Source organism: Streptomyces sp. NPDC056580 (assembly GCF_042793175.1).
GTDB lineage: Bacteria > Actinomycetota > Actinomycetes > Streptomycetales > Streptomycetaceae > Streptomyces.
On the sequence record NZ_JBHTVE010000004.1, the window covers coordinates 114705 to 166862 of the forward strand.

At 72.2% G+C, this 52158-nt stretch carries 48 protein-coding genes and 2 pseudogenes (1 of these 50 cut by a window edge); 24 read left to right on the forward strand and 26 right to left on the reverse strand.

Going from position 1 to position 52158, the window contains the following annotated elements; genetic code table 11:
* Positions 1-1339 carry the 5' portion of an AAA family ATPase gene (locus ACFQ9Z_RS09400; protein WP_383013364.1) on the reverse strand. The gene continues 767 nt to the left of window position 1, outside the view, so the window shows 1339 of its 2106 coding nt (coding positions 1-1339); the start codon lies at positions 1337-1339; the stop codon falls past the left edge of the window.
* Between the two features lie 147 nt (positions 1340-1486).
* Between ACFQ9Z_RS09400 and ACFQ9Z_RS09405 the strand changes: the two genes are divergently transcribed.
* The gene (locus tag ACFQ9Z_RS09405; protein WP_383013367.1) at positions 1487-1735 is read left to right on the forward strand and encodes a hypothetical protein; all 249 of its coding nucleotides are present in this window, start codon (positions 1487-1489) and stop codon (positions 1733-1735) included.
* A 29-nt stretch (positions 1736-1764) separates the two neighbouring features.
* Here ACFQ9Z_RS09405 and ACFQ9Z_RS09410 read toward each other — a convergent pair whose 3' ends face one another.
* The 3 genes from ACFQ9Z_RS09410 to ACFQ9Z_RS09420 all read right to left on the reverse strand — a co-directional run bounded on the left by ACFQ9Z_RS09410 (position 1765) and on the right by ACFQ9Z_RS09420 (position 4434).
* Positions 1765-2220, reverse strand: coding sequence for a hypothetical protein (locus ACFQ9Z_RS09410; RefSeq protein ID WP_383013370.1), 456 nt, complete (start codon positions 2218-2220; stop codon positions 1765-1767).
* Positions 2221-2235: 15 nt separating this feature from the next.
* Positions 2236-3876, reverse strand: coding sequence for a restriction endonuclease fold toxin-2 domain-containing protein (locus ACFQ9Z_RS09415; RefSeq protein WP_383013373.1), 1641 nt, complete (start codon positions 3874-3876; stop codon positions 2236-2238).
* A gap of 105 nt (positions 3877-3981) precedes the next feature.
* Complete coding sequence (locus ACFQ9Z_RS09420; protein WP_383013376.1) at positions 3982-4434, reverse strand: ATP-binding protein; 453 nt, start codon at positions 4432-4434, stop codon at positions 3982-3984.
* A gap of 151 nt (positions 4435-4585) precedes the next feature.
* Between ACFQ9Z_RS09420 and ACFQ9Z_RS09425 the strand changes: the two are divergent.
* Both ACFQ9Z_RS09425 and ACFQ9Z_RS09430 read left to right on the forward strand, forming a co-directional pair.
* Positions 4586-4939, forward strand: a pseudogene (locus tag ACFQ9Z_RS09425) (multiprotein-bridging factor 1 family protein); the annotation flags it as partial.
* A gap of 19 nt (positions 4940-4958) precedes the next feature.
* Positions 4959-5144 carry a DUF397 domain-containing protein gene (locus ACFQ9Z_RS09430; RefSeq protein WP_383013379.1) on the forward strand — a complete coding sequence of 62 codons (186 nt, stop codon included), beginning with the start codon at positions 4959-4961 and terminating at the stop codon, positions 5142-5144.
* A 110-nt stretch (positions 5145-5254) separates the two neighbouring features.
* Here the strand turns inward: ACFQ9Z_RS09430 and ACFQ9Z_RS09435 are convergent, their stop codons facing one another.
* Positions 5255-5431: a hypothetical protein gene (locus ACFQ9Z_RS09435; protein ID WP_383013382.1), complete on the reverse strand. Its 177-nt coding sequence runs from the start codon at positions 5429-5431 to the stop codon at positions 5255-5257.
* Positions 5432-5512: 81 nt separating this feature from the next.
* Here ACFQ9Z_RS09435 and ACFQ9Z_RS09440 point away from each other — a divergent pair, with 81 nt between their 5' ends.
* A complete protein-coding gene (locus ACFQ9Z_RS09440; protein ID WP_383013385.1) occupies positions 5513-5797 on the forward strand; it encodes a hypothetical protein in 285 nt (94 codons plus the stop codon).
* A gap of 93 nt (positions 5798-5890) precedes the next feature.
* On the opposite strand, the gene ACFQ9Z_RS09445 is transcribed toward ACFQ9Z_RS09440, so the two are convergent.
* Positions 5891-6805, reverse strand: coding sequence for a YceI family protein (locus ACFQ9Z_RS09445; RefSeq protein ID WP_383013388.1), 915 nt, complete (start codon positions 6803-6805; stop codon positions 5891-5893).
* Between the two features lie 460 nt (positions 6806-7265).
* On the opposite strand from ACFQ9Z_RS09445, the gene ACFQ9Z_RS09450 reads away from it, so the two are divergent.
* Positions 7266-7994: a YcnI family protein gene (locus ACFQ9Z_RS09450; protein WP_383014435.1), complete on the forward strand. Its 729-nt coding sequence runs from the start codon at positions 7266-7268 to the stop codon at positions 7992-7994.
* Between the two features lie 22 nt (positions 7995-8016).
* On the opposite strand, the gene ACFQ9Z_RS09455 is transcribed toward ACFQ9Z_RS09450, so the two are convergent.
* The gene (locus tag ACFQ9Z_RS09455; RefSeq protein WP_383014438.1) at positions 8017-8676 is read right to left on the reverse strand and encodes a response regulator; all 660 of its coding nucleotides are present in this window, start codon (positions 8674-8676) and stop codon (positions 8017-8019) included.
* 284 nt (positions 8677-8960) lie between these two features.
* Complete coding sequence (locus tag ACFQ9Z_RS09460) at positions 8961-10259, reverse strand: sensor histidine kinase (RefSeq protein ID WP_383013391.1); 1299 nt, start codon at positions 10257-10259, stop codon at positions 8961-8963.
* Positions 10260-10659: 400 nt separating this feature from the next.
* On the opposite strand from ACFQ9Z_RS09460, the gene ACFQ9Z_RS09465 reads away from it, so the two are divergent.
* Both ACFQ9Z_RS09465 and ACFQ9Z_RS09470 read left to right on the forward strand, forming a co-directional pair.
* Positions 10660-11751, forward strand: coding sequence for an ABC transporter permease (locus ACFQ9Z_RS09465; RefSeq protein WP_383013395.1), 1092 nt, complete (start codon positions 10660-10662; stop codon positions 11749-11751).
* Positions 11748-12431: an ABC transporter ATP-binding protein gene (locus ACFQ9Z_RS09470; RefSeq protein ID WP_383013398.1), complete on the forward strand. Its 684-nt coding sequence runs from the start codon at positions 11748-11750 to the stop codon at positions 12429-12431. The genes ACFQ9Z_RS09465 and ACFQ9Z_RS09470 overlap by 4 nt, the downstream gene beginning before the upstream one ends.
* An 82-nt stretch (positions 12432-12513) precedes the next feature.
* Here the strand turns inward: ACFQ9Z_RS09470 and ACFQ9Z_RS09475 are convergent, their stop codons facing one another.
* Positions 12514-13311, reverse strand: a complete 798-nt coding sequence (locus ACFQ9Z_RS09475) for a CDP-alcohol phosphatidyltransferase family protein (RefSeq protein WP_383013401.1) — start codon at positions 13309-13311, stop codon at positions 12514-12516.
* A gap of 107 nt (positions 13312-13418) precedes the next feature.
* Between ACFQ9Z_RS09475 and ACFQ9Z_RS09480 the strand changes: the two genes are divergently transcribed.
* From ACFQ9Z_RS09480 to ACFQ9Z_RS09500, 5 genes and pseudogenes are all read left to right on the forward strand, one after another.
* Entirely contained in the window at positions 13419-14414 is a 996-nt protein-coding gene (locus ACFQ9Z_RS09480) for a dehydrogenase (RefSeq protein ID WP_383013404.1), read from the forward strand.
* 156 nt (positions 14415-14570) lie between these two features.
* The gene (locus tag ACFQ9Z_RS09485) at positions 14571-14969 is read left to right on the forward strand and encodes a 6-pyruvoyl tetrahydropterin synthase family protein (RefSeq protein ID WP_383013407.1); all 399 of its coding nucleotides are present in this window, start codon (positions 14571-14573) and stop codon (positions 14967-14969) included.
* Positions 14966-16159, forward strand: a complete 1194-nt coding sequence (locus ACFQ9Z_RS09490; protein WP_383013410.1) for a glycosyltransferase family 4 protein — start codon at positions 14966-14968, stop codon at positions 16157-16159. The genes ACFQ9Z_RS09485 and ACFQ9Z_RS09490 overlap by 4 nt, the downstream gene beginning before the upstream one ends.
* An 86-nt stretch (positions 16160-16245) precedes the next feature.
* A complete protein-coding gene (locus ACFQ9Z_RS09495; RefSeq protein ID WP_383014441.1) occupies positions 16246-17190 on the forward strand; it encodes an SAM-dependent methyltransferase in 945 nt (314 codons plus the stop codon).
* A gap of 296 nt (positions 17191-17486) precedes the next feature.
* A pseudogene (locus tag ACFQ9Z_RS09500) lies at positions 17487-18218 on the forward strand (lysylphosphatidylglycerol synthase domain-containing protein); the annotation flags it as partial.
* A 101-nt stretch (positions 18219-18319) separates the two neighbouring features.
* Here ACFQ9Z_RS09500 and ACFQ9Z_RS09505 read toward each other — a convergent pair.
* Complete coding sequence (locus tag ACFQ9Z_RS09505; protein WP_383013413.1) at positions 18320-19096, reverse strand: creatininase family protein; 777 nt, start codon at positions 19094-19096, stop codon at positions 18320-18322.
* A 37-nt stretch (positions 19097-19133) separates the two neighbouring features.
* On the opposite strand from ACFQ9Z_RS09505, the gene ribA reads away from it, so the two are divergent.
* Positions 19134-19793, forward strand: coding sequence for a GTP cyclohydrolase II (ribA, locus tag ACFQ9Z_RS09510; RefSeq protein WP_383013416.1), 660 nt, complete (start codon positions 19134-19136; stop codon positions 19791-19793).
* Positions 19794-19865: 72 nt separating this feature from the next.
* On the opposite strand, the gene ACFQ9Z_RS09515 is transcribed toward ribA, so the two are convergent.
* The 3 genes from ACFQ9Z_RS09515 to ACFQ9Z_RS09525 form a co-directional block, all read right to left on the reverse strand.
* Positions 19866-20804 carry a CU044_5270 family protein gene (locus tag ACFQ9Z_RS09515; protein ID WP_383013419.1) on the reverse strand — a complete coding sequence of 313 codons (939 nt, stop codon included), beginning with the start codon at positions 20802-20804 and terminating at the stop codon, positions 19866-19868.
* Positions 20797-21405, reverse strand: coding sequence for an RNA polymerase sigma factor (locus ACFQ9Z_RS09520; RefSeq protein WP_383014444.1), 609 nt, complete (start codon positions 21403-21405; stop codon positions 20797-20799). The genes ACFQ9Z_RS09515 and ACFQ9Z_RS09520 overlap by 8 nt, the downstream gene beginning before the upstream one ends.
* Positions 21406-21642: 237 nt before the next feature.
* On the reverse strand, positions 21643-22866 hold the full coding sequence (locus ACFQ9Z_RS09525) for a serine hydrolase domain-containing protein (RefSeq protein WP_383013422.1): 1224 nt from the start codon (positions 22864-22866) through the stop codon (positions 21643-21645).
* A gap of 164 nt (positions 22867-23030) precedes the next feature.
* Between ACFQ9Z_RS09525 and ACFQ9Z_RS09530 the strand changes: the two genes are divergently transcribed.
* Positions 23031-23471, forward strand: coding sequence for a PPOX class F420-dependent oxidoreductase (locus tag ACFQ9Z_RS09530; protein WP_383013425.1), 441 nt, complete (start codon positions 23031-23033; stop codon positions 23469-23471).
* Position 23472: 1 nt separating this feature from the next.
* Here the strand turns inward: ACFQ9Z_RS09530 and ACFQ9Z_RS09535 are convergent, their stop codons facing one another.
* Positions 23473-24447: an NAD(P)-dependent oxidoreductase gene (locus tag ACFQ9Z_RS09535; protein WP_383013428.1), complete on the reverse strand. Its 975-nt coding sequence runs from the start codon at positions 24445-24447 to the stop codon at positions 23473-23475.
* Between the two features lie 34 nt (positions 24448-24481).
* On the opposite strand from ACFQ9Z_RS09535, the gene ACFQ9Z_RS09540 reads away from it, so the two are divergent.
* Positions 24482-25099 (forward strand): TetR/AcrR family transcriptional regulator, encoded by a 618-nt coding sequence (locus ACFQ9Z_RS09540; RefSeq protein WP_383013431.1) that lies wholly within the window; start codon positions 24482-24484, stop codon positions 25097-25099.
* Between the two features lie 9 nt (positions 25100-25108).
* Here the strand turns inward: ACFQ9Z_RS09540 and ACFQ9Z_RS09545 are convergent, their stop codons facing one another.
* From ACFQ9Z_RS09545 to tkt, 7 genes are all read right to left on the reverse strand, one after another.
* Complete coding sequence (locus tag ACFQ9Z_RS09545) at positions 25109-25774, reverse strand: TetR family transcriptional regulator (protein ID WP_383013434.1); 666 nt, start codon at positions 25772-25774, stop codon at positions 25109-25111.
* 138 nt (positions 25775-25912) lie between these two features.
* Positions 25913-26797, reverse strand: a complete 885-nt coding sequence (gnd, locus tag ACFQ9Z_RS09550) for a phosphogluconate dehydrogenase (NAD(+)-dependent, decarboxylating) (RefSeq protein ID WP_383013437.1) — start codon at positions 26795-26797, stop codon at positions 25913-25915.
* Between the two features lie 7 nt (positions 26798-26804).
* Entirely contained in the window at positions 26805-28454 is a 1650-nt protein-coding gene (gene pgi, locus ACFQ9Z_RS09555; RefSeq protein ID WP_383013440.1) for a glucose-6-phosphate isomerase, read from the reverse strand.
* Position 28455: 1 nt separating this feature from the next.
* Positions 28456-29382: a glucose-6-phosphate dehydrogenase assembly protein OpcA gene (opcA, locus tag ACFQ9Z_RS09560; RefSeq protein WP_383013443.1), complete on the reverse strand. Its 927-nt coding sequence runs from the start codon at positions 29380-29382 to the stop codon at positions 28456-28458.
* On the reverse strand, positions 29379-30974 hold the full coding sequence (zwf, locus tag ACFQ9Z_RS09565; RefSeq protein WP_383013446.1) for a glucose-6-phosphate dehydrogenase: 1596 nt from the start codon (positions 30972-30974) through the stop codon (positions 29379-29381). Before zwf ends, opcA begins: the two co-directional genes overlap by 4 nt.
* Complete coding sequence (tal, locus tag ACFQ9Z_RS09570) at positions 30974-32107, reverse strand: transaldolase (RefSeq protein WP_383013449.1); 1134 nt, start codon at positions 32105-32107, stop codon at positions 30974-30976. Before tal ends, zwf begins: the two co-directional genes overlap by 1 nt.
* A gap of 28 nt (positions 32108-32135) precedes the next feature.
* Positions 32136-34211 (reverse strand): transketolase, encoded by a 2076-nt coding sequence (gene tkt, locus ACFQ9Z_RS09575; protein ID WP_383013452.1) that lies wholly within the window; start codon positions 34209-34211, stop codon positions 32136-32138.
* A gap of 144 nt (positions 34212-34355) precedes the next feature.
* Here tkt and ACFQ9Z_RS09580 point away from each other — a divergent pair, with 144 nt between their 5' ends.
* Together ACFQ9Z_RS09580 and ACFQ9Z_RS09585 are read left to right on the forward strand one after the other, a co-directional pair.
* Complete coding sequence (locus ACFQ9Z_RS09580; RefSeq protein ID WP_383013455.1) at positions 34356-35261, forward strand: helix-turn-helix domain-containing protein; 906 nt, start codon at positions 34356-34358, stop codon at positions 35259-35261.
* Positions 35262-35356: 95 nt separating this feature from the next.
* Positions 35357-36088: a type 1 glutamine amidotransferase gene (locus ACFQ9Z_RS09585; RefSeq protein ID WP_383013458.1), complete on the forward strand. Its 732-nt coding sequence runs from the start codon at positions 35357-35359 to the stop codon at positions 36086-36088.
* A gap of 57 nt (positions 36089-36145) precedes the next feature.
* On the opposite strand, the gene ACFQ9Z_RS09590 is transcribed toward ACFQ9Z_RS09585, so the two are convergent.
* The gene (locus ACFQ9Z_RS09590; RefSeq protein WP_383013461.1) at positions 36146-37549 is read right to left on the reverse strand and encodes a glycoside hydrolase family 16 protein; all 1404 of its coding nucleotides are present in this window, start codon (positions 37547-37549) and stop codon (positions 36146-36148) included.
* Between the two features lie 307 nt (positions 37550-37856).
* On the opposite strand from ACFQ9Z_RS09590, the gene ACFQ9Z_RS09595 reads away from it, so the two are divergent.
* Positions 37857-39194 (forward strand): 6-phospho-beta-glucosidase, encoded by a 1338-nt coding sequence (locus tag ACFQ9Z_RS09595; protein ID WP_383013464.1) that lies wholly within the window; start codon positions 37857-37859, stop codon positions 39192-39194.
* Positions 39195-39445: 251 nt separating this feature from the next.
* Here ACFQ9Z_RS09595 and ACFQ9Z_RS09600 read toward each other — a convergent pair whose 3' ends face one another.
* Entirely contained in the window at positions 39446-41131 is a 1686-nt protein-coding gene (locus ACFQ9Z_RS09600) for a carbohydrate binding domain-containing protein (RefSeq protein ID WP_383013467.1), read from the reverse strand.
* 137 nt (positions 41132-41268) lie between these two features.
* Positions 41269-42432 (reverse strand): ATP-grasp domain-containing protein, encoded by a 1164-nt coding sequence (locus ACFQ9Z_RS09605; protein ID WP_383013470.1) that lies wholly within the window; start codon positions 42430-42432, stop codon positions 41269-41271.
* Positions 42433-42697: 265 nt separating this feature from the next.
* On the opposite strand from ACFQ9Z_RS09605, the gene ACFQ9Z_RS09610 reads away from it, so the two are divergent.
* Both ACFQ9Z_RS09610 and ACFQ9Z_RS09615 read left to right on the forward strand, forming a co-directional pair.
* Positions 42698-43603: a metallophosphoesterase family protein gene (locus ACFQ9Z_RS09610; protein WP_383013474.1), complete on the forward strand. Its 906-nt coding sequence runs from the start codon at positions 42698-42700 to the stop codon at positions 43601-43603.
* Entirely contained in the window at positions 43551-44231 is a 681-nt protein-coding gene (locus tag ACFQ9Z_RS09615; protein ID WP_383013477.1) for a 4'-phosphopantetheinyl transferase, read from the forward strand. The genes ACFQ9Z_RS09610 and ACFQ9Z_RS09615 overlap by 53 nt, the downstream gene beginning before the upstream one ends.
* Before the next feature lie 25 nt (positions 44232-44256).
* Here ACFQ9Z_RS09615 and ACFQ9Z_RS09620 read toward each other — a convergent pair whose 3' ends face one another.
* Both ACFQ9Z_RS09620 and ACFQ9Z_RS09625 read right to left on the reverse strand, forming a co-directional pair.
* Positions 44257-44484: a hypothetical protein gene (locus tag ACFQ9Z_RS09620; RefSeq protein WP_383013480.1), complete on the reverse strand. Its 228-nt coding sequence runs from the start codon at positions 44482-44484 to the stop codon at positions 44257-44259.
* Between the two features lie 246 nt (positions 44485-44730).
* The gene (locus tag ACFQ9Z_RS09625; protein WP_383013483.1) at positions 44731-45381 is read right to left on the reverse strand and encodes a helix-turn-helix domain-containing protein; all 651 of its coding nucleotides are present in this window, start codon (positions 45379-45381) and stop codon (positions 44731-44733) included.
* Between the two features lie 242 nt (positions 45382-45623).
* On the opposite strand from ACFQ9Z_RS09625, the gene ACFQ9Z_RS09630 reads away from it, so the two are divergent.
* From ACFQ9Z_RS09630 to ACFQ9Z_RS09645, 4 genes are all read left to right on the forward strand, one after another.
* Positions 45624-46295, forward strand: coding sequence for a hypothetical protein (locus tag ACFQ9Z_RS09630; RefSeq protein ID WP_383013486.1), 672 nt, complete (start codon positions 45624-45626; stop codon positions 46293-46295).
* 348 nt (positions 46296-46643) lie between these two features.
* Complete coding sequence (locus tag ACFQ9Z_RS09635; RefSeq protein WP_383013489.1) at positions 46644-48788, forward strand: discoidin domain-containing protein; 2145 nt, start codon at positions 46644-46646, stop codon at positions 48786-48788.
* A gap of 328 nt (positions 48789-49116) precedes the next feature.
* Positions 49117-51165, forward strand: coding sequence for a phosphocholine-specific phospholipase C (locus ACFQ9Z_RS09640; protein ID WP_383013492.1), 2049 nt, complete (start codon positions 49117-49119; stop codon positions 51163-51165).
* Between the two features lie 66 nt (positions 51166-51231).
* Positions 51232-52068, forward strand: a complete 837-nt coding sequence (locus ACFQ9Z_RS09645; RefSeq protein WP_383013497.1) for a phospholipid scramblase-related protein — start codon at positions 51232-51234, stop codon at positions 52066-52068.
* The last annotated feature ends 90 nt before the right edge of the window (positions 52069-52158 follow it).

Genomic DNA, 52158 nt, shown 5'->3' on the forward strand with positions numbered 1-52158 from the left:
CGGCCTGCGCCTGCGTACGTCGCTCCGGTTGCGAGCCGTCGAGTACGTCGCCGTGGCCGGCCAGAGCGAGGGCGGCGCCGAGGGCGAGCCGTGTCTTGCCGGTGCCGGGCGGCCCGTGCAGGATGACCTGTCCTTTGCGCTTGAGGGCGTCCAGGACTGTCTGCACGTCCTCGGGGAGGGCCACGGAAGCGGCTGACTCCGCGGGGTTCCTGTTCGACATCGAGTCAGGCCGGTGGCCGATTATCCTCGCGAACAGAGCGGGATCGACTTTGGCGAAGGTGGAACGCCACTGCTGAGGCTCGGGCAGCCTTTGCGCGTGGGAGACGTCCCAGTTGACGGGAACGACGTGCTGGAACTCTTTGCGTCCCGAGTCCTCGAAGCGGTAACTGCCGCTGACCGTGCCCGTGGCCAAGACTTCGTCCACTCCTCTGTTGGCCACGATACGGTCGCCCTCTTCCAGATCACGGAAGGCCAGCAGCCGACGGGCGAGGGTCAAACTGCCCCCACGCTTGCCGGGCCAGTGTGTGTCCAGCGCCTGCTTCAGATCCGTGTCGCTCTGGTAAAGGGCGAGGTCCCCGAGCTCATCCCAACCGACGCAGATGAACCCGCCTTCCCGGCACTCGTTCCACAGCCTGCCCCGCTCGCCCGGTGCGATCTTCCAAATGGTGCGCTGGTGCGGTCTGGGGTCGAACCGTTCGTAAAGGAAGTGCATCACCTCCTGTCCCGTCCAGCCCTCGAACTCCTCGCGTGACCGGACGAGTTCCAACAGACGCCGATTGCTTTGCCAGGCCGGTGCGTCACCCAGGGCGGAACCGCCCAACCGGACGATGAATCGGCGTAGGTGCTCACCTGCATTGATGGGCAGAAAGTGCTCAGGGAAGTAGGTCGCCAGCGACTTCGTCACCAAGGCCGGACCAAAGCGCAGCGCGCCGAGGTCGTCCAGCGCCTCGAAATCGCCCGCCCCTACAGCATCGAAAGCCTGTACGAACTGTGCCCGCAATTCCCTCCAGGCGTCCTGAGGGTCCATGCCACGCAAAGAAGCTGCCAGGCGCCACTCGCCCGAGTTATGGCGGTACATGATGTGCTTCGCGGCGCTGCCGCCCTTGATGCTGCCGAGGTTCGGAGTGAGGAACTCGAGCAGCCGGCAGTACGTCGGTTCCGACCCGCTGGGCGAGGACTGCCCGAGGGCGTAGCGCTCGAGCGGCAGCGTCTTCCATTCCTCCAGCGGGAACTGGGACAGCACCCGCCTGCGCTCCTCCTCAGCGGCCGATTCCACCTTCGCGACAGCTGCCCGGTCGAACTGCTTTGCCGCCGTACGCACATCCACCCCATCTGCCATGCCGCCATGATGCCGGAAGGCCGAGAACTCGCCACCCGATGTCGGTACGCGGATGCTTCCGGAACCCGACGCGCGACCTCGGCCGTGTCGTGGGCCGGGCCTCGGTCGCCAGTCCGGTTCGGGTCCTGGAGGAGCCGGTCGTCTTCGGTGAGCGCAGCTTCACGGAAGGATGCCGGCTGGGGCCTGACCCGGTTCCGCGAAGGGCTCGTGCTGCGTGACCTCGTACCGCGCCTGTCGGTGTTCCCCGACCCGGCGACGTGGAGCGTGCGCATGCGGCGGGCTTCACTGACTCTGCCGCCGGGTGACGCCGAGTTGCTGCGTACGGAACTGGAGCCGTTCCTGTCGCCGTACGAGGAGGCGGCCGAGAGCTACCGCTGGGAGCCGGTGACCGGCTGAGGCGCCACACCCGCCGCGGGGGCCGCGGGTCACTCGGCTCCGGCGGCCGCCAGGTGCTCGCGCATCAGGGCAGCGATGTCCGTGGTGTCTCCCGTCGCCGGCAGACGCCACGGCATCTCGTCGCCGTTCTCCATCACGAAGCTGCTCATGAAACGCACGCTGGCAGGTGAGGGGACGTATGAGTCCCGGAGCCACACGGCGAAGGCGGCCGCTTCGTCGGGCGTCGCCTCGATGACGCTGATGTAGGCGTAGTCGACGGTCGGCATCGCTGACGTACCGGTGAGGTGGACGTCCGGGGCTACCTCGATCTCGAAGTCCAGGACCGGGAAGTCGCGCAGGCCGGAGGTGTTCGCCTCCAGGAAGGCGCCCGGGAAATCCCGTTCCAGCGCATCACGGAAGGTTTCCAGGCTCGCCTGCCAGGCCGCTGGGTTGTCCGCGGGCGGAGCGAAGACGAAGTTCGACCGCTGGTTGTACTCGGTTGTCACAGAAGTCCTTCGCTCTCAGGGTACGTACCGCGCGGAACCGCTGACACCGTTCATGGCGATCATCGATTCCCAGTAGACGGCGCTGTCCTTGCCGTTGGTCACGATCTCAAGTCCACGGATCTCCGAGTTGGCGGGATTGGCCATCGCGCTCTTGTACCGCCGCAGCTCCCGCTCGTCACCGCCGTACATCCCGTCGATCAGCGGGTCGAACCTGAGTCTCCCCTTGTCGTCCACCTTCACCGGCTTGGCCAGGGTCTCATTGACCCGCTCGATGCTGCGAAAGCTGCGCTTCTTGCAGTTCGGGTCGTGCACGTGCTTGGCCTCGACCAGGTACCCGTCGACCGGACGTATGCCGTCCACCATGAGACCACGCTGACGTCCTGCGAGGGGAACCTCACGCTCCGGGTATCCCGCCACGCGCAGCTGGTAGGCGTTGTTCGGGTTCGCGGCTCCACCGCCTCCGGCGAAGCCGCCCGTGTTGAGCGAGTTGAGCCAGGTCCGGAAGCGTTGCTGCTCGGCAGGTGTGAGCAGACGGGTGGTGCCGGGCTCCGGGGCGATGGGGTCCTGTGCGGGTATGGACGGATCCACCCTGCTCGCCATCGGCACGAGTCCGGGTACCTGTCCGCGGAACGAGGCGAGGGAGACCGGTAGCGGCACACCGCCCGGCACCGGCACCGGCAGGAGAGGGGGGAACGGCAGCCCGGGTGGGTCGTACGAGCCCTGGGGGAGTTTGACCCGGCGCTCGGACTCGTCGAGGGCGTGGGCGACGTTGCCGAGGCGGTGGATCCACACGTCGCCGAGTACGGCGTCCAGCAGTCCGCCGTCGTCGCCGTTGCCGCCGAACATCGGCTGGTCCCAGGGCATGTCGACATGGAACGGGTCCGTCCGGTCCTGGATGATCTTCCGCTTGGCCGCCTCGACGTGGTCGGCGTACTGGTCGCAGGCCTTGGCGAGCTGTGTGCAGGCGGCCACGAGGTTGGCCACCAGGGTCTCGTCCTGCTGGGCCTGGTCCGGGGGTTCGGCGAAACCGACGAAGCCGGCGAAGTAGCGGCGGAACGCGTCCGCGGCCTCCCCGGAGTGCGCCTTGTCCGCGGTGTGGGCGTAGGCCTGCGCATCGTGCATGAAGCGCAGCATCATCTTGCCGCCCGCCCGCCAGGAGCCGGCCACGTCACGCAGCTTCTCCGGCGAACCACGGAAGCGGTCGCTCATACCGGCGGGCGCGTACTGGTCGTACCAGGCGGTGTCGCCGACGACCTCCGGAAGTTCCTGCCCGAGGCCCAGGAAGCTCTCCGTGCAGTCCGCACCGGGATCGCCCATGCCTGCTGTCAGGTCGACCTGCTTCTCCAGGATGGCCGAGGCGATGTGGCTCTCGCGTGCCATGAACTCGCGGACGTTCCGCATCAGCCCCTTGCCGGTCTCACCCATCACGTAGGCGCTGAAGCCCATTTTGTCGAGCGTGGTGGCCGCCGCCGACTTGTACACCTTCGCGAAAGCCCGCCCCGCGTCGTCGTCCCCCGCCATGCCGTGCTGACGGTCCAGCTCGTGAAAGAGCGCGATGGCGGTGTCACGGGTGCCGACCATGACTGTGCCCACCATGCCCATGGACGCCTTGATCATGCCCTCGGCGATGACCTTCAGGTCCGGTGGCAGCCCCACACGAATCTCCTCACGTCTAATGGCCCCGCGACACAGGCCAGTTGAACGTCTTTTCTACCGCACAGATATTCGCAGGGCTCAGCGGCACCACGGAGGGGCCCTACTTCAGTCCGGGGCCCCGGGGACCGTGGTCAGTTCCGCCCAGACAGTCTTGGCACCGGGCGGACACGGCGCCGTGCCCCAGCGGTCGGCCAGAGCGGTCACCATGAGCAGGCCACGACCCGACTCCGCGTCCGGGGGTGCGGTGGGGTCTGCGGTGGGGGAGGGGAGGCGGTCACCTCGCGCGTCCGTCACGGCGATCCGCAGTAGGCCGGCCGTCGGGTTGAGATGGAGTGTCATGCGGAAGTCGCGGCCTTGGACGCGGCCGTGCAGTGCCGCGTTGGCGGCCAGTTCGGCGACGATCTGCTCCGCGCGCTCGGCCACGGATGGGGGGATCTGCCAGGTCTGGAACTCCGCGGCAGCGAGCAGGCGGGCGAGCCGTGCGCCGCGGCGGGTGGACGACAGTTGCTGCGCGAACGTCCGGGCTGTGGTGGGGGAGTGGGGCGTGCTCACGTTCATGGGGACATGGGACGGCGTGCGCCAGGAGCGAGGCCCGTACGTTGAGTCAGCGTACGGACACGTTCGGTGGACGGTACGAATCGGGTCTGGCCACTCTGGGTGTTGTCGATCAGGGGGAACTGACGCGTGTGCACCTGGAGGTGGGCCTCACATGACGACCGACAACCTCGACTCGGCGGCCGGCGTGGAGGACGAGCGGGAGCCGGACCCGTCGGACAGTCTGCGCACGTTCGGGGCGGTGGTCCAGGCGTTGCGCGAGCACGTGGGGCTGAGCAGGGTGGAGTTCGGGGAGATGGTTCGCTTCTCGAAGCACACGGTGGAGTCGGTGGAGTTAGGACGGCGGATGCCGGACGCGTCGTTCGTGGAGCGGGCTGAGGAGGCGCTGGGTAACACGGGGGCGTTGCGGCACTCGGCCAGGTTCCTGACTCGGGGGGAGGCGGGGCTGGCGGCTTGGTTTCGGCGGTGGGCTCGGCTGGAACGGCGGGCGGTGAGCCTGGCCTGCTGGTGCGGATCAGAGGAGCTTTATGAACATTTCCGAACTCAACTGGTTCAAGTCCAGCTACAGCAGCGCACAGGGTGATGACTGCGTGGAAGTGGCCGTCACCGAACAGGGCGTCCACGTACGTGACTCCAAGGATGCGATGTGCACCCCCTTCGCCGTGAGTCGGGACGGCTGGTCGCGCTTCCTGGACTTCCTCGCGGGGTGCTGAAGGCGACGCGCCACGGTGGTAGCCCGTAGGCGCATGCCACCGTGACGCGTGAACCGGCTTGTCGCAGTTGAGGGTGTAGTCCGGCTGTGCCCCTGGCTGACGATCAGCGCTCACTCAGCCTTCCTCGCCGCGCTCCTCCTCGCCTCCGCGCCGACGGCGCACTCGCTCGGCGATCTCGCTGGAGAGTTTGCCTTGACTGAGTTAGCACGGTCGAGGGTCTCGTTGCTGAGGCTTCTGGCGGCATCGACGCTCTTTGATCCTGTCTCGAGCGCCTTGTCCTTCACCACCGCGGCCGCGTCCACCCATCGTCTTGCCAGTTCTCTCTGCTCAGCAGTCTGGAGAAGAGAGCCCCTCGGCTGAAGCCGCAGTTGTACACGTCCCAAGCCGTCAATGGCCGCTATCGCACCCTGGATCTCGCCCGCCCGGGCATCGTCCTGGTCCACCGTGCGAGTGCGAAGGGGCTGGGATTCGACACCGTCGTCATTCCTGACACGCACACCGACGCCGCCACCGACCCCACGTCGTCCGCGCTGCGCATGACGTACTACGTCCTGGCCACCCGGGCCCGGCGCGAACTGCACTTCGCATACGAGGGGGGAACGGAGCCGCCTCTGCTGGCCCAGGTGACGCCGGGGGTGTTGATGCGAGGCTGAATCCCGAGCCTTGTCCACCGGTCGTGACGCAGGTCAGGGCCACGGGTGGTGAGAAGTCGTCGTCCGTGTGGCGTCGACCGCTCCGCCCCCCGCCTACTCCGGCGGCGTAGGCGTCTCCGCTGTCCGGTACATCGCCTGGACGTCCAGTTCCAGTTGTACGGTCGGGCCGACCACCGCGATGCCGCGGGCCAGCATGGAGCGCCAGTTGAGGGTGAAGTCCTCGCGGTGCAACTCCGCCTTCGCCAGGGCCGCGCAGCGGAGTTCCTGTTCGTAGCCGCCGTTCACCGTGCCGAGGTAGGTCGTGTCCAGGCCCACGGAGCGGCTGGTGCCGTGCATGGTGAGGGTGCCGTTCAGGGTCCAGCGGGAGCCGCCGCGGTAGACGAAGCGGTTGCTGGTGAAGTCGATGTACGGGTAGCGCTCGACGTCGAGGAAGTCGGCGGAACGCAGGTGGTTGTCGCGGGTCCTGTTGCCCGTGGCGATGCTGGAGGCGTCGATGCGTACCGAGACCTGGGAGTCGGTCACGTCCGGGGTGACGCGGATGCCGCCGGTGAAGCGGGTGAAGCGGCCGTGGACGTGGGCCATCCCGACGTGCTTGGCGATGAACCGGATCGCGGTGTGCGGCGGGTCGAACAACCAGGTCCCGGCCGGGGGAAGGTCGAGCTGGCGGGCCGGCAGGAGCGCGACGCGAGCCGGGGGGAGCACGGCGCCGGCGGCTATGTCGACGTTGCTGCGGGCCGGGGTGAGGCCTTCCGCCGAAGTCATCACGCTGTACGCGCCGGGCGGCAGTGCCGCCATGAACAGGCCGTACGGGTCCGTGGTGCCACGCGCGACCACGCGGTGGCTGTCCAGCGCGGTCACCGTGATCTCGGCACCGGGCATCGGCTGCCCCATGGGATCGACGACCTCGCAGCCGTACGCGCCCGCACCGGCCGGCAGGGGCACCGGCATGCCCGGCGCGGCATCGGAAGCGTCGCGGGAACGCCGACGCCGGAGCAGTCCGAGGGCCATGCTGTTCACCTTTCCTCGCACGTGTCACGACCGCAGGGCCCGTGCCTGAGCCGGCGTCCCGCGGTCGCCGAGACGCACCTGTGGCTGGTTGCAGGCGCGACGAAGTCAACTGTTCAACGATCATAGGCAGACGGCGTGAGGTCGTTCGCCGCCGAGGTCGGTGCACGGAATGGTCGTCTGGTGTGCCGGATCTCCGGTAAAACGCCGTGATCACGGGCCGTACGGTCGCTGCCGGCTTCTTTCGCTTTGCATCGGTGCTGTGGTGAACACCACCCGGAACGGGACAGTGTTCACGTGCGGTTCGCCGTTCCCTCACGAGGCCCACACGCCCGTCGGGTCTCCGGCGGCCGTGTCGCCGGCCGTCCGCCGGCTCAACCGGATTTCGATGCCGTACGTACCTCCCGGCGTGGAAGGATCGCTCACCGTGAGCGCTACGGAGATTCACCCAGTCATGTCTGCCATGTCCGCGAACCGCTTCGTCCTGCGCCGGGCCGGAGCCGTCGTCGCCCTCAGCGGGCTCGCTGTTCTCGCCGCGGCCGGTGTCGCCTCCGCGCATGTCACCGTCCACCCGGAGACTTACGCCAAGGGGGCCACGGACGGCGTGCTGACCTTCCGGGTGCCCAACGAGGAGGACGCCGCCTTCACCAGCAAGGTGCAGGTCTTCCTGCCGACCGACCATCCTGTCCTCGGAGTTCTCGTTCACCCGCAGGACGGGTGGAAGCCGAAGGTGACCACCACCAAGCTGAGGGCGCCGGTGAAGACCGATGACGGGACCGTCACCGAGGCCGTCTCCCAGATCACCTGGACCGGCGGGAAGATCGGGGCGGGGGAGTACGAGGACTTCGACGTCGCCTTCGGGGAACTGCCGGACAACACCGGGCAGTTGACCTTCAAGACGCTGCAGACCTACTCCGACGGCAAGGTCGCCCGGTGGATCGAGGCGCCCAGTGGTGGTGAGGAGGCGGAGAATCCGGCGCCCACGCTCAAGCTGACGGAAGGCGGAGAAGAAGCTCCGGCCCCCGCGGCGGCGAAGGGCGCGGACACCGGCACCGTGCGGACGGCGGCGGCCGACGGGAGCGACGGTACCGCGCGTGTGCTCGGTGTCGGGGGACTCGTCGTAGGGGTGCTGGGGCTGGCAGCGGCCGTCTTCGCCGTCCTGCGGGGGCGGTCCCCGAGGGCGGGCGCGTAGCCGGGCGCGTATCCGCCTTCGGTCAGCGGCGGATCAGGCCCAGGTCCGTCGCTGTGGCCACGGCGGCCGTGCGGGAGTCGACGCCGAGTTTGGTGTAGGTGCGGGCCAGGTGGGACTTGACGGTGCCTTCGGTGAGGTGCAGCCGTCGGCCGATCGCCTGGTTGGAAAGGCCCTGCGCCACCAGGGTCAGGACCTCCGTCTCGCGCCGGGTCAGGGCGACGGCGGGGGTGCGCAGGCGGTTCATCAGGCGGTCCGCGACGGCCGGGGCCAGCGCGGTCCGTCCGGTGGCGGCCGTGCGTACCGCCGCCGCCAGCTCCTCGGGGTGGGCGTCCTTGAGGAGGTAGCCGGTGGCGCCGGCCTCGATGGCGGGCAGCGTGTCCGCGTCGGAGTCGTAGGTGGTGACGATCAGGACCCGCGGGGCGCCGGGGCGGGCGGTGATGCGGGCCGTGGCCTCGGCCCCGCCCATGCCCCTGCCGAACTGCAGGTCCATCAGGACGACGTCGATGTCGCCCTCGGCGGCGCGGGCGACCGCCTCCTCGGCGGTCGCTGCCTCGGTCATCACGACGATGCCGGGCTCGGTCTCCAGCACGGCGCGGAGTCCCGCCCGTACCACCGGGTGGTCGTCGGCCAGCAGCAGGCGGATGGGGGTGCCGGTTGTGGCGGGGTCGGCGCTGCCGGGCATGGCCGGGCTCGGGTTGTCGGGCACGGCTGCACCGGGTGTGCCGGGGACGGCCGGGTCGGGGCTGTCGGGTGCGGCTGGGCTGGGTGCGCCGGGCATGGCCTGGCCGGGGTCTCGGGGCACGGCGGGCCCGAGGTTGGCGGTGGTGGCCGGGCTTGCGGTGTCGGGCGTTGCCGGGCCGAGCCCGCCGGGCTTGGCCGGGCCGAGGCGGCCGGGCACGGCCGGGCTGGAGTTGCCGGGCACATCCGGGTCCGGGTTGCCCGGTGTGGCTGCGCTGGGGTTGTCGGTCATGAGTGGGCCTCGGGGTCGCCGGCTTCGGGTGCGTGCGCGCTGGGGGTTTCGGACGCGCGCGGGGTCTCGGGCGCCCGTGCGGGCGGAGTCAGGGGGAGCCGGGCGGAGAGGGATGTGCCGCGGCCGGGGGAGGAGCGGATCGTGAGGGTGCCGCCCAGGGCGTCCATGCGGGCGCGCATCGCGGCGAGGCCGAAGCCGCCGTCGTCCGGGTCCGGGGGTGGCGGCAGGGCGGGGTCGAATCCCGCGCCGTCGTCGGTGACGTCCACGGCGACATGGTCGTCGCGGTGGACGAGAGTGACGTCCGCTGTGGTGGCGTCGGCGTGGCGGACGGTGTTGGCCAGCGCGGACTGGGTGACCCGCAGGAGGGCCACCTCGTGCGCGGTGGGCAGGGCGGCCGGGGTGCCGGTGAGGTGGAAGCGGGCGGTGAGGGGGTGGCGGGCGGAGGTCGTGGCGCACAGGCGTTCCAGGGCGCCGGCCAGTGTGGTGCCCTCCAGGGCCGGCGGGGTGAGGGCGGCGACGAAGCGGCGGGCCTCGGCGAGGTTGTCCACGGCCGCCTGACGAGCCTGGTCCACATGGCGGGCGGCGGCCTCGGGCCTGGCGGGCAGGGCGCGCTCGGCGGCGCGCAGCAGGAGCTGGATGCTGGTCAGGCCCTGGGCGAGGGTGTCGTGGATCTCGCGGGCCAGGCGTTCGCGTTCGGCGAGCACCCCGGCGGTGTGCTGGGCCCTGGCCAGGTCGGCGCGGGTGGCGGTCAGTTCCTCGATCAGCCGGCGGCGCCGCTCGCTCTCCCGGTACAGGGCCTGGTACCCCCACACCACCGCCACGGCCACGGCGGCGCCCAGTGCGGGGCCGATCACCATGGCGAGGCTGAAGGCGTGCTGGTGGGCGGCGAAGGCGGTGATCGCGGCGAGCGCGGTGGCCACGACCGCCGCCAGGGCAGTCCGGCGCGGCAGCAGGTGGAGCTGGAGGAAGTACAGGGGGAAGGCCAGCCAGACTCCGTCGGCGGACAGGGCCAGCAGCACCAGCCAGACGGCGCCGAGGCAGGCCAGCCACACCGTCGCCGCCCCGCGTGACCCGCGTACACGGGGGAGCAGCGGGCCGGCCGCGTACACCAGGCCGCAGGCCACGGCGGCGGCCGCGGTCGCCCCGGGGTGCGGCCCGCCGTCGGCCAGCGCCCGCCCGGCGGCCAGCGCGAGCAGGCCGGCGATCAGCAGGTGCAGACACCAGGCCAGGACCCGGCTGGTCGGGGTCAGGGCCCAGACGGCGGCAGGTGGAGGGGTGGGGGGAGAGACGTTCACAGTGCCTCCAGGCTACGGAGGCGGACCCCCGCGGGGCCTCCGTCGAAAGTTACAACCCGGACGCCGTCTTTCCGGCCGGTGAATGCGGTCCCCTGCCAGATGCCCGGCCGGGCCGCCGTGGGCGACGGTGGGGACCTGCCGATCGACCGACCTCGGCTCCCCGTCGTCGGCCCTCAGACACTGTCGGCCCCACCCGTCACCCGTTGATCACCGACGTCGGAACCACCGACGTCGGAACCACCGACGTCGGAACCACCGACGTCGGAACCACCGACGTGGACACCCACCGACGCCGACACCACCGCCGTCGGCACCCACCGACATCGGCACCCACCGATGCGTACACCAGCGACGTCGGCAACGCCCCATGTCGACGCCCACCGAAAGGACAGGCCACCCCGTGTTCGTAGCCTGGAGAGACCTGAGGTTCGCCAAGGGGCGGTTCGCCCTGATGGGGACCGTCATCGTGCTGATCACCCTGCTGGTCGGGCTGCTGTCCGGGCTGACGGCCGGGCTCGGCCGGCAGAACGTCTCCGCGATCACCGGGCTGCCCGCGGACCGGATCGCCTTCCAGGCGCCCACCGGCGGACAGGGCCTGTCCTACTCCGACTCGACCGTCACCGCACGCCAGTGGCGGCAGTGGGCCGAGGCGCCCGGCGTCGAGCGTGCGGAACCGCTGGGCATCACCACGACCAGGGCCACCGCCGGGAACCGCAGCGCCGCGGTCTCCGCGTTCGGCGTGGAGCCCGGCTCCTCGCTCGCCCCGGACGGCCGACGGATCGACGACCGGTCGGCGGTGCTGTCCACAACGGCCGCACGCGAGCTGGGGCTCGCCCGCGGCGGAACGCTCACCCTGGCCGGGCACCGGCTCACCGTCGCCGCCGTCCGGGGCGACGCCTTCTTCAGCCACACCCCGGTGATCTGGACCAGCCTCGACACCTGGCGGCGGACCGCGCCGCCGGCCACGGGCCCGGCCGGCGGCCCCACCGCCACCGTCATCGCCCTGCGCACCACCTCCGGGGCCGACGTCACCGCCACCGACCGGCGGGCGGGCACCAGGACGGTCGCCACCTCGGACTCGTTGCCCGCCATCGGCTCCTACACCTCGGAGAACGGCTCCCTGCAGCTCATGCGCGGTTTCCTGTTCGCCATCTCGGCGCTGGTCATCGGCGCCTTCTTCACCGTGTGGACCATCCAGCGCAGCGGCGACGTCGCCGTGCTCAAAGCGCTCGGCGCCTCCACCGCGAGCCTGCTCGGGGACGCCCTCGGCCAGGCCGTCGTCCTGCTCGTCGGCGGCACCCTGGCCGGGACCGGCCTCGCCGCCGCCGTCGGTGCCCTCGTGGCCGGCTCGGACGTGCCGTTCCTGCTCAGCCCCGGCACGGTGCTCGCACCCGCCGCGGTGATGGTCCTGCTCGGCACCCTCGGCGCCGGCCTGTCGATCCGCCGCATCACCTCCGTCGACCCGCTGACCGCCCTGGGGAGCGCCCGATGAGCCTCGAGTTGACCGACATCACCCTCACCTACGCCGACGGCGAGACCCGGCTGACCGCCCTGGACCGAGTCACGCTCCAGGTCCCCGAAGGCAGTCTCACCGCTGTCGTCGGCCCCTCCGGTTCCGGCAAGTCCAGCCTGCTGGCCGTCGCCGCCACCCTGATCACCCCCGACGCGGGCACCGTCGCCGTCGACGGCACCCCCACCGCCGGCCTCAGCCGGGGCGAACTCGCCGAGCTGCGCCGGCACCGGATCGGCATCGTCTTCCAGCAGCCAAACCTGCTCCCCTCCCTCACCGCCGCCGAACAGCTCCAGGTCATGGCCCGGATGGGCGGCCGCGACGCGGGCCGGGCCCGCGCCCGGGCCCTCGAACTCCTCGACGCGGTGGGCCTGGTGGACCAGGCGCACCGGCGGCCCCACCAGCTCTCCGGCGGCCAGCGCCAGCGCGTCAACATCGCTCGCGCCCTGATGAACGACCCCACCGTCCTGCTGGTCGACGAACCCACCAGCGCCCTCGACCACGAACGCGGCGCCGCCGTCGTCGAGCTGATCGCCCGGCTCACCCGCGAACGGGCCACCGCCACCGTCCTGGTCACCCACGACCGCGCCCACCTGACCGCCGCCGACCGGGTGGCCGAGGTCCACGACGGACGCCTGCGCCGTCCCGCACCGACCGGCTGACGGCGGCGCGGAACGGCGGAGGCGGCGCGGCGCCCGCGGATGGGCGCCCCGGCACCGGGGCGCCCCCGAAGCCCCCGCGTTCTCAGCGCGCCGCCAGCTCCAGCTCCCGTACCAGCGGTTCGCCGGCCACCTGCTCACCCACACCCTCGGCGACGGAACGCCCGTCACCCGTAGAGGAGTTGCGCCACAGCCACGCCACGTCCCGGCCGAACGACCACACCAGCGAGCCCAGCGACAGCACGACGAGCGCCAGGTTCGCCGGGTGCGGCAGCAGCTCCGCGCCGGCCAGCATCAGGCAGACGCCCTGGAGGGCGGCGACCGTCTTGCGGGCGAAGGACGGCGGCAGCGGGGCGTTCAGCCAGGGGGCGACACGGGCCGCCGCGACGAACGCGTACCGCATGCCGCCGATCAGCATCACCCACGGGCCCAGCCGCGTCGAGACGTACACGCTCAGCACCAGGATCAGGAACGCGTCGACCTCCATGTCGAAGCGGGCGCCGAGCGTGGAGGAGGTGCCGGTGCGGCGGGCCACCTTGCCGTCCACACCGTCCAGCAGCAGCGCCACTGCGGTCAGGCCGACCAGCAGCGTCACCGGCGGCGCGCTCTCGAAGGAGTCCGCGACCAGCGCGGTCACCCCGCCGACCAGGGTGGCCCGGCCGAGGGTGACCCGGTTGGCGGGGCCGAAGGAGCTGAGCCGGGAGCGGTGCAGGGCGCGGGAGAGGACCGCCCAGGTGGCGAACGCGAAGACCAGCCCCGTCAGCCAGCCGGCCGGCCCCATGCCGATCGCCGAACCGAGCAGGGCGAGCAGCAGGAGCTGTACGCCCGCTCCGACAGCGGTCTCCTGCTGGAGCCTCGCGTCAAACGTGTTGTTCAGGGCCACCGCACATCCTCCGGCCGAGTGACAGAGTCGATCAACGCCGCGTACTGTGCGCGGCCTGTGCACATCTCGGTACGTGAACAACTTCCCGATCGTTCAGGAGGATGCCGATGAACCGGTCGGCCCGCGCGTTCTGGCTGCGCTCCCCGGGAGCCGGTGAGCTGCGCGACGTCACCCTCGCGGAGCCGGCCGAGGGCGAGGTCCTGGTCCGCACGCTGTACTCCGGAGTGAGCCGCGGCACGGAGACGCTGGTGTTCCGCGGCGGCGTGCCGGAGTCCCAGCACGCCGTGATGCGGGCGCCGTTCCAGGAGGGCGACTTCCCCGCGCCGGTGAAGTACGGCTACCTGAACGTCGGCGTCGTCGAGGAGGGCCCGCGTGAGCTGATCGGCCGTACGGTGTTCTGTCTGTACCCGCACCAGAGCCGTTACGTCGTTCCGGTGAACGCGGTGACCGTGGTGCCCGACCGCGTGCCTCCCGGGCGGGCCGTGCTCGCCGGGACCGTGGAGACCGCCGTGAACGCCCTGTGGGACGCGGCGCCCCTGATCGGCGACCGGATCGCGGTGGTCGGCGGCGGCATGGTCGGCTGCTCGGTCGCCGCGCTGCTCGCCCGTTTCCCCGGCGTACGGCTGCAGCTCGTCGACGCGGACCCGGCCCGCGCCCGGACCGCCGCGGCGCTCGGCGTGGACTTCGCCGCGCCCGGCGACGCCCTCGGCGACTGCGACCTCGTCGTGCACGCCAGCGCCACCGAACAGGGCCTGGCCCGTTCCCTGGAACTCCTCGCCCCCGAGGGCACGGTGGTCGAACTGAGCTGGTACGGCGACCGGCGCGTCGCCCTGCCGCTCGGCGAGGCCTTCCACTCCCGCCGGCTCACCGTGCGCAGCAGCCAGGTCGGCACCGTCTCCCCGGCCGCCCGTGCCGGGCGCGGCTACGCCGAACGGCTGGCGCTCGCCCTCGACCTGCTCGCCGATCCGGCCCTGGACGCCCTCATCACCGGCGAGAGCGCCTTCGAGGAGCTGCCCGAGCTGATGCCCAGGCTCGCCTCCGGCGAGATCCCGGCCCTGTGCCACCGCATCGACTACACCGGCGACGGCCCGTCCCGGCGATGACGTGAACGGCCCGGCACGTGAAAGACAAGAGCGGCCTGACCTGAGAAAAGAGTGAGAGGAGGCTGAACGCGGGGAAGCCAGGAGCCGTACTACACGGCAATCCCCGGCGGGTGACCGCCGGGGGCATCAGACGCGCCGCACCTGGAGGGTCGTCCGTTGTTCAGCATCACCGTCCGCGATCACATCATGATCGCCCACAGCTTCCGCGGCGAGGTGTTCGGACCCGCGCAGCGTCTGCACGGCGCCACGTTCCTGGTGGACGCCACCTTCCGCCGTGAGGAGCTGGACGAGGACAACATCGTCGTCGACATCGGCCTGGCCACCCAGGAACTGGGCGCCGTCGTCGCCGAGCTGAACTACCGCAACCTCGACAACGAGCCGGAGTTCGCCGGAATCAACACCTCCACCGAGTTCCTGGCCAAGGTCGTCGCCGACCGGCTCGCCGAACGCGTCCACAAGGGCGCCCTCGGCGAAGGGGCCAGGGGCCTCACGGGCCTCACCGTCACCCTGCACGAGTCGCACATCGCCTGGGCGAGTTACGAGCGTGCCCTGTGACCGGGACGACGACCGTGGAGACCACGCAGAAGGCGCGGCTCGCCTACGTGCCCGCGCAGCCCACCGCCCCCGAGAACGCCGGAATCATCCCCATGTCCCTGCGCACCGTGCACTTCGTCATGCCGGGCGGCGTCGACGACCCGGCCGCGCCGAGCGGCGGCAACGCCTACGACCGCCGGGTCTGCCTGGACCTGCCGGGCTTCGGCTGGCAGGCCGTCCGGCACCCGGTGCCCGGCGGCTGGCCGCGCCCCGCCCGTGCCGACCGCGACGTGCTCGCCCGCACCCTGCGGGAACTGCCGGACGACACCGTCGTCCTGCTCGACGGCCTGGTCGCCTGCGGCGTGCCGGAGATCGTCGTCCCCGAGGCGCAGCGGCTGCGCCTCGCGGTGCTGGTGCACCTGCCGCTCGGCGACGAGACCGGTCTCGACCCGGCGGTGGCCGCCGCCCTGGACGCCCGCGAGCGGGAGGTGCTGCGGGCGGCGGGCGCGGTGATCGCCACCAGCGACTGGGCCGTCCGCCGGATCGTCTCCCACCACGGCCTCGCCCCGCAGCGGGTGCACGCCGCCGCCCCAGGCGCCGACATCGCGCCCCTCGCCCCCGGCACCGACGGCGTCTCCCGGCTGCTCTGCGTCGCCGCCGTCACCCCGCGCAAGGGCCAGCACCGGCTGGTGGAGGCGCTGGCCGCGGTGACCGACCTGCCGTGGAGCTGCGTGTGCGTCGGCGGGCTCACCCAGGACCCGGAGTACGTCGCCCGGCTGCGCGGCCTGATCCGCGAACGCGGCCTGGAGGACCGGCTGCTGCTCGCCGGGCCGCGGGCCGGCGCCGAGCTGGACGCGGCCTACGCGTCGGCCGACCTGATGGTCCTCACCTCGTACGCGGAGACCTACGGCATGGCCGTCACCGAGGCGCTCGCCCGCGGGGTCCCGGTGCTGGCGACCGACGTCGGCGGGGTGTCCGAGGCGGTCGGCCGCGCCCGCGACGGCGGCGTCCCGGGCATCCTCGTCCCACCGGAGGACCCGGCCGCGTTCGCCGCCGAACTGCGCGGCTGGTTCGGCGAACCCGATGTGCGCCGCCGGCTGAAGGCCGCGGCCCGCGGCCGCCGTGCGGCGCTCGGCGGCTGGGCGACGACCGCCCGCAGCCTGGCCGGAGTCCTCGGCCGGCTCCCCGAGGCGCCGAGGAGGGCGGCATGACGGACACGCGGACGGCGACCGGCGGCATCCCCGCCCAACCAGGGTTCGGCGGAGCCGAGTTCGTCCCGGACGGTGAGGAGGCGGCGATGGGATCCGGTGCGCGCGACGGCGACCCGCACGGCGTGATCGCCGGTGCCGGGCCCGTGACCGGCCCCGGCGAACGGGCCACCGTGAGACTGCGGGACGGCGAGCCGCAGGAGCCGCCGCGGTACGCGCCCGAATGGCTGCGGCTGCGGGAACCGGCCGACGCGGCGGCACGGGCCCGGGACCTGCTGGACCCGCTGCGCGTCCGGCTGGCCGAAAGGTCCGGCGGGGCGGGCGGGGTGACGGTGCACGACCTCGGCTGCGGCACCGGCTCGATGGGCCGCTGGCTCGCGCCCCGGCTGGACGGCGCCCAGCACTGGGTCCTGCACGACCGCGACGCCTACCTGCTGCACTTCGCCGCCGCGGGCTCCCCGCGCGCCTCCGCCGACGGCGGCCGGGTCACGGTCGAGACGCGGCGCGGCGACGTCGCCCGGCTCACCCCGGACGCGCTGACCGGGGCCGGTCTCGTGACCGCCTCCGCGCTGCTGGACGTCCTCACCCGCGAGGAGGTCGGCACCCTGGCCGCCGCCTGCACCGGCGCGGGGTGCCCCGCCCTGCTCACCCTGTCCGTCGCGGGCCGGGTCGAACTCACCCCGTCCGACCCGCTGGACGCCGAGATCACCGAGGCGTTCAACGCCCACCAGCGGCGCGGCGGGCTGCTCGGGCCGGACGCGGTCACCGTGGCCTGCGAGGCGTTCGCCGAGCGGGGCGCCACCGTCCGGGTGCACCCGAGCCCCTGGCTGCTCGGCCCCGGGGAGTCCGCGCTGACCGCCCAGTGGCTGCGGGGCTGGGTGGGCGCGGCCGTGGAGCAGCGGCCCGAGCTGTCCGAGCGCGCCGAGCGCTATCTGCGCGAGCGGCTGGCCGCGTGCGAGGCCGGTGAGTTGCGGGCGGTGGTCCACCACAGCGATCTGCTCGCGCTGCCCGGGTCGGCGGGCGGGGCGTCGTGAGCGGACAGGCAGTGGAGACCGGCGCGCGGCCGCGCCGGGCAGGGATCGCGGCGCCCGGTTGGGCGCGGGTGGTCCCGTACGCGCGGACCGGCGGCGCCCGGGACGGTGCCACGGCGCCCTCGGCCGGACCGGTGACGGCGCCGCCGGAACCGTCCGCCCCCGGGCCCGCCCACGCGGACGCCGGCGCCCCCCGCCGCCTGTTCCGGCGGCTCGGCTCCCGTGCCGTCCGCACCCACGTGGGCACGGTCGCCGGCGCGGCCATCCTCGCCGGGCTGCTGTGGCGGCTCGGCACGGGTGTGCTGCTCGACGGGCTGCGGCGGATCGACTCGGCGTCGCTGCTGCTCGCCCTGGGCATCGGCCTGGTCACCACCGTGTTCAGCGCGTGGCGCTGGCAGTTGGTGGCCCGCGGGCTGCGCATCCGGCTGCCGCTCGGGCCGGCCGTGGCCGACTACTACCGGGCGCTGTTCCTCAACGCCGCGCTTCCCGGCGGGGTGCTGGGCGATGTGCACCGGGCGGTACGGCACGGGCAGAGCGCCGGTGACGTCCGGCGCGGAGTGAAGGCGGTCGTGCTCGAACGGGTCGCCGGGCAGGTCGCGCTGGCCGTGACCGGCGCGGTCGTGCTGGTGGTCCTGCCGTCTCCGGTCCGGGAGGAGGTGCGGGGTTTCGCACCGCTGGTGGCGCTCGCCGCGGCGGGCGCGTTCGCCGTCGCCCTCGCCGTCCGGCTGAACCGCGCGCCCTCGCGCCGCGGCGGCGCCCTGCGCTCCGCGCTCGGCGAGGCACGCCGGGGCCTGCTGTCGCGCGAGGCGGGGCCCGGGGTCGCGCTGTCCTCCGCCGTCGTACTGGCCGGGCACGTCGCGATGTTCGTCGTGGCGGCCCGGATCGCGGGATCGGCCGCGTCGGTGCCGGTGCTGCTGCCGCTCGCGGTGCTCGCCCTGGTCGCGATGGGGCTGCCGCTGAACGTCGGCGGTTTCGGGCCCCGCGAGGGCGTCACCGCCTGGGCGTTCGGCGCCGCCGGGCTCGGCGCGAGCAGCGGGGTGGCCGTGGCCGTGGTGTACGGGGTGCTGAGCTTCGTGGCGAGCCTGCCCGGCGCGGCCGTGCTCGTCGCCCGCTGGTACACCGGGCTGCGCGGCTACCGCCGTACCGCCGCCGGGCCGGAGCCCGAGGTGAGCAGGCCGAAGAGGGCGCCGAACGACTCCGCCAGGCCGGCCAGCAGCTCCTTCCCCTTCTCCGCGGACCCCAGGGAAGGGCGGCCGATGACGCCCGATTCGGTGTAGGCGGACATTCCCACGGTGAGGAGATGACGACGGTCGTCAGCGGTGAAATCGGCGGACTCGTAACCAGGGCGGACCACTTCGGGGTGAGCGTGCAGCAGAATGGAGGTCTCGATCTCGCCCGCGTGCATGTCGGTGAGCAGGGAGGTGAGCACCCCGGCCCGCTCCCGCGCCGCCTCCCAGTCCTCGGCGGCCGGGAACAGCGCCATCCGCTCCCCGCGCGCGGAGGCCTCCTGGACGACGTTGCCCAGCACGTAGTTGCCGCCGTGAGCGTTCACCACGACGAGCGCCTCGACGCCCGAGCGGCGCAGCGAGTCGGCGATGTCCCGGACCACCGCGTGCAGCGTCACCGCGGAGACGCTGACGGTCCCCGGCCAGTCGGCGTGCTCGTGCGAGCAGCCGATCGTCACCGGCGGAAGGAGGTGGACCGGATACGCGCCCGCGATCTCCCGGGCCACGGCACAGGCGACGAGCGTGTCGGTCGCCAGCGGAAGGAAGGGGCCGTGCTGTTCGAAGCTGCCGACGGGAAGGACGGCCACCTGTGTTGAAACGCCCGCCGCCCGCATCCGTACGTCTTCCGTAGTGTCCGCCGGTACCACCCCGAAGCCGGCCGTGTCCGCGCCCGAACCACTCATCTTTCCCGGCCCTTCGTCTCTGCTTAGGAATCAGATCATGACAGAAAACCTCGGTGTCCTCGGCGAGAAGTCCGCACGGCGTTCGGGCGTGGAACGCGTCGTGAACGCGCCGCTGCCCACCGTGTACGGGCAGTTCCAGGCGATCGGCTACCTGGACCACGACCGCGGTGACGAGCAGGTCGCGCTCGTCCACGGGGAGATCGGGACGGAGAACGTGCTGACCCGGCTGCACTCGGAGTGCCTGACCGGGGACGCGTTCGGCTCCCGGCACTGCGAGTGCGGTGACCAGCTCGCCTCGGCGCTGCGCGCGGTGGCCGCCGAAGGCAGCGGCATCGTCGTCTACTTGAGAGGGCACGAGGGCCGGGGCATCGGCCTGCTGGCCAAGTTGCGGGCGATGGCCCTGCAGGCGGAGGGCCTGGACACGGTCGAGGCGAACCTGGCGCTCGGCCTGCCCGTCGACGCCCGGGACTACGGGGTGGCGGCCGGCATCCTGCACGACCTCGGGGTGCGCTCGGTCCGGCTGATGTCCAACAACCCGCGCAAGCGGGAGGCGCTGGTGCGGCACGGCGTCCAGGTCGCCGAGCAGGTGCCGCTGCTGATCGAGCCCTGCGAGAGCAACATCACCTACCTGCGCACCAAGCGCGAGCGGCTGGACCACGTGCTGCCCCACCTGGACGCGGTCGCCCACGGGTCCTGAACGGCCGGGACAGGGCCGGGGGCGGGCGGCGACGACACCCCCGCCCCCTCGGCCTGGTCCGACTCCGGACGGTCAGCCGTGCTGTCCGATGCGGTCGACCACCTGGATGTCCTTGAGGGTCCTGGTCTCGTAGTAGTAGTCGGTCTGCCTCCACTCGCCGTGGATCTTCTTCGGCGAGCTTCCCTTGGCGCGCAGGCCCAGGTAGTCGTACGTCCTGGGATCGAAGAGGAAGGTGAACGACGCCCCGGGGTAGGTGACTCCGACGGCGCTGCGCCCGAAGCCGTCCGCGTCGGCGTAGTCGAGCCGGATGCGGGGAAGCTTCGACAGCGCCCCGAAGGTGCCGGCCTGCAGGCCGGGTGGCGTGACCCGCGGTGCCATCATCAGCATGCATCCGTCGAAGAAGATCATTATGTCGCTGACGGGTGCGTCTTCGCTGCCTCTGAACCGGGCCAGGAGCTTGTCGGGGTCCGTCGGCATCTTCTGGAGCTCGGAGTAGACGGTCGGAGGCCACCTCACCTCGTGCTTGCCGAGTGGAGGGTCGTGGTGGACCTTCCCGTACTCCCGGCGCAGGGACGGCTTCGAGCCGTCCACCGACATCCAGCTCTCGTCCGTCCAGGTCCTGGCGGGCCCGCCCTTCGCCGGTACCCGGCTGATGTAGGTGCGGGTGTAGAAGTACTGGTCGTCGCGCGGCACGGGCAGGTCGCTGCCCGCGGCGCGCGATCTGTCGGCGGCCCGACGCAGCACGTCCGCCGCGCTGACCGCTTCCAGCCGCGGCCTGCGGTCGCCTCCGCCGTCGAGTGCCACGACCACGGCGCCCGCGGCCGCCGCCGTCAGGCCGGCGAACGCGGTGCGCAGCACGATCCGCCGGCTCAGCCGGCCCGCCCGGGGCACGGCGCCGTCCGACTCCCGTGCCATGGCGGCCTCCAGACGGGCCCGGGCGGCGGTGCGGGCCTCGTCGGACGGTCCCGGCCGCTCGGCGTCCCACGCGCGCACCGTCGTCAGTTCATCCATGATCGGTCCCCTTCTCGGGTGCGGTCGAGGTGGTCGCCTCCGGGTCGCCCAAGGCCCGGCGCAGCCTGGTGCGGGCCCGGTGGAGACGGGAGCGCACGGTGCCGACGGGCAGGCCCAGCGCCCGCGCGGCCTGCGCGTAGTCGAGCTCGCCCCAGGCGATCACCAGGAGCACGTCCCGGTACCGGCCCGGCAGTTCGGCGAGGGCGCCGGCCAGGGCGCCGTACGTCTCGCCGGAATCGAGTCCTCCGGTCGTCCTGTCCTCCCAACCGGCCTGTTCCTCCCGCTCCTGCGGCAGCGACGCCATCCGGGACAGCGCCCGCAGCCTGCGGGCCTCGTGCCGGCGGTGACGGCCGATCAGATTGGTGGCGATCCCGTACAGCCAGGGCCGTGCGTGCGGGTGGGACGGGTCGTAGCGCCGCCTGCGCTGGAAGGCGATCACGAACGTCTCCGCCATCAGGTCGTCGGCGGTGTCGGAGCCAAGGCGCCGGGCGATGTAGCGGTGGACGTCGTCGGCGTAACGGTCGAATATCACGGCGAACGCGTCGGGTGTCTCCCAGGACCGTTCGATGACCGCACCGTCGGAGGCGCCGCCCGCGTCCATCGCCAGAGCGAACGCGGCGCCGGTGGCGGGCGGGAGGGTCACGGGCTGCCTCTGTGGTTCATGTGGCGTCCTCGGGGCTCGGTGGCATGGTCACCTGCTGTTCGCCGATGCCCGCCTGCGAGTTCCCATCCGGAGAGTGGCCTGCGTCACAGTCGGGCATCCGGTCGGCGCATCAAGCGGGAGACATCGCACAGTCCCGCCCCCGCGCCTGCGGGGCGAGACGCCCCGGCCCGGAGATCAGACGACGACGGCCTCGTGGACCAGGCGGCGCAGGTCGGGGAAGACCTTCAGCTTCTTCGGGCGGAGCTGGGTCATGAACTGGACGGTCAGGTCGTGGGCCGGGGCGACCCAGAAGGCGGTGGTGGCCACGCCGGTCCAGCCGTAGGTGCCCGGGCTCGTCGGGGCGAGAGTGCGGGCCGGGTCGACGACGACGGAGACGTTGAAGCCGAACCCGAGGCCCTCGTTGGCGCGTACCCGGTGGACGGGGGCGCCGAAGGAGCTGAGCCGGGCGCCGCCGGGCAGTTGGTTGCGGGTCATCAGCGCGAGCGTCCCGGGCGACAGCAGGCGGGCGCCGTCCAGCTCCCCTTCCCGGCGCAGCATCTCCATGAACCGGTGGAAGTCCCCGGCGGACGCGACCAGGCCGCCGCTGCCGGACAGGAAACGCGGCCGGCCGCGCACCGGCAGTCCCGGGATCGGCGTTATGCCGCCGTCCTCCGTCTCGCCGTACAACTCCGCCAGTCTGCCCGCCTGTTCGCCGGTGATGTGGAAGCCGGTGTCCGTCATGCCGAGCGGGCGCAGGATCCGCTCGGCGAAGAACTCGTCCAGCGGCTGTCCCGAGACCACCTCGATCACCCGGCCCAGCACGTTGGAGGCGACGGAGTAGTTCCACTGCGTGCCCGGCTCGAACTGCAGCGGCATGCGCGCGTACACCTCGACGGTCTCCGCCAGGTCCTTGCCGGGCGGCACCGAGTACTCGAGACCCGACTCCCGGTACAGCGCGTCGACGGGGTGCTCGTGGTAGAAGCCGAAGGTCAGGCCCGCGGTGTGGGTGAGCAGATGCCGGATCAGTACCGGGCCGCGAGCCGGGCGGGTGCGCGCGTCCGCACCCGAGCCGCCCTCGTAGACCCGCGGGCCGGCGAACGCGGGCAGGTGCTTCTCGAGCGGGTCGTCGAGGGACAGGCGGCCCTCCTCCACCAGCAGCAGCACCGCGACGGCGGTGACGGGCTTGGTCATGGAGTAGATCCGCCACAGGGTGTCCGCCCCCACGGGCAGCCCGGCCGCGCGGTCCCGGTGACCGTACGCGGTGAGGTGCGCGACGCGGCCGCCGCGCGCCACCGACACCAGGAAGCCGGGCAGCCTTCCCTCGTCGACGAGACGGGCGAAGTGCCGGTCCAGCCGGTCGAGGGCCTTCGGGTCCAGTCCGGCCTCGTCCGGGTCGGTTTCCTGCCGCAGCTCAGCCATCGCTCTCCTCCGCTCGCGTCGTACCCGTGCGGCACGCGCATCCCGCCGGCCGCAACGCCCGCACGCTCTCATCGTCCCGCAGGAACGCCGGTGCGAACCCCGTGCCCGGCGGTGTGTGCGACCGGCCGGGAATGCGCCGCCCGGCCCGTCGAGTTGCTCCAGGTATGACTCAGGACGCCACGCAGGAAGACGCACTGCTGAAGCTGCTCGGCGAGGGCAACGGCGGAGTGCTGGTCACCCTCAAGAAGGACGGCCGGCCGCAGCTCTCCAACGTCACCCACGTCTACTCTCCGGACGAGCGGATCATCCGGGTCTCGCTCACCGACGACCGGGCCAAGACCCGGAACCTGCGCCGGGATCCCCGCGCGTCGTACCACGTCACCACCGCCGACCGGTGGGCCTACGCGGTCGCCGAGGGCACCGCCGACCTCTCGCCGGTGGCACGGGATCCGCACGACGAGACCGTGGAGGAACTGGTCCGGCTCTACCGGGACGTCTCCGGTGAACACCCGGACTGGGACGACTACCGGGCCGCGATGGTCCGCGACCGCCGGCTGGTGCTGCGGCTGCGCGTCGAGCGGGCGTACGGCATCCCGGAGCGCTGAGCTACGGCGCCGTCGCCGCGGTCCGCGCCTCGAGTGCCCGCAGCACCGCCACCATGTCCTCGCCGCCGTGCCCCAGCGCCACCGTCTCCTCGAACAGGGAGTGACAGGCGTCCAGCAGCGGCGAGGCCAGGCGGCCCCTGCGGGCCGCCTCGGCGATGAGCCGGTTGTTCTTCAGCACGTCCAGGGCGGCCGCCTGCACCCCGAAGTCCCGCTCGCGCAGCTTGGGCGCCTTCATCCGGGACACCCCGCTGGCCATCGGGCCCGCGTCCAGCACGTCCAGGAACAGCCGCCGGTCGAGCCCCTGCCGCTCGGCGAAGTGGAACGCCTCGGTCAGCCCGGTCACCACGGTGATCAGGAAGAGGTTCACGGACAGCTTCATCAGCAGCGCGTCCGGCGCCGCACCGCACACGAACGTCTCCCGGCACAGCGGTGCGAGCAGCGGTCGCACGGCCTGCACGGCGGACTCCTCGCCCGCCAGCATGGCCACCAGCCGGCCCTCCTCCGCCGGGACGCGGGACCCCGAGACCGGTGCCTCGACGTACCGGCCGCCTGCCGCCCGCACGTCGGTCTGCAGGGCGTGGGAGTACTCGGGGGAGGTCGTGCCCATGTGCACGACGACGCGTGCGGCGACCCGCGAGGCGAAGTCCGGGGTGCCGCGGCCGAGGACGGTGTCGACCGCGGCCTCGTCGGCGAGCATCAGCAGCACCGTCCCGGCCCGGGCGAACACCTCGGCGGCGTCCGCCGCCACCCGGGCGCCCGCCGCGCGCAGCGGCTCGGCCCGCTCCGGCGTCCGGTTCCACACCACGAGCGGCGTGCCGGAGGCCGCCAGCCGCAGGGCCATGGGCTGACCCATCACTCCGAGACCGATGAAACCGACGTCCATGGCGCGTCCTTCGTCCGGGCGGAGGCTCGCGGGGGGCACCTCCGGGTCGCTTATGACCGTCGTCATAGTAGCGGGCGTTATGACGTCGGTCATAGGGTGACGGGCGTCGGACGATCGGAGGCCCGTCATGGCGCAGTCGCGGTACGGACCACGCGAGCGGATGGTGTTCAGCGCGGCCCAGCTCATCCGGCGGCACGGGGTCGCCGCGACCGGCATGCGGGACGTCGCCGCGCACGCCGGGGCGCCGCGCGGCTCGCTCCAGCACTACTTCCCGGGCGGCAAGGAGCAACTGGTCGACGAGGCCGTGGCCTGGGCCGGCCGGTACGCCGGCCGGCGCGTCGCCCGGTTCCTCGCGGGGCTGGACGAGGCGACGCCGAGCGGACTGTTCGCGGCGATGGCCGCGCAGTGGACGGACGAGTACCGGGCGGACGGCTTCGCCGCCGGCTGCCCGGTCGCCGCCGCGACCGTGGACCGCGCATCGGCGGACGGTTCCACCCGCGAGGCGGCGGCGGGCGCGTTCGCGGCCTGGCGCGGCCCGGTCGCCGAGGCGCTGACGGGCATGGGGGTCCCGGCGGCCCGCGCCGACTCCCTCGCCACGCTGATGATCAGCACCCTGGAGGGGGCGATCCTGCTGGCCCGGGCCGAACGGGACGTCCGCCCGCTGGACACCGCGGTCCGGGAACTCGGCCCCCTGCTCGACTCCGCGGTCGAGCCGGCCGACGAAAGGGGAGCGAGCGGCGCCTGAGGGCGAGCCTCAGCCGGCGGTACGCTCCGCCGTGAGGTAGGCGACGACCAGGTCTCCGAGCATGGCGCGGTAGTGGTCGCGCCGCGCCGGGTCGACGAGATCGCGGCCGAACAGCGCGCCGAAGGTCTGCCGGTTGGCGACCCGGAAGAAGCAGAACGAGCTGATCACCGCGTGCAGGTCGACGGCGTCCACGTCGGCTCTGAACACTCCCGTCTCCTGCCCGGCGGCCAGGATCCGGCGGATCACCCCGAGGGCCGGGGAACCGGTCCCCCCGAGCTTCTCCGACGCGGCGATGTGCTCGGCGCCGTGGATGTTCTCGATGCTGACCAGACGGACGTAGTCCGGGTGCCGCTCGTGGTGGTCGAAGGCCAGCTCGGCCAGCCGCCGGACGGCCGCGACCGGATCCAGGTGCTCGACGTCCAGTTGCCGCTCGGCCTCGCGGATCGCGCCGTAGGCCCGCTCCAGGACGGCGGTGAAGAGCTGCTTCTTGCCGCCGAAGTAGTAGTAGATCATCCGCTTCGTGGTGCGGGTGCGGGCCGCGATCTCGTCGACCCGGGCGCCCTTGTAGCCGGCTCTGGCGAACTCCCGGGTGGCCACGTCCAGGATCTCGGCCCGGGTGCGGGCCGCGTCCCGCTGCCGCCCGCCGGGCGGTACCGGTTCGTCGACGCTGGTCATCGGGCTCCTTCGGGCGTAGGGCCGGTGCCGGTGATTCTAGGAGCAGGGGCGGTACGCGTCGCGGCCCGGGCCACCTGAGGTGGCCCGGGCCGCGTGGCGGGGCGGGTGCGGTCGCCGCCTCGGCGAGCGCCCCGGCGGTCAGTCCTTCTTCGCCGACTCCACGGCGTGCCCGCCGAACTGGTTGCGCAGCGCGGCGATCATCTTCATCTGCGGGGAGTCGTCCTGCCGGGAGGCGAACCGCGCGAACAGCGAGGCGGTGATGGCGGGCAGCGGCACGGCGTTGTCGATGGCCGCCTCGACCGTCCAGCGGCCCTCGCCGGAGTCCTCCGCGTAACCGCGCAGCTTGCCCAGGTGCTCGTCCTCGTCCAGGGCGTTGACCGCGAGGTCCAGCAGCCAGGAGCGGATGACGGTGCCCTGCTGCCAGGAGCGGAACACCTCGCGGACGTTGTCCACCGACTTGACCTTCTCCAGCAGTTCCCAGCCCTCGGCGTAGGCCTGCATCATGGCGTACTCGATGCCGTTGTGGACCATCTTGGAGAAGTGTCCGGCACCCACCCGGCCCGCGTGGACGAAGCCGTACGGGCCCTCCGGCTTGAGCGCCTCGAAGACCGGCCGCAGCCGCTCCACGTGCTCCTTGTCGCCGCCGACCATCAGCGCGTAGCCGTTCTCCAGGCCCCACACGCCGCCGGAGACGCCCGCGTCGACGAAGCCGATGCCCTTGACGCCCAGTTCGGCGGCGTGCTTCTCGTCGTCCGTCCAGCGGGAGTTGCCGCCGTCGACCACCGTGTCGCCCTCGGACAGCAGGTCCTTGAGCTCGTCGACGACGCCCTGGGTCGCGGTGCCGGCCGGGACCATCACCCAGACGGTGCGCGGCGCGTCCAGCTTCTCCACCAGCTCTTCGAGGCTCTTGACGTCGGAGACTTCCGGATTGCGGTCGTAGCCGATGACGGTGTGGCCGGCGCGGCGGATCCGCTCGCGCATGTTGCCGCCCATCTTGCCGAGACCGATGAGACCGAGCTGCATGATCTGATCACTTCCTGAGAGAACGGTAGGCGGCGACGAGGGCTGTGGTGGAGGGGTCCAGGCCGGGTACCCGGGCGCCTTCGGTCAGGGCGGGTTCGATGCGCTTGGCGAGGACCTTGCCCAGTTCCACGCCCCACTGGTCGAAGGAGTCGATGTTCCACACCGCGCCCTGCACGAACACCTTGTGCTCGTAGAGCGCGATCAGCTGGCCGAGCACGGACGGGGTCAGCTCGGGCGCGAGGATGGTGGTCGTGGGCCGGTCGCCGGGGAAGGTCTTGTGCGGGACCAGTTCGTCCGGCACGCCCTCGGCGCGGACCTCCTCGGCGGTCTTGCCGAAGGCCAGGGCCTGGGTCTGCGCGAAGAAGTTCGCCATCAGCAGGTCGTGCTGGCCCGCGAGTTCGCCGCTGAGCTCGCCGACGGGACGGGCGAAGCCGATGAAGTCCGCCGGGATCAGCTTGGTGCCCTGGTGGATCAACTGGTAGTAGGCGTGCTGCCCGTTGGTGCCGGGCGTGCCCCACACCACCGGCCCGGTCTGCCACGTCACCGGCCTGCCGTCGCGCTGCACCGACTTGCCGTTGGACTCCATGTCCAGCTGCTGCAGGTAGGCGGTGAACCGGGACAGGTAGTGGCTGTAGGGCAGCACCGCGTGCGACTGCGCGTCGTGGAAGTCGCCGTACCAGATGCCCAGCAGGCCCATCAGCAGCGGGGCGTTGGACTCGGCGGGAGCGGTGCGGAAGTGCTCGTCGACGGTCCGGAAACCGTCCAGCATCTCCCGGAACCGGTCCGGGCCGATCGCGATCATCAGCGACAGGCCGATCGCCGAGTCCAGGGAGTAGCGTCCCCCGACCCAGTCCCAGAACTCGAACATGTTCTCCGGGTCGATACCGAACCCGGCGACCTTCTCGGCGTTCGTCGACAGCGCCACGAAGTGCCGGGCGACGGCCTTCTCGTCACCCAGCGCCTCCAGCAGCCACGACCGCGCCGACGTCGCGTTGGTGATCGTCTCGATCGTGGTGAACGTCTTCGACGCGACGATGAACAAGGTCTCCGCCGGGTCCAGGTCACGGGTCGCCTCGTGCAGGTCGGCGCCGTCCACGTTGGACACGAACCGGACGGTGAGGTCGCGGTCGGTGAAGGCGCGCAGCGCCTCGTAGGCCATCGCGGGGCCGAGGTCGGAGCCGCCGATGCCGATGTTGACGACGTTGCGGATCCGCCTGCCGGTGTGGCCGGTCCACTCACCGGAACGGACCCGCCCGGCGAAGTCGGCCATCTTCTCCAGCACGGCGTGCACCCGGGGCACGACGTTCTCCCCGTCCACCTCGACCACCGCGTCCGGCGCGGCCCGCAACGCGGTGTGCAGCACCGCCCGGCCCTCGGTGACGTTGATCCGCTCACCACGGAACATGGCGTCCCGCAGGCCGAAGACGTCCGTCGCGGCGGCAAGTTCCCGGAGCAGCGCCAGGGTCTCGTCGGTGACCAGGTGCTTGGAGTAGTCGATGTGCAGGTCGCCGACCCGGACGACGTAGCGCTCCGCGCGGCCGGGGTCCGCCGCGAACAGCTCGCGCAGGGAAGGCCGGACCGCTGCCCTGTGGTCCTCGAGCGCCGTCCACTCGGGGCGGCGGGTGAGCTCGGGAAGATCTGACGGTGCGTCGGACATGTCAGGCGTGCTCCTTGGTGGCCTCGCCCCTGAGGGCGGCGGCGTACATCTCGTCGGCGTCGAGGCGGCGCAGCTCCTCGGCGATGAGTTCGGAGGTGGGGCGGACCTTCAGGGCCAGGGTGCGCGGCGGCTGCCCCGGCAGGGTCAGCGTCGCCAGGGGCCCTTCGGGGCGGTCGATGACGATCTCGCCGTTCTCGGTGCCGAGCCGGACCGCGGTGACCACCGGCCCGGGCGTGACCACCCGGTCCACCGGCACGTTCAGCCGGGTCTCCAGCCAGCGGGAGAGGAGCTCCGCGCTGGGGTTCTCCTGCTCGGCCTCGACCGCCGCCGAGGTCACCTTCACCCGGGCCTGGTCGAGCGCGGCCGCCAGCATGGAACGCCACGGCGTGAGCCGGGTCCAGGCCAGGTCGGTGTCGCCGGGCGCGTAGTGGCGGGCCCGGGTCTCCAGGACCTCCAGCGGACGCTCGACGGCGTACAGGTCGGTGATCCGGCGCTGGGCCAGCGCGCCGAGCGGGTCCTTGGAGGGGGTGTCGGGCGCCTCCACCGGCCACCACACGACGACCGGGGCGTCGGGCAGCAGCAGGGGCAGCACCACCGAGTCGGCGTGGTCGGACACCTCGCCGTAGGTGCGCAGCACCACCGTCTCGCCGGTGCCGGCCTCGGAGCCGACCCGGACCTCGGCGTCAAGCCGGGACGCGGTGCGGTCGCGCAGGGTGCGGGAGTGCCGCTTGATGACGACCAGGGTGCGCGAGGGGTGCTCGTGCGAGGCCTCCTCGGCGGCCCGCAGGGAGTCGTAGGCGTTCTCCTCGTCCGTGACGATGACCATCGTCAGGACCATGCCCACGGCCGGGGTGCCGATGGCCCGGCGGCCCTGCACCAGAGCCTTGTTGATCTTGCTTGCCGTGGTGTCGGTCAGGTCGATCTTCATGGCCTGCGCCAGCTCCGTCCGTCTCGTGCGAGCATCTCGTTCGCTTCCTCCGGCCCCCAGGTACCCGCCGGGTACTGGGCCGGCCTGCCGTGCCCGGACCAGTACTCCTCGATCGGGTCGAGGATCTTCCAGGACTCCTCCACCTCCTGATGACGGGGGAAGAGGTTGGCGTCGCCGAGCAGCACGTCCAGGATGAGCCGCTCGTACGCCTCCGGGCTGGACTCCGTGAACGACTCGCCGTAGGCGAAGTCCATGGAGACGTCCCGGATCTCCATCGAGGTGCCCGGCACCTTGGAACCGAACCGCACGGTCATGCCCTCGTCCGGCTGGACGCGGATCACGATGGCGTTCTGGCCCAGCTCCTCGGTGGCGGTGGAGTCGAACGGGGAGTGCGGGGCCCGCTGGAAGACCACCGCGATCTCGGTGACCCGGCGGCCGAGGCGCTTGCCGGTGCGCAGGTAGAAGGGGACGCCCGCCCAGCGGCGGTTGTCGATGTCGAGCTTGATCGCGGCGAAGGTGTCGGTCTTCGACTTGGGGTCGATGCCGTCCTCCTGGAGGTAGCCGACGACCTTCTCGCCGCCCTGCCAGCCGGCCGCGTACTGGCCGCGCACGGTGTGCAGGCCGAGGTCCTCCGGCAGCCGCACCGACTTCAGCACCTTCAGCTTCTCGGTGAGCAGCGCCTCCGCGTCGAACGCGATGGGCTCCTCCATGGCCGTGAGGGCCATGAGCTGCAGCAGGTGGTTCTGGATGACGTCACGGGCGGCGCCGATGCCGTCGTAGTAGCCGGCGCGGCCGCCGATGCCTATGTCCTCGGCCATCGTGATCTGCACGTGGTCGACGTAACTGCGGTTCCAGATCGGCTCGTACATCTGGTTGGCGAAGCGCAGCGCCAGGATGTTCTGGACCGTCTCCTTGCCGAGGTAGTGGTCGATCCGGAACACCTGGTCCGGCTCGAACACGTCGTGCACGATCGCGTTGAGCTGGCGCGCGCTGGTCAGGTCGTGCCCGAAGGGCTTCTCGATGACCGCGCGGCGCCAGGCGCCCGGCGGCGGGGAGGCCAGGCCGTGCTTCTTGAGCTGCTGGACGACCTTGGGGAAGAACTTCGGCGGCACCGAGAGGTAGAAGGCGAAGTTGCCGCCGGTGCCCCGGGAGGCGTCCAGTTCGTCGACGGCGTCCTTGAGCTGCTTGAACGCGGTGTCGTCGTCGAAGTCGCCGGGGACGAACCGCATGCCCTCGGCGAGCTGCTGCCAGACCTCCTCGCGGAACGGGGTGCGCGAGTGCTCGCGCACCGCCTCGTGCACGACCTGCGCGAAGTCCTGGTCCTCCCAGTCCCGGCGGGCGAAGCCGACGAGGGAGAAGCCGGGCGGCAGCAGACCGCGGTTGGCCAGGTCGTAGACGGCCGGCATCAGCTTCTTGCGGGACAGGTCGCCGGTCACGCCGAAGATGACCAGGCCGGAGGGGCCCGCGATGCGGGGCAGCCGGCGGTCGCTGGGATCCCGCAGCGGGTTCACCCAGTCGGCGGCCGGGCCGACCGGGACGCGCACGTCCGCGGACGCGGCCGGCTTCTCCGGCTGCTGGGTGTTGGTCGTCATCACGCGTCAACTCCCTTGTTCTTCAATGACTCGGTGACGGCGTCCAGCAGCTCCTGCCAGGCCGTCTCGAACTTGGCGACGCCCTCGTCCTCGAGCTGCTGGACGACCTCGTCGTAGGAGAGGCCGAGCCGCTCGACGGCCGCGAGGTCCGCGCGGGCACGCTCGTACCCGCCGGTCACCGTGTCACCGGTGATCTCGCCGTGGTCGGCGGTGGCCTTCAAGGTGGCCTCCGGCATGGTGTTGACGGTGCCGGGGGCGACCAGTTCGTCGACGTACAGCGTGTCCTTGTACGCGGGGTCCTTCACCCCGGTCGAGGCCCACAGCGGACGCTGCTTGTTGGCCCGGCCGCCGGCGAGCGCCTGCCAGCGCGCGGAGCCGAACACCTCCTCGTACGCCTCGTAGGCGAGCCGCGCGTTGGCGAGGGCCGCCCGGCCCTTGAGCGCGAGAGCCTCGTCGGTGCCCAGCGCGGTCAGCCGCTTGTCGATCTCGCTGTCCACGCGGGACACGAAGAAGGACGCCACCGAGTGGATCTTCGACAGGTCCAGACCCCGCTCCGCGGCCTTCTCCAGGCCGGCCAGGTAGGCGGCCATGACCTCGCGGTAGCGCTCCAGGGAGAAGATCAGCGTCACGTTGACGCTGATGCCGAGGCCGATGACCTCCGTGATCGCCGGCAGGCCCGCCCGGGTCGCCGGGATCTTGATCATCACGTTGGGGCGGTCGACCAGCCAGGCGAGCTGCTTGGCCTCGGCGACCGTGGCCTCGGTGCGGTGGGCGAGCCGCGGGTCGACCTCGATGGAGACCCGGCCGTCACGCCCGTCCGAGGCGGTGTACACGCCGTGCAGGATGTCGGCGGCCGCCCGTACGTCGGCGGTCGTCATCATCCGCACGGCCTCCTCGACCGTCACACCCCGCACCGCGAGGTCGGTGAGCTGCTCCTCGTAGCCCTCGCCGGAGCCTATGGCCGCCTGGAAGATCGAGGGGTTGGTGGTGACGCCGACGACGCCGCCGCCGTCCACGAGAGCGGCCAGGCCGCCCGAGGTGATCCGGCTGCGCGACAGGTCGTCCAGCCAGACCGACACCCCCTCGTCGGCGAGGCGCTTGAGGGCTCCCGGGGTGGCGATTGCTTCGGTCACAGTGATCTTCTTTCCTATCGCGTCGGTATCAGGCGTGCGCGGCGGCCAGCGATTCGCGGGCGGCGGCGACGACGTTCTCGGGGGTGAAGCCGAACTCGGCGAAGAGCGTGGCCGCGTCGGCGGAGGCGCCGAAGTGCTCCAGGGAGACGATGCGGCCGGCGTCGCCCACGAACCGGTACCAGGTCAGGCCGATGCCCGCCTCGACGGCGACCCTGGCCTTCACGGCCGGCGGCAGCACCCGCTCGCGGTAGGCGCGCGGCTGCTCCTCGAACCACTCCACGGAGGGCATGGACACCACCCGCGTGCCGGTCCCCTCGGCCTCCAGCAGTTCCCGGGCGGCGACTGCGAGCTGCACCTCGGAGCCGGTCGCGATGATGATCACCTCCGGGGTCTCGGTGGACGACTCGCGCAGCACGTAGCCGCCCTTGGCCGCGTCCTCGTTCGGCGCGTAGGCCGGCACGCCCTGGCGGGTGAGAGCGAGTCCGTGCGGGGCGGGGTCGGTGGCGTGCCTCTTCAGGATCTCGGCCCAGGCGATCGCGGTCTCGTTGGCGTCCGCCGGGCGGACGACGTTCAGGCCCGGGATCGCGCGCAGCGAGGCCAGGTGCTCGACCGGCTGGTGGGTCGGGCCGTCCTCGCCGAGACCGATGGAGTCGTGCGTCCAGATGTACGTCACGGGGAGCTGCATCAGCGCCGACATCCGCACGGCGTTGCGCATGTAGTCGGAGAACACCAGGAAGGTGCCGCCGTAGACGCGGGTGTTGCCGTGCAGGGCGATGCCGTTCATCTCCGCGGCCATCGAGAACTCGCGGATGCCGAAGTGCACGGTACGGCCGTACGGGTCGGCCTCGGGCAGCGGGCTGCCGGCGGGCAGGAAGGAGCTGCTCTTGTCGATGGTGGTGTTGTTCGACCCGGCGAGGTCGGCGGAGCCGCCCCACAGCTCGGGGATCACCGGGCCGAGGGCCTGCAGCACCTTGCCGGAGGCGGCGCGGGTGGCCACGGACTTGCCCTCCTCGAACACCGGCAGCGCGTCCTGCCAGCCCTCGGGCAGCTCGCCCTTGCTGATCCGGTCGAACGACTGCGCCCGCCGGGGGTTCGCGGTCCGCCACTCGGCGATCCGCTTGTCCCAGGCCGCGTGCGCCTCGGCGCCCCGGTCCAGGGCCCGCCGGGTGTGGTCCAGGACCTCGTCGGTGACCTCGAAGGTCCGCTCGGGGTCGAAGCCGAGGAGGCGCTTGGTGGCGGCGATCTCGTCCTCGCCGAGCGCGGAGCCGTGGGAGGCCTCGGTGTTCCGGGCGTTCGGGGCCGGCCAGGCGATGACCGTGCGCAGGGCGATGATGGAGGGCCGTCCGGTCTCGGCCCGCGCGTCCTCGAGCGCGGCGTGCAGCGCCGGCACGTCGACGTCGCCGTCCGCGGTGGGCGCGACGCGCTGTGTGTGCCAGCCGTAGGCCTCGTACCGCTTCAGCACGTCCTCGGAGAACGCGGTGGCGGTGTCGCCCTCGATGGAGATGTGGTTGTCGTCGTAGACGAAGACCAGGTTGCCGAGCTTCTGGTGGCCCGCGAGCGAGGAGGCCTCGGCGGAGACGCCCTCCTCCAGGTCGCCGTCGGAGACGATCGCCCAGACGGTGTGGTCGAAGGGGGACTCGCCCTGCGGGGCGTCCGGGTCGAACAGGCCGCGCTCGTAGCGGGCGGCCATGGCCATGCCGACGGCGTTGGCGACGCCCTGGCCGAGCGGGCCGGTCGTGGTCTCGACGCCGGCGGTGTGGCCGTACTCCGGGTGACCGGGCGTCTTCGAGCCGTGCGTGCGGAACGCCTTCAGATCGTCCAGCTCCAGCTCGTACCCGGCGAGGAAGAGCTGCGTGTAGAGGGTGAGCGAGGTGTGGCCGGGGGAGAGTACGAAGCGGTCACGGCCCGTCCATTCGGGATCGGCCGGGTCATGCCGCATCACCTTCTGAAAGATCGTGTACGCGACGGGCGCGAGGCTCATTGCGGTGCCCGGGTGGCCGTTGCCGACCTTCTGCACCGCGTCGGCGGCGAGAAGTCGGGCGGTGTCCACGGCGCGCCGGTCGAGGTCGGTCCACTCGAAGCCTTCGGGTGTCTGCGTGCTCATCTTCAAGAAGTCCTCGTTCAATGCCTGATTGCTGGCCGGACGCGTTCAAATCTAAAAGTCTGACTTTTTCCGAGGAAGGTCGGGGTGTGCCAGCCTGTGGTGAATCTGGGACAGTGATCGCGAACGGAACGGCACACGGAGCACATGGCGGACGAAACACCCCGAGCCCGGGGCGAGGGCACGCACTCGGACGCGATCAGAACCTTCCCCTTCCCGGCCGACCTGGCCCTGGGGGGCGTCGGCATGCAGATCGGCCCCATGGGAGGCGACCGCACCTGGCACGCCGACGCCCCGCTGCACCGCGTCCACCGCATCGACTTCCACGTGGTCATGCTTTTTGCCGACGGCCCCGTACGGCACATGATCGACTTCGCCGAGTACGAGGCCGGGGCCGGCGATCTGCTGTGGATCCGGCCCGGGCAGGTCCACCGCTTCGCCCGGAGCAGCGAGTACCGCGGAACCGTGCTGACCATGCAACCCGGCTTCCTGCCCCGCGCCACCGTCGAGGCCACCGGCCTGTACCGCTACGACCTCCCGCCGCTGCTGCGCCCCGGACCGGAACAACTCGCCGCGCTGCGAGCGGCGCTCGGCCAACTGTGCCGCGAGTACGAGGACACCGCCACACTGCCGCTCAGCCTGCACACGGCCGTGCTGCGGCACACCCTGACGGCGGTCCTGCTCCGCCTCGCCCACCTCGCGGCCAGCTCCGCCGAGGCGCCCCGGCGGCCCGCCGACAGCACCTTCACGCTCTTCCGGGACGCGGTCGAGAAGGGCTTCCCCACCCAGCACAGCGTCAGCGCCTACGCGGACGCGCTCGGTTACTCCCGCCGTACCCTCGTCCGCGCGGTCCGCGCGGCCACCGGCGAGACGCCGAAGGGGTTCATCGACAAGCGGGTGGTCCTGGAGGCCAAACGGCTGCTCGCCCACACGGACCTGCCGATCGGCCGCGTCGGGGTGGCGGTGGGCTTCCCGGACGCGGCCAACTTCTCCAAGTTCTTCCAGCTCCACACCGGCCTCACCCCGGTGGCCTTCCGGGCCGAGCTGCTCTGACACCGGGACCCCCGCTCGCGCCGGGCGCCGCTGCCGCCGGACGCCACCGCTGCCTAGGATGCCCGGGGAACCGCACGGGAGGGCAGGGTGAGGACATGAGCAGTCGGGCCAGGGCGCTGGCGGTGCAGAACGGTCCGAACGGCGGTCCCGGCCGGTGGGCCGGCTGGCTGGCCGAGGGCGGCGTCGACGTGGACGTGGTCCGCGCGGACGCCGGGCAGGCACTGCCGGACCGCCTGGAGCACGAGGCGCTGATCGTGCTCGGGGGCGGCTACCTGCCGGACGACGACGTCCGGGCGCCGTGGCTCGCGCGGACCCGGGAGCTGATGGGCCAGGCGCTGGAACGCGACGTACCGGTCTTCGGGATCTGCCTCGGAGGACAGATGCTGGCCCACGTGGCGGGCGGGGAGGTGAAGGGCGAGCACGGTGAGCCCGAGTTCGGCAGCACGGTGCTGACCCTGCTCGCGCCGGCGGCCGGGGACCCGCTCTTCGCCGGGCTGCCCGAGCGCCCCGTGGCGGTGGAGAACCATGTGGACGCGATCGTCCGGCTGCCCGCCGGAGCGCGTCCGCTGGCGCGCAGCGAGCGCTGCCCCCACCAGGCCTTCCGCTTCGGGCGCTCGGCGTGGGGGGTGCAGTTCCACCCCGAGGCCGACCCCGAGCAGATCGGGAACTGGCCGGTGGAGCGCCTGTCCCGGCACGGCCTGGATCGGGAGGAACTGCTCCGGGCGGCCCGGCGGACGGATCCCGCCGCTGCCCCGGTGTGGCGCGAGGTGGCGCTGCGCTTCGCACGGCTGGTGCGCGAGCGCCCCGCGGCGGCGGTGGCCGGCTGACGGAGCCCGGGCCCGTGACCGGTGTGCGGTCACGGGCCCGGGCCGGCGGTCACCCGGTCAGTGGCCGAAGTCGAACCAGTTGACGTTCACGAAGTCGGCCGGCTGGCCGCTGGTGAAGGTCAGATAGACGTCGTGCGTGCCGGTCACCGAGCCGATGTTCGCCGGCACGGTCCGCCACGACTGCCAGCCGCCGGTGTTGGCCAGCGCGAAGCTGCCGATCGGTGCGTTGCCGCGGCTGTCCAGCCGCACCTCGACCAGCCCGCTCACCCCGGCCGCGGCCCCGCTCGCCACCCGGGCGTAGAACTGCGTGGCCGCGGTGGAACCGAAGTTGACGCCCTTGTACAGCGCCCAGTCGCCGTTGGCGAGGGAGCCGATGTCCTGCCCGCCGCCGGAGTCGGTGGTGGACTCGGGGACCACGCCGGACTGGCTGTCGTAGGACTCGGCCTGGATGGCGCTGTAGGCGTCCCGGTTGCCGGAGGGCGGGGGAGTGGTGCCGCCGCCACCGCCGCCCGCGGACTGCAGGACCTGCACGTAGTCCACGGTCATCGGGTGGCCCGGCTCGGTGCCGCTGTCGGGGCCGCCGCCGAAGGCGCCCGGGAAACCGCCGCCCATCGCCACGTTGAGGATGACGAAGTAGCCGTGGTTGGTGGCGTTGGCCCAGGTGGTCGCGTCGACCTGGTTGGCCTTCACGGTGTGGAAGTTGACGCCGTCGAGGTAGAAGCGGATCTCCTCGGGGCTGGTCGAGCGGTCCCACTCCATCGCGTAGGTGTGGAAGCCGGCCTGACAGGTGCTGCCCGCGCAGGACGTGGAGTTGCCGATGCCGGAGGTCTCGTTGCAGGGGCCGCCCGGGTTGGTGCCGCAGTGCATGGTCGCCCAGTCGGTGTTCAGGCCCTGGACGTTCTCCATGATGTCCAGCTCGCCGACGGCGGGCCAGTTCTGGTAGTTGCCGCGGAACGGCGAGCCGAGCATCCAGAAGGCCGGCCAGTAGCCCTTGGCGGCCGCGCCGGTCACGTTCGGCATCTGGATGCGGGCCTGCACCCGCAGCTTGCCGCCGGCCGGGGGCTGGAAGTCGGTGCGCGTGGTCTCGATACGGCCCGAGGTCCAGCGGCCCGACGCGTCGCGGCGCGGGGTGATGAGCAGGTTGCCGTTGCCGTCCAGCGCGACGTTGCTGGTGCTCGAGGTCATCGTCTCGACCTCGCCGGTGCCCCAGTTGGCGGCGCCGCCCGGATAGGAGGTTCCGGTGTCGTACTGCCAGTTGGAGGTGTTGACGCCGGAGCCGGCCGAGCCGTCGAAGTCGTCGAGGAAGACCTGGGTCCAGCCGGACGGCGGGGTGGGGGCGGACGCGCTCGCCGGGGCCGTGGCGGCCGTCGCGACCGCCGTGGCCAGACCGACCGTCGCGGCGACCGCGACCAGCGTGCGGCGCAAGAGCCGGGGTCTGCGCGTGCCGGAGGAATCGCTCATGGGGGAGAGCCTCTCGGGTACGGGTGGTGTGCGGGGAGGCCCTGGAAGCGCTCCCACGAAGGGTTGAGAGCGCTCTCAAGGTGTCGCCAATGTGCTCCCCGGCTCTCCGGCCGTCAAGAGTTAAAGCAGAGAAAGTCCTTTGACAGCAGGGGAGTTCACCACCTGAAGCCACCCGTACCGGAGCAGACCGCGCCGTCGCGCCGGGAACGGTCGGCGGCCCGGCAGGCAGGACCCGCCGGTTCGCCTGTCCCCCTCCGCGGCGCGGGGGGCCGCCGCGTCGCGCGCGCCGATGTGCGAGGGTGCAGACGTGAGACTGACGATTCTGGGCGGCGGCGGCTTCCGGGTCCCGCTGGTGTACGGGGCGCTGCTGACCGACCGCGGTGCGGGCCGGGTCACGGAGGTCGTGCTGCACGATCCGGACGACGGCCGGCTTCACGCGGTCGCCCGGGTGCTGGCCGAGCAGGCGTCGGGCGTCCCCGACGCCCCTCGTGTCACCACCACCACCGACCTCGACGAGGCCCTGCGCGGCGCGGACTTCGTGTTCTCCGCGATCCGTGTCGGCGGCCTCCAGGGCCGGGCGGACGACGAACGGGTGGCGCTGGCCGAGGGCGTCCTCGGCCAGGAGACGGTGGGCGCCGGCGGCATCGCCTACGGCCTGCGGACGGTCCCGGTCGCCGTCGACATCGCGCGGCGGGTGGCGCGCCTGGCGCCCGAGGCCTGGGTCATCAACTTCACCAACCCGGCGGGGCTGGTCACCGAGGCCATGTCCCGCCACCTCGGCGACCGCGTGATCGGCATCTGCGACTCTCCGGTCGGCCTGGGCCGCCGGGTGGCCCGCACGCTCGGGGTGCGGCCCGAGGACGCCTGGATCGACTACGTCGGCCTGAACCACCTCGGGTGGCTGCGCGGCCTGCGGGTCGAGGGACGCGACGAACTGCCGCGCCTGCTGGCCGACCGCGCGCTGCTCGGCTCCTTCGAGGAGGGCCGGCTGTTCGGCGCCGACTGGCTGCAGTCGCTGGGCGCGATCCCCAACGAGTACCTGCACTACTACTACTTCAACCGCGAGGCGGTGCGCGCCTACCGGGAGGCGGAGAAGACCCGCGGCGCCTTCCTGCGCGAGCAGCAGGCGCGGTTCTACGACGAGGCCCGCCGCGCCGGCGTCTCCGCCCTCGGCGTCTGGGAGCGGACCCGCGCCGAGCGCGAGGCCACCTACATGGCGGAGAACCGGCAGACCGCGGGTGCGGGGGAGCGCGAGGCCGAGGACCTCTCGGGCGGTTACGAGAAGGTGGCCCTCGCCCTGATGCGGGCCATCGCCCGGGACGAGCGGACCACGCTGATCCTCAACGTCCGCAACCGGGGCACCCTGGCCGTCCTGGACGCCGACGCCGTCGTCGAGGTGCCCTGCCTGGTCGACGCCAACGGCGCCCATCCGGTCGCGGCCGCCCCGCTGCCCGGCCATGCCACCGGGCTGGTGTGCGCGGTCAAGGCCGTCGAGCGCGAGGTGCTCGCCGCCGCCGGGTCCGGGTCGCGCGCCACGGCCGTGAAGGCCTTCGCGCTGCATCCGCTGGTGGACTCGGTCCAGGTGGCCCGGCGGCTGGTGGAGGGGTACACGGCCGTGCATCCGGGGCTCGGGTACCTGGGCTAGGCCAGGGCCCTCGGCTCCTCACCTCCGCCTCCGCCGCACCCGCTGGCCGTTTCCCGGGCCGGCCGGCCGCTCCCCGTGACCGCGGCCGGCCGGTCCGATCCCCCGTTCCCCCGTTGCCTCCCCCGTGCTTCCCCCGTCGCCCCCCGTTCCTGGTATGGAGAGTCGGGGGACCGCCCCCTGATACACCCCGGGCGAAAAAAATCCCCCCGGCCCTGGAGCCGGGGGGAAGTGGCCGTACAGGGGGGCCGGGTTCAGCCGGTGAAGCCGGCCGTGATGGAGGTGAACTGCCAGTTGCTCTGGCTGATGCCGGAGCAGTTGCTCACCACGCCGCCGCCGGGGCAGGGCCGGTCGCGGTTGACCGACCAGTAGGCGAGTCGGGCGATGTGGTGGGAGTTGGCCCAGTCGCGGATCTGGGTCCAGATCGCCGGCGTGGTGTTCTCCTGCTGGTCGGACAGGCCGTTCATGCCGGAGATGCCGATGTGCGAGTAGGCGGTCGCGTCGTCCCAGCCGAAGGTCGACTTCAGCTTGTTCTTGAGCCCCTCGGCCGCGTTCACGGTGTTGCCGTACATGTCGGAGCCGCCGCCGAAGTCGAACGGCATGATCGTGAAGACGTCGATGCCCGCCCCCAGCGAGTTCGCCTGCTCGATGAGCCGGTTGCCGTAGTAGGTCGGGCCGGTGGTGGTGGTGCCGAACGTGACGATGGTCTTCAGGCCCGGGTTGTTGGCCTTGACCGTCTTCAGCGCGGTGAGGATCTTCGCCTGCACGGCCTCGTTCTCGAACTCGTCCGTGTTCTCGATGTCCATGTCGATCGCCTTCAGCGAGTAGGCGTCGATCACCTTCTGCAGCGCCCCCGCGAGCGCGGCGGCCGAGGAGCAGTTGGCGCCCAGCTTGCTGCCCTGCCAGCCGCCGAACGACGGGACGACGTCACCGCCCGCCGAGCGGATCTGGTTGATCGCGGTCTGGTCCGCGCCGCCGGTGAGCGCCCGGCTGCCGTCCCAGGCCGGGTTGCAGCCGCCCGAGTCCAGCACGAACGCCATGGTGAACCACTTGACGCCGGTCGCGCTCATCACCGTGCCCGGGTTCGGCGGATCGCCCCAGCCCTCGTACAGATAGGGGGCCGCCTGCTTGAACCCGGTGCCGCCGCCGGTTCCGGCGTCCGTCGTGACGGACACGGAGTTGGAGGCCGCCGAGACGTTCCCGGCCGCGTCCCGCGCCTTCACGGTGAAGGTGTACGCGGTGCTCGGCGACAGCCCGCCGACTGTGGCGGAGGTGCCGGAGACGCTGAGCACCTGGTTCGTTCCGGCGTAGACGTCGTACGCCGTGACACCCACGTTGTCCGTGGCCGCGTTCCACTTCAGCGAGACGCTCGTGGAGGACTTGCCGGTCGAGGTGAGCCCGCCCGGCGCGGTCGGCGCCTGGGTGTCCCCGCCGCCCGAGCCGCCCGGGCCGTCGAGCTGGATGTCGTCGGCGTAGTACGTGCCCTGCGCGTACCAGCCGTGCACGTAGACGGTGGCGCTGGTCTGCGCGGCGCCTGTGGTGAAGGAGACGCTGAGCTGGCTGTACGCCGACGGGGACGTGGTCCAGGTGGAGGCGCCGCCGTCGACGCCGAGGTACACGTAGGAACCGCGGACCCAGCCGCTGAGGGTGTAGGCCGTGTTCGGCTTGACCGCGACCGTCTGGCTGCACTGCGCGTTGTCGGACGAACTCACCGCTCCCTGCAGGGCCTTGGAGCCGCCGTGCACGGGGGAGGAGACGACCGAGCCGAGGTTGCCGGTGCAGGTCCAGGGGGAGAGGCCGCCGGACTCGAAGCCGGGGTTGGTGAGGACGTTGGCCGCCTGAGCGGTGCCGGGAAGGGCGACGGCCCCGCCGAGGGCCAGTGCGGCGGAGCCGAGCAGGGCGAGGAGCCGGCGTCTGGGACGCCCGAGTATGTGGCGCACACGATCTCCCTGTGGGGATAGGGGTGTTCGGGAGTACTGGGGAGTGCGGAAGGTGCGCCAACCAAGTTGGTTTGGACCAATCGGGGTGTCAAGGGAGTGAGCCGAGATTGGTCCAGACCGGTTTGCCGGTCAGGGGGTCACGCCGGAGCGGTGGCGGTGGCTTCGGGGGCGGCGGCTCCGGTGGCGGGGGCGCCGGCCTCCCTGGCCGCTCCGTCTGCGGGCGCCGGTACGGCGGGCAGCGCGGTCGCGCTCTGCGCGGTCCGCTGCTGGGGCAGCGACACCGGCCGCAGCGTCCGCGGCCCCGCCACCACCGTGTAGTCCTGTCCCAGGAACGGCGGCTCGATCGTGCCCGGGTCCTCGCCCAGCGCCAACTGCACAGCCGCCCAGGGGGCGTTGACCCCGCAGAGGGAGAGCTGGTGCAGCCCTCCGGCGGGCCGGGTGTTGACGTCCAGCAGCACCGGCCGGTCGCCGTGCATACGGAACTGGATGTTGGACAGGTAGTGCAGCCCGAAGCCCTCGGCGAGCAGCCGGGCCGGCGCCAGCCACCGCTCGCGCAGCGTGAAGCCACGGCGGCGGCCGTTCTTGGTGCGGCCCACCGCCAGCCGGACCCGGTTGTCCGGCCCGGTCAGGCAGTCCACCGACACCTCCGGCTGCTCCAGCCGCGGCATCACCAGCCAGTCCACCGGCTCCTCGGCCCGCCGCAGCGCCTCGACCACCAGGTCGAGCTGGACGTGCGGCCCGGGGAACCCGCTGAGATGCGTCAGCGAGAAGGGCGCGCGCGTGATCATCCGGAAGCCGGTCCCGCCCGCACCGGCCGCCGGTTTGAAGCAGGCCTGCTCCCCGGCCGCCTCCAGCTCCTCGACGGCGGCCACGAGTTCGTCCGCCGTGCGCACCCGCCACCACGGCGGCACCGCGACGCCGACCGAGCGCGCCGCCTCGTACGCGGTCGCCTTGTCCTCGAACACGGCCACCGCCTCGGGCGTCGGCGCCAGCAGCGCCGTGCCGGCCGCCCGGAACTCCGCCCGGTGCGCCACGATCGCCGCCTGGTGCAGCCGGGGCACGAACACGTCGATGCCCCGCCGGACGCACTGGTCGAGGGCGTACTCCGCGTACGCGGCCGGCGACAGGCCCTCCGGCTCCGGCTCGGCGGTGTCCGCCGCGGCCAGCACGGGGGAGTCGGGGTCACCGTGCGTGGCGTGGATCTCGACCGCCCGGTCGCTGGGATTCCTCCGGAGCTGATCCATGAAGAAGACGTTCTCCGCGTACGTGCGGTTGAGCCAGACGCGTACGCGAGAGGGCATGCAGGCCGCCTTTCGGGGTTTTCGGGCAGGGCGCAGCGGCCCGTGCCCGGGCAGGAGAGAGGAAGGGACACCAAACGGCCCTGCGAAAGGGGGGGTAGGGGCGTCGATGTTGCGGCGATCATACGGCTTTCAAACGCCTGCGCGTGCAACGCGCAGGTCACGGATTCCACCGTCTCCGGCGGTCGGGGGCTGGCCGAAGATCTGCTTGCCCCGGCCCCGTGGATGTGTTCAGGTGGTGCCCACGGCATGATCGGAAGGGGCACGGGTGGAGTCGACGGCCGGGGCCGGACAGCTGCTGGCCATCAGCGACCTGCACATCTCCTATCCGGAGAACCGCGCGCTCGTGGAGCGGATGCGCCCCGGGACGGACGACGACTGGCTGATCGTGGCCGGCGACGTGGCCGAGACGGTCGAGGACATCCGCTGGGCGCTCGAAACGCTCGCCGACCGCTTCGCCAAGGTCCTGTGGGCGCCCGGCAACCACGAGCTGTGGACCCACCCGAAGGACCCCGTCGCCCTGCGCGGCGTCGCCCGCTACGAGCACCTCGTCGCCCTGTGCCGGGAACTGGGCGTGCTCACGCCCGAGGACCCGTACCCGGTCTGGCGGGGCCCCGGCGGCCCGGTCGCCGTCGCCCCGCTGTTCCTGCTGTACGACTACTCCTTCCTGCCGGACGGCTGCGCCACCAAGACGGACGGCCTGGCCTACGCGCACAGCACCGGCATCGTCTGCAACGACGAGTACCTGCTGCACCCCGACCCCTATCCGACCCGTGAGGACTGGTGCCGCGCCCGCGTCGCCGAGACCGAGCGAAGGCTCGCCGAGCTGCCCGCGGACCTGCCCACCGTCCTGGCCGGTCACTATCCGCTCGACCGGCACCCGACCGACGTCCTGTGGTACCCCGAGTTCGCCATGTGGTGCGGCACCACCCTCACCGCCGACTGGCACCACCGGTTCCGGGTCGAGACCATGGTCTACGGCCATCTGCACATCCCGCGGACCACCTGGCACGAGGGAGTCCGCTTCGAAGAGGTGTCCGTCGGATACCCCCGCGAATGGCGCAAGCGCCCGGTACCACCGGGGCAGCCGCGCCGCGTACTGCCGATGGAGGTCGGACCCGGTGATCGAGGAGCTGCTCCCGGAGTCGGTGGTGGCCGTGGAGTCGCGCGGTGACCAGGACACCGACGAGGCCCACCTGTACCCGCAGGAGCGGTTGCTCGTCGCTCGCGCGGTGAGCAAGCGCCGCCGGGAGTTCACGGCGGCACGGGTCTGCGCCCGGCGGGCCATGGAGAAGCTCGGCGTGCCGCCGCAGCCCGTCCTGACCGGCGAGCGCGGCGCCCCGGTGTGGCCGGACGGGCTCGCCGGCAGCATGACGCACTGCGACGGCTACCGCGCCGCCGCGCTCGTGCGCGCCGCCGACCTCGCCTCCCTCGGCATCGACGCCGAACCGCACGCGCCGCTGCCGGACGGCGTCTTCGGCACCATCGCCCTCCCCGCCGAGCAGGACCGGCACCGCGCGCTGTCCGCCGCCCGGCCCGCGGTCCACTTCGACCGGCTGCTGTTCAGCGCCAAGGAGTCGGTCTACAAGGCGTGGTTCCCCCTCACCCGCGCCTGGCTGGACTTCTCCGAGGCCGACATCGAACTCACCGCCGCACCCGGCCAGGACACGCGCGGCCGCTTCCACGCCCGGCTGCTCGTCCCCGGCCCGCTGGTCGGCGGTGTGCGCGTGAGCGCCTTCCTGGGGAGCTGGCTCATCCGGGACGGACTGGTGCTGTCGGCGGTGGCCGTCCCGCACCACTGAGCGGCACGGCCACCCGGGACCGGTCTCACTCCCGCGGGGCCCACTGGGACAGCAGCCCGAAGAACGCCTCCTCATTGCCCGCGAGCCCGGCCCGCGCCAGCGCCCCGTCCGCCTCGGCCAGCACGGCGGGCGGGACCAGGACGGGCCTGGGCGCCTCCGGCGGCCCGTCGAAGGCCGCGCGCACGGTGTGCAGCAGCCGCAGATAGGCCTGGACGGCGGTGCGCTCACGGTCGGTCAGTACGGCGGTGGTCATCGGTCGGCTCTCCCCGGTTCGGCGTCACGGATCACGCGCGCTGCGGCGCCGTGCGCCGCTTCGCACGGCGCACGACTCCAGCTTGCCGTCCACCACTGACAACGCGGTGCGGGCAGGCCCGGGTTCGCCCGCTCAGCGGACGCCGAACCCCTTGGCGGACACGGCGTCCCGGCGTTCGGAGCGGGCCGCTGACCGGCCGGTGCGACCGCCGGGCCGTCCGCGTGCGCGCGGATGTTGCCGGACGGTCTACGACTCGGGCCGCTGGACGCTCTCCAGGAGCATGTCGAGCCACTCGGCGACCTTGTCCCGGTGCTGGTCGGTGGGCAGTTGCGCGGCCCGCCAGGCGATCCCGCGGACCCCGTGGTCCTCCAGCAGCCGCTCCAGCGGGTCCTGCGCCGCCTCGGCCCGCTCCTGGTCGGCGAGCTTCTGCAGCAGCTCCTGCTCGGTGCGCTGCAGGGCGCCCGCCAGCGCCTCGGCGTCCTCCGCGGTGAGGAAGCCGGCGTGCACCCGGAAGAACCGCTGCAGCGCGTCGCAGTGCTCCATGGTCGGCCGCCGGTCGCCGTTGATCAGCGCGCCCGCCTGCTGGCGTGACATGCCCGCGCCGTCCGCGATCTCCTGCTGGGTGTACTTGCGGCCGTTGGGCTTCAGCCGGGTGCGGCGCAGCAGGTCCAGACGCTGCAGGAAGCGGGCCTGCACGTCCGGTTCGCCCGCCGGGCGGCCGCTGAGCAGGGCCTTGACCACCGGCTCCGGGACACCGCAGGCGACGGAGAGCCGCCCCACGTCGAAGACCTCGGTGTGCGGCACGCCGAGCCGGTCGGCGAGCGCGGTGACGCGGGCGGCGACGGCCGAAAGCTGTGCGGTCTCGGTGGCGCCCGGATCCTCGTAGCCATCCGTCACCGACAGAACTCCTACGTCTCTCGAGGGCCTCAGGTGCGTTCCGTGCTTCTCACGAGCGGATTCCGTGAACTTCCCGGAGAGTAGCGGGTGCTTCGAACCCGCATCCAGGTCTCGCCACAACTGTGGCGAATTTCAGCCGTCAACGGGCATGGAATGCCACGATAGTTGACACGGCTCTCGTCCGGGCAGCAGGATCGCATCGCCGCACGAAGGTCGGCAGAGGCAAGAGGGGTGACCTCCCGATGGCACATCAGGCAGGAGGACAGTGGCCGGCGCCGCGGCCCGTCCCCGAGGGCTGCGAGGTACCGGCGTACCTCCAGGACTACGCCGTGCTGGTGGAGGCCGTCCCCTTCCCGTCCCTGGTCGTCGACCACCGCTGGAACGTGATGCTGGCCAACGGCGCCTACGGCACGCTCTTCCGCGGTGTGCGCCCCCATCCGACCGCCATGCCCGGGGACAACTTCCTGCGCTTCGTGCTGTTCCACCCCGACGCCGCAGGCGTCCTCGGCGAGCACGAGCAGGGCTGGTGCCTGCCGATGCTGGCCCATCTGAAGGACGCGCTCGACCACTCGGGCCACGACCACGAACTCCAGTCGATCCGCCGGGACCTCGGTCAGGACCCGCTCATGGAGGCCGCCTACCGGCAGGGGCTGCCGCACTGGATCCGCGCCGTCGGCGAGGCCGCGACCCGGATCGACGGCGCCGTGCGCCTGCTGCACCACCCGGACCCGCGCCGGGGCACCACCGAGTGCCGGATCGTCGAGGAGACGCCCCGGACCCTCGCGGAGATCGGCTGCACCCGTCTGACGATGGTGCTGCGCGACAGCCGCCGCCCGGCCGGCGCCGGACGCCGTCAGCGCCGGACGCGTGGGACCGGCGCGCATCTGACGGTCGTTCCGGCCCCCCAGGACTGACCCGGTTCCGTCGGCGTTCAGGTCGCCGACGGGACCGGGCCGGGAACTCCCTCGCAGCGACGTGCCTCCGGCGCCGCGTGTCCCGTTCACGCAAGCGGCTTGCGCGGTTTGCGCTCTTCTTTCGACACCCGTTGCGTCAATGCACCGCGCCCATGCCTGCTCATGGCTGTCGTTGCCTGTATCCGCATCGCTGTCAAAGAATTACAGATTCTGCGCGACATCTTGTGGACGAATGTCGTCGGTGCTTGAGTGTGCGGCGCCCCGCAGGCGCACGTACCTGCTGTCCCCCGACCCCCACCACGAAGGGACCGGCACATGCACCGCAGTCCGTCCGCACATGTCAGGCGCATGCCAGCGATCGGGGCGGTCGTCGCCCTGGCCGCAGGCATGCTCGTCGCCCTTGCGCCCGCCGCGCACGCGGCAGCCGGCGCCACACTCCCCTTCACCTCCGTCGAGGCGGAGTCGGCGAGCACCACCGGCACGAGGATCGGCCCCGACTTCACCCAGGGCTCCCTCGCCTCGGAGGCCTCCGGCCGGCAGGCCGTACGGCTCGCACCGGGACAGCGCGTGGAGTTCACCGTGCCGCGCGCCGCCAACGCGGTGAACGTCTCCTACAGCGTCCCCGACGGCCAGTCCGGCTCGCTGAACGTCTACGTCAACGGCACCAAGCTGACCCGGACGCTCCCGGTGACCGCCAAGTACTCCTACGTCGACACCGGCTGGATCACGGGCTCGAAGACCCACCACTTCTACGACGACGCCCGGCTGCCGCTGGGCCGGGACGTCCAGGCGGGCGACCGCGTCGCCTTCGAGGCCGCCGGCACCCAGGTCACCGTGGACGTGGCCGACTTCGAGCAGGTCGCGGCGGCCGCCGGCCAGCCCGCCGGCTCGGTGTCCGTCGTGTCCAAGGGCGCCGACCCCAGCGGGAGCGGCGACTCCACCCAGGCCTTCCGGGACGCCATCGCGGCGGCCCGGGGCGGAGTGGTGTGGATCCCGCCGGGCGACTACCGGCTCACCTCCTCGCTCAGCGGGGTGCAGAACGTCACCCTGCAGGGCGCGGGCAGCTGGCACTCCGTCGTGCACACCTCCCGCTTCATCGACCAGACCAGCTCGTCGGGCGGTGTCCACATCAAGGACTTCGCGGTCCTGGGTGAGGTCACCGAGCGCGTCGACTCCAGCCCGGACAACTTCGTCAACGGCTCCCTCGGTCCTGACTCGTCCGTCTCCGGTATGTGGCTCCAGCACCTCAAGGTCGGGCTCTGGCTGACCGGCAACAACGACAACCTGGTGGTGGAGAACAACCGCGTCCTCGACACCACCGCGGACGGCCTCAACCTCAACGGCACCGCCAAGGGCGTCCGGGTCCGCAACAACTTCCTGCGCAACCAGGGCGACGACGCGCTCGCCATGTGGTCGCTGTACGCCCCGGACACCGACTCCAGCTTCGAGAACAACACCATCTCGCAGCCCAACCTCGCCAACGGCATCGCCGTCTACGGCGGCACCGACATCACGGTGCGCAACAACCTCATCTCCGACACCAACGCCCTGGGCAGCGGCATCGCCATCTCCAACCAGAAGTTCCTCGACCCCTTCTCCCCGCTGTCCGGCACCATCACGGTCGACGGCAACACGCTGGTGCGCACCGGCGCGCTGAACCCCAACTGGGGCCATCCGATGGGTGCGCTGCGGGTCGACTCCTACGACAGCGCGATCGACGCGACCGTCAACATCACCGACACCACCATCACCGACAGCCCCTACAGCGCCTTCGAGTTCGTCTCCGGCGGCGGACAGGGCCGTCCGGTGCGGGGCGTCAACGTGACCGGGGCCACCGTGCGCAACACCGGCACGGTCGTGGTCCAGGCCGAGGCCCCGGGCGCGGCCGCCTTCCGCAACGTCACCGCCACCCAGGTGGGGTCCGCGGGCGTCTACAACTGCCCCTACCCGGCGAACTCCGGCGCCTTCACGCTCACCGACGGCGGCGGCAACTCCGGCTGGGCCGGCACCTGGTCGGACTGCTCCACCTGGCCGCAGCCCGGCCAGGGCAACCCCGCTCCCGACCCGGGCCGCAACCTCGCCAAGGGCCGCCCGGCCACCGCGACGGGCTCGCAGGACGTCTACACGCCGGGCAAGGCGGTCGACGGCGACGCCGGCACGTACTGGGAGTCGGCCAACAACGCCTTCCCGCAGTCCCTGACGGTCGACCTCGGCTCCTCCTACGCGGTGCGCCGGGTGGTGCTGAAGCTGCCCCCGTCCACCGCCTGGGGCGCCCGCACCCAGACCGTCACGGTGCTCGGCAGCACCGACGGCTCGGCGTACTCGACGGTCCTCGGCGCGCAGGGCTACCGCTTCGACCCGGCCACCGGCAACACGGCCACCGTCTCCCTGCCCAGCGGCACCGACCTGCGCTACCTGCGGCTCTCCGTCAGCGCCAACACCGGCTGGCCGGCCGGGCAGTTCAGCGAGGTGGAGGCGTACCTGGGGAGCTGAGCGGCGCCGAACGCGCGGCGGCCCCTCCGGCACGGTGTTTCCGGCGCCCACCCCCGCCGAGGAGAGACGGCCGGGACGGTCGCCGGGGTCCTGCCGCCGCTGAAGCCGGACAGCGTCACCGCGTGACAGGCGCCCGGTTCGCGGGCCCTTGAGGTTCTCCGGGTGCCGCCGGCCGCCCCTCGCGGCCGGCGGCACCGGGCGGACCGCCGGGTTTCACATGGGTGCCATCAGATACTTCCCTGACGTTCGCTGCTCTTGGAACACTCGCTGCGCGCAGATCCCGTCACCAGACGGCGGCACGTACGTCAGGATGAGAGGACCCTCACCCATGTCCGAGGTCAACAGGCGGCGCTTCCTCCAACTGGCGGGCGCCACGACGGCGTTCACCGCCCTGAGCGGCAGCATCCAGCGCGCGGCCGCACTGCCCGCCCACCACCGCACGGGTTCGGTCCAGGACGTCGAGCACATCGTCGTCCTGATGCAGGAGAACCGCTCGTTCGACCACTACTTCGGCAAGCTCAGGGGGGTCCGGGGCTTCGGCGACCCCCGCCCGGTCACCCAGAACGGCAGGTCCGTCTGGCAGCAGTCCGACGGCGCGAAGGACATCCTCCCCTTCCACCCGGACGCCGACGACCTGGGCCTCGCCTTCCTCCAGGACCTCCCGCACGGCTGGAACGACGGCCACACCGCCTTCAACGGCGGCAAGTACGACACGTGGGTGCCCGCCAAGTCCCCGACGACGATGGCGTACCTGACACGCGACGACATCCCCTTCCACTACGCGCTCGCCGACGCCTTCACCATCTGCGACGCCTACCACTGCTCCTTCATCGGCTCCACCGACCCCAACCGCTACTACATGTGGACCGGGTACACCGGCAACGACGGCAAGGGCGGCGGCCCGGTCCTCGGCAACGAGGAGGCGGGCTACGGCTGGACGACGTACCCCGAGCGCCTGGAGCGGGCCGGGGTCTCCTGGCGGATATACCAGGACGTCGGCGACGGACTGGACGCGGCCGGCGGCTGGGGCTGGATCCAGGACGCCTACCGCGGCAACTACGGCGACAACTCGCTGCTCTACTTCGACCAGTACCGCAGCGCCGCACCGGGCGACCCGCTGTACGACAAGGCCCGCACCGGCACCGACGCGCGCAAGGGCGAGGGCTTCTTCGACCGGCTGCGCGCCGACGTCACCTCCGGGCAGCTGCCGCAGGTCTCCTGGATCGTCGCCCCCGAGGCGTTCACCGAGCACCCCAACTGGCCCGCCAACTACGGCGCGTGGTACGTCTCCCAGGTGCTGGACGCGCTGACCGCCGATCCGCGGGTGTGGGCGAAGACGGCGCTGTTCATCACCTACGACGAGAACGACGGCTTCTTCGACCACGTGATCCCGCCCTTCCCGCCCGCCTCCGCAGACCGGGGCCGGTCGACGGTGGACCCCGCGCCCGACGTGTTCAAGGGCGACGCCGGGCACGCCGCGGGCCCCTACGGGCTCGGCCAGCGGGTGCCGATGCTGGTCGTCTCCCCCTGGAGCAAGGGCGGCTACGTCTGCTCCGAGACGTTCGACCACACCTCGATCATCCGGTTCATCGAGACGCGCTTCGGCGTCCGGGAGCCGAACATCTCACCCTGGCGCCGTGCCGTGTGCGGCGACCTGACCTCGGCCTTCGACTTCTCCCGCAAGGACACTGCACCGGTGGCGCTGCCGTCCACGGCCGGTTACCTGCCGCCGGACCGCGAGCGTCACCCCGACTACGTGCCGCACCCGCCGGCCAGCCCCGTGCTGCCCCGGCAGGAGCGCGGCAGCCGCCCCACGCGTCCGCTCAGGTACGCCCCGGCGGTGGACGGTTCCGCGGACACGGCGGCGGGGAAGTTCACGCTCACCTTCGCCTCCGGGGCGCACGCGGGAGCCGCGTTCCTGGTCACCTCGGGCAACCGCGGCGACGGCCCCTGGACGTACACCACCGAGGCCGGCAAGACGCTCTCCGACACCTGGAACTCGGCCTGGTCGGGCGGCTCCTACGACCTCGCCGTGCACGGCCCGAACGGCTTCCGGCGCCTGTTCAAGGGCCGCAACGGCACGGCCGGTCCGGAGGTGACGGCCCGGCACACCGGTGACGACGTGGAACTGGTATTCACCAACCGCGGCTCCGGCACGGCACGGCTGAAGCTCGTCGACGGCTACGGCGGCGCCCCGGTCACGGTGACGGTGCGGCCCGGGGCGGCCGTGCGGCGGACCGTCCGGCTCGCGGCCGGCCGGCGCTGGTACGACCTCACGGTCACCACGGACGCCGATCCGGCGTTCCTGCGCGGCTTCGCCGGCCATGTGGAGAACGGGCTCCCCGGCGTCAGCGACCCGGCCATCATCACGGAGTGAACGGACGATGAACGCCGCTCCGGACAGACTGGTCAGGTACCGGTCACAGCAGGGTAATGTGCCCCGGTGACCACGCAATCGAACACCCCTGCAGGCTGGTACCCCGACCCGCACGGGGCGGCCCGGACGCTCCGCTACTGGGACGGTGCCCAGTGGACCGACCACACCAACCCGGCGCAGCAGGGCGCCGGTCAGGTCCCGCCGCAGCAGGCCGCTCACATCCCGCAGCAGCAGGGCGGCGACGCCAAGGTGCAGCGCCAGGTCCAGAAGCAGGCGGGGGTCGCGGCCGGCGGTCCCGGCGGCGGCACGCTCTTCACCGAGCCGGTCCTGGTGGTGAACCAGAAGGCCAAGCTGATCGAGCTGACCAACGAGTACAAGGTCATGGACCAGAACGGCCGGGAGATCGGCGCGGTCACCGAGGTCGGGCAGAGCGCGCTGAAGAAGATCCTGCGCTTCGTCTCCAGCCTCGACCAGTTCATGACCCACAAGCTGGAGATCCGCGACCCCCAGGGCCGGCCGCAGCTCGTGCTGACCCGGCCCGCGAAGTTCTTCAAGTCCCGGGTCATCGTGACGCGCCCGGACGGCTCGCCGGTCGGTGAGATCGTGCAGCAGAACATGATCGGGAAGATCAACTTCGCGATGACCGCGAACGGCCAGAAGGTCGGAGCGATCAAGGCGGAGAACTGGCGGGCCTGGAACTTCGCCATCGTCGACCACGCGGACAACGAGGTCGCCCGGATCACCAAGACCTGGGAAGGCCTCGCCAAGACGCTGTTCACGACCGCGGACAACTACGTCCTGCAGATCCACTACCAGCTCCCCGAGCCGCTGCTGAGCCTCGTCGTGGCGACGGCCCTGACCGTCGACACCGCGCTGAAGCAGGACTCGCGGGGCTGGGGCTGACCGGCCCCGCGCGGACCACGGTCCGCGCGGGGGGCCGGCGGCGGGCCGGGCGCCGGGGGGGGGCCGCGGGCGGGGGACGGTATCACGGGG

Excerpts from the sequence above, each read along its gene's own strand:
- ACFQ9Z_RS09450 (WP_383014435.1), top strand. The coding sequence starts at position 7,266 with ATGTCCGCGAACCGCTTCGTCCTGCGCCGGGCCGGAGCCGTCGTCGCC.
- ACFQ9Z_RS09540 (WP_383013431.1), top strand. The coding sequence starts at position 24,482 with ATGGCGCAGTCGCGGTACGGACCACGCGAGCGGATGGTGTTCAGCGCG.
- ribA (WP_383013416.1), top strand. The coding sequence starts at position 19,134 with ATGACAGAAAACCTCGGTGTCCTCGGCGAGAAGTCCGCACGGCGTTCG.
- pgi (WP_383013440.1), bottom strand. The coding sequence starts at position 28,454 with ATGTCCGACGCACCGTCAGATCTTCCCGAGCTCACCCGCCGCCCCGAG.
- ACFQ9Z_RS09605 (WP_383013470.1), bottom strand. The coding sequence starts at position 42,432 with ATGCCCTCTCGCGTACGCGTCTGGCTCAACCGCACGTACGCGGAGAAC.
- ACFQ9Z_RS09480 (WP_383013404.1), top strand. The coding sequence starts at position 13,419 with ATGAACCGGTCGGCCCGCGCGTTCTGGCTGCGCTCCCCGGGAGCCGGT.
- ACFQ9Z_RS09430 (WP_383013379.1), top strand. The coding sequence starts at position 4,959 with ATGAACATTTCCGAACTCAACTGGTTCAAGTCCAGCTACAGCAGCGCA.
- ACFQ9Z_RS09455 (WP_383014438.1), bottom strand. The coding sequence starts at position 8,676 with ATGCCCGGCAGCGCCGACCCCGCCACAACCGGCACCCCCATCCGCCTG.
- ACFQ9Z_RS09525 (WP_383013422.1), bottom strand. The coding sequence starts at position 22,866 with ATGGCTGAGCTGCGGCAGGAAACCGACCCGGACGAGGCCGGACTGGAC.
- ACFQ9Z_RS09640 (WP_383013492.1), top strand. The coding sequence starts at position 49,117 with ATGTCCGAGGTCAACAGGCGGCGCTTCCTCCAACTGGCGGGCGCCACG.
- ACFQ9Z_RS09590 (WP_383013461.1), bottom strand. The coding sequence starts at position 37,549 with ATGAGCGATTCCTCCGGCACGCGCAGACCCCGGCTCTTGCGCCGCACG.
- ACFQ9Z_RS09585 (WP_383013458.1), top strand. The coding sequence starts at position 35,357 with ATGAGCAGTCGGGCCAGGGCGCTGGCGGTGCAGAACGGTCCGAACGGC.
- ACFQ9Z_RS09620 (WP_383013480.1), bottom strand. The coding sequence starts at position 44,484 with ATGACCACCGCCGTACTGACCGACCGTGAGCGCACCGCCGTCCAGGCC.
- ACFQ9Z_RS09630 (WP_383013486.1), top strand. The coding sequence starts at position 45,624 with ATGGCACATCAGGCAGGAGGACAGTGGCCGGCGCCGCGGCCCGTCCCC.
- ACFQ9Z_RS09420 (WP_383013376.1), bottom strand. The coding sequence starts at position 4,434 with ATGAACGTGAGCACGCCCCACTCCCCCACCACAGCCCGGACGTTCGCG.
- ACFQ9Z_RS09580 (WP_383013455.1), top strand. The coding sequence starts at position 34,356 with ATGGCGGACGAAACACCCCGAGCCCGGGGCGAGGGCACGCACTCGGAC.
- ACFQ9Z_RS09505 (WP_383013413.1), bottom strand. The coding sequence starts at position 19,096 with ATGAGTGGTTCGGGCGCGGACACGGCCGGCTTCGGGGTGGTACCGGCG.
- gnd (WP_383013437.1), bottom strand. The coding sequence starts at position 26,797 with ATGCAGCTCGGTCTCATCGGTCTCGGCAAGATGGGCGGCAACATGCGC.
- ACFQ9Z_RS09520 (WP_383014444.1), bottom strand. The coding sequence starts at position 21,405 with ATGGACGCGGGCGGCGCCTCCGACGGTGCGGTCATCGAACGGTCCTGG.
- ACFQ9Z_RS09445 (WP_383013388.1), bottom strand. The coding sequence starts at position 6,805 with ATGGCCCTCGGACTGCTCCGGCGTCGGCGTTCCCGCGACGCTTCCGAT.
- ACFQ9Z_RS09515 (WP_383013419.1), bottom strand. The coding sequence starts at position 20,804 with ATGGATGAACTGACGACGGTGCGCGCGTGGGACGCCGAGCGGCCGGGA.
- ACFQ9Z_RS09495 (WP_383014441.1), top strand. The coding sequence starts at position 16,246 with ATGGGATCCGGTGCGCGCGACGGCGACCCGCACGGCGTGATCGCCGGT.
- opcA (WP_383013443.1), bottom strand. The coding sequence starts at position 29,382 with ATGAAGATCGACCTGACCGACACCACGGCAAGCAAGATCAACAAGGCT.
- ACFQ9Z_RS09545 (WP_383013434.1), bottom strand. The coding sequence starts at position 25,774 with ATGACCAGCGTCGACGAACCGGTACCGCCCGGCGGGCGGCAGCGGGAC.
- ACFQ9Z_RS09530 (WP_383013425.1), top strand. The coding sequence starts at position 23,031 with ATGACTCAGGACGCCACGCAGGAAGACGCACTGCTGAAGCTGCTCGGC.
- zwf (WP_383013446.1), bottom strand. The coding sequence starts at position 30,974 with ATGACGACCAACACCCAGCAGCCGGAGAAGCCGGCCGCGTCCGCGGAC.
- tkt (WP_383013452.1), bottom strand. The coding sequence starts at position 34,211 with ATGAGCACGCAGACACCCGAAGGCTTCGAGTGGACCGACCTCGACCGG.
- ACFQ9Z_RS09470 (WP_383013398.1), top strand. The coding sequence starts at position 11,748 with ATGAGCCTCGAGTTGACCGACATCACCCTCACCTACGCCGACGGCGAG.
- ACFQ9Z_RS09635 (WP_383013489.1), top strand. The coding sequence starts at position 46,644 with ATGCCAGCGATCGGGGCGGTCGTCGCCCTGGCCGCAGGCATGCTCGTC.
- ACFQ9Z_RS09535 (WP_383013428.1), bottom strand. The coding sequence starts at position 24,447 with ATGACCGACGTCATAACGCCCGCTACTATGACGACGGTCATAAGCGAC.